Here is a 56,908-nt window from a genome sequence, read left to right as displayed (position 1 = left end):
TCACGGTCGGGAAGCTCTTGATGGCATCGAAGAGCAAGAGCATCAGATTGTCGAGCCAGCGCGGCCCGTAGCCGGCGATGAGCCCGAGCACGATGCCGCCGATGAGCGACAGTCCGGTCGCGCCAAGCGCAATGGCGAGCGCAATGCGGCCGCCATGGAGCACACGCGAGAACAGGTCGCGTCCGAGATGATCCGTGCCGAGCAGATGCTGCAGGCTTGCGGGCGCGAAGCGATCGGCGGGGGCGAGTTTGGTCGGTGGATAGTTGGTCAGCACGTCGGCGAAGAGAGCCGAGAGAACGACGATCACGACCAGGGCGAGACCGAATGCGCCCAGCGGCTCGCGAAGGATGCGCCGAAGCACGCGGCCGGCCTTGCCGATGCGCTCGCGCGGCTGCCGCTCAATCAAAGCTTGTTCTGACACGGGGGTCCAACGCACCAATGAGGATGTCGGCGAGAGCGTTCACGACGACGAAGAAAGCGGTCGTCACCAGAACGGCGCCGGTGACGACCGGATAATTGCGCACCGAGATCGCCTCGTAGACCAGCTTGCCGATGCCGGGGCGGGCAAAGACGATCTCGGCGAAGACGGCCGAGGACACCATATTGCCGATGCCGACGCCGAGCAGCGTGACGGTCGGCAGGATGGCGATGCGCAAGGCATAGGAATAGGTGATGCGCCGGTCGGTCAGGCCGAAAGCGCGCGCGGTGCGAATGTGGCTGGCTTCCAGTGTTTCCAGCATGGAAGCGCGCACCATGCGCGCGATGTAGCCGACCCAGCCGACGCCGATCGCGAGCGACGGCAAGGCAAGATGTTTCAATTGGCTGGCGAGATTGCCGGGTTCGCCGGCGCCGATGGCCGGCAGCCACTGCAGGGCGACGGCGAAGATCAGCAGGGAATAGATCGCGATGACGAAGGACGGCACCGCGATCACCGCGACCGAGAGCACGCCGATGACGCGATCGACGAAGCCGCCGCGCCGCACCGCCGCGATGCAGCCCAGCGGAATGCCGAGCAGCACGGACCACGAGATCGCGCCCGCGATCAGCGCGAGCGTGTAGGGCAGCTGCTCGAACACGACGTCCAGCACCGGCCGCCCGGACAGCACCTCGGTGCCCAGGTCGCCGCGCAGCGCAGAGAAATAGAATCTGAGGAACTGGATCCAGATCGGCTGGTCCAGCCCCATGCGGCTGCGCAGGGCCTGGACCATCTCGGGCGTGGCGCGCGGCCCGAGCGCCACCGATGCCGGATCGCCCGGGATCACATAGATCATGGCGAACAGCATCACCATCGCGACGCTCACGATGATGATGCCCAGGCCCAGTCGTTTCAGCGCATAGCGGAGCATCTCAGGAGCCGGCCGATCTGTCCCGCGCCACGCCGTGGTCTTCCATCATGTCAGGCAGGTTTGAAGTCCGCGAAGCAGGGCTCGCCGTTCGGCTTGAGGCCGGCCGCCACACTCTTGCGGTACATCACGCCGGTGACCTCATGCGTGAGGAAGACGTAGCAGCCGCTCTCCTCCATCAGGTCCTGCATCTTCTTGTACATGACGTCGCGCTTGGCCGGGTCGAGCTCGATCTTGCCCTCGGTGACCAGCTTGTCGAATTCCTCGCTGCTGAACTGCTCCCAATTCCACTCACCGATCTGGCTGGTCGTGTACCACTCCGTCGCCCAGCTCGGGTCGGGCTGCATGGAGAAGCGCGACAGCACCATCTGGAGCTTCTTGTAATAAGGGTTCTGCTTCGACCCCAGCGTCCAGAACGTGCCGCTGTCGTTCTGCTTGATCTCGACGTTGATGCCGATGTCCTGCAGGTTGGCCTGCACGACCTGCGCCGCCGACAGGCGTTCCGCCTTGTTGAGGATGTCGAGCGTGACGGTGACGCCGCTGGCGCCGGCCTTGTTGACCAGCTCGCGCGCCTTGTCCGGATCATATTCGTAGAGGTTCTTCTCGCGATGGCCGATCAGGCCGGGCGCGATGATGCCGGTGGACGTGGCGGCGGCGCCGAAATAGGCCGCATCCACCACGGCCTTGCGGTCGACGCCGTACTGGACGGCGCGGCGCAGGTCCGGATTGTCGAAGGGCGCCGCGATCTGGTTCATGCCGAGCCAGACGAAGGCGAGCGACGGCTTCTCGACCACGACTGTGTCGGCCGGCGGCGTTTCCTTCAGTCGCTTGATCGAGGACACGGACGTCCAGGTATAGTCGAGGTCGCCCGCCTCATAGCCGAGCTCGGCGGTCTTTTCGTCCTCGATCGGGTGGACGTGGATCTCGTCGTAGCCGCCCTGCTCGTATTTCCAGTCCGGGTTGCGCACGAGCACGGTGCGCTGCTTGGGCGTCCATTCCTTGAGCAGATAGGGGCCTGACTGCGCCACGGGCTTCACGCCGAGCTTGCCTCCGGCCTCGGTCACGGCGCGCTTGGACAGGATCGTGCTCGACGGCGTAGGCAAGGTCGAGGTCCACAACGGCGCGAACGCCTTGCTCAGATGGATGATGCCCGAGAGCTTGTCCTTGACCTCGACTTCCTTGAGCGTCGCCCAGTCGCCCGCATAAGGGGACTTGTTGGCGGGATCGGCGAGGCGCTCGATCGAGAACTTCACGTCCTCCGCCGTCATTTGGCCGAAACCGTCGGTGAAGCCGATATTGTCGCGCAGCTTGAAGGCGATGGTGAGCGGATCGAGCTGCTCGATTTTTTCCACGGCCATCGGCTTCCAGCCCCAGCTGTCACCCGGCGTGGCAACGACCAGGCCGGCGAAAATGACATTGGTGATGTCGCCTTCGGGCGCGGCAAGACGAAAGGCCGGATCGAGCGTCTGGATATCGCCATATGAGCGCACCCTGAGGACGGATCCCGCCGCCTGTGAGCGTTTGGTGGAGTAGATCAGCGAGGCGAGGCTGAGCGCCCCGGCGCCGGCCAGCACCCCACGGCGTGTCATGTTGATGTTCGCGGCCTTCGTCATCCTCTACCCCTCTTGGTTATGTTGCGCGCTTCGCGCGGCCGGAGACCTCTCGACGGCTCCATTTTGGTTAGCCTGCCCCGGCTATACACATATGTCTAGTGAAAAAAAATACGTCATATATCGCGAACCCGGAGCTTGTTCCAGTCATTGACCGGTCGGCGCGCCGGTTGTTCCGGGGGCTATTTCCAGATCTCGCGCGCGAGCCGCATGAAGTTGCCGCCCATCACGTCGCGAACCGTGCGCTCCGGCTGGCCGCGCCGAAGCAGGACCTCGATGAGTTCTTTCATCTGACTCGGGCTCGAGTAGGTGGTCTTGCCTTCCGGATATTCGTTCCTCGGCCAGAAATGCGGATTGCTTGAGATGATGTCTTCGATGCCTTCCACCTCGACCGGAAAAGCATAGTCGAGCCCGATGCCGACATGGCGCGGGCCGGCGAGGTCGATCAGATATTCGACGTGGTCGGCCAGCCGTTCGGAATCGGTGCGGCCCTCGCCCAGGAAGCGGTTGAGGCCGACGACGCCGATGATGCCGCCGGTCCGCGCGCAGGCCTCGATCTGCTCGTCGGTGATGTTGCGCCCATGGGCGCAGAGCGCCTTCGGATTGGAGTGCGAGAAGATGACGGGGCGGTCCGTATATTCCATCACCTCCATCGTGGTGCGATAGCCCGTATGGGTTACGTCCACGAACATGCCGAGACGGTTCATCTCGTCGATCACCTGCCGGCCGAACGCGGTGAGGCCCTTGTCCTCGTCGTGGCACCCGCCGCCGGCAAGATTGTTGCGGTTGTAGGCGAACAGCATCTGCCTGACGCCGAGGCGATGGTAGAACTCGACCATCTCGACCCGGCCGTTCAGCGCGTTCATGCCTTCGATATCGAAGGTGACCGCCAGCTTGCCTTGCGTCTTCGCGGCGAGGATTTCGTCGGCCGACGAGACGAGCGCGTAGTCGGCCGGGCGCGCCAGGATCCAGTGCCGGAAACAGGCAAGCGTGGCGACCGTCTTTTCCCAGGGCAAGAGATCGAAGCCGACATCGATGGAAAGATAATCGACGCCCGCGTCGCGCCAGATCCGCAGATTGTTCAGATCCGCGGCCGGGTCCGGCATGAAGCCGGAATGCGCATCCCAGATGACTTCGCTGTTCAGGATCGACTGGACTTTGTCATCAAGGCTCATCGTGTCTGTATCCGGATTGTTTCGCCGCCTTCGAAATCTGCGCATTCCGATAGTGGCGGGTCAACCGCCCATCGGTCGCTGGTCCAATCTAATGTACACTGGTGTCTAGACAATGCGCCGACTGCCGTTATGGTTGGGTCTGTGATCTTGCCGCGGCGATGGCGCCCGGTTGAGCGCGATGCTGGGAAGTCGAGATGAGCAGGATGCGGAATTCCGGATCTGAGGGCGCGCCGGTTGCCGGCCGGATGTCCCGGGATTTCCGCTCCGCCGCGGAATTCGCTGAGGCGCAGGGCCTCTATGCCGCCCTTTTCGGGCTGAGCGGGCACGTCTTCGCGGCCCGCTCTCTTTGCGGTCATGACTCCAACGAGGCGGTATTTTTCATCGGCCAGAGCTTCGAAGGCGGCCTCGACGGCGCGCCGGTCAGCCGTCTCTACCAAATGCGGCGCGGCGATCACTCGCCTCAACGGCTCAACGATGCGGAGACCAGGCAAATCAGCCTTGCGCCGGACGGGCAGAGCCTGGCGGTCGCCTACGCCGGTGGAGAACCGGGTGTCGACAGCATCGAGATCTGCTCCGCCGGCGAAGGTGTTGCGGTGGCGGACGTGCCCGGGCGCATCGAGCTGATCGACTGGTCGCCCGATTGCCGCAAGCTGCTGCTGGTCGTTGCCGGCGCCGGCGCGGATTTGGCAGGAATTCACGGCGGCTACGCGCAGAAGCAGAAGACGGATGCGCCCGCGTGGCTGCCCGAAGTCGATTGGGGCGAGGGTGAGGACCTTTGGCGCCGGATTTGGCTCTGGGATATGAGGGCCAAACCTGCGCCGCTCACATCGGCGCCCGTCAATGTCTGGGAAGCGAGCTGGTGCGGCGCCGACAAGATCGCTGCCGTGACCAGCGATGACCATGGCGAGGGTAGCTGGTATGCGGCGAAGCTTTCGCTCATCGACGCGAAATCGGGATCCGTGAAGCTTCTCCACACGCCGCGCGACCAGATCGGCGTTCCGCGCGGCTCGCCCGACGGTGCCCGCATCGCCTTCGTCCAGGCCTTCTGCAGCGACCGCGGCCTTGTTGCCGGACAGCTGTCGATCCTCGATCCGTTGAGCGGCGAGGTTGCGGTCGTGCCGACCAATTCCATCGACGTCACGTCGATCGAATGGCGCTCCGCCACCAGCTTGCATATGGCGGGCATTCGCGGCCACGAGACGGTGCTGGCCGATTGCGATGTCTCAGGCGCAGGGGTGACCGAACGCTGGTCGTCGACCGAATTGACGTGCGGCGAGTGGGCGCCCTCCAGCGTGCCGGTCGGGGCCGTGGGCTCGCTCTTCATCGCGGAGGCTTACGACCGAGCACCGTTCCTTGCTGAGGTCGCCGAGGGCGAACTGCGGGAGCTCGCGTCGCTCGCGGCCACCGAAGCGCGATCCGCGATGGCCGGCCGCGGCAAGGCCGAGCCATTTTCCTGGCGCGCCGCGGACGGGCTGGAAATCCAGGGCTGGCTTGTCCGCCCGCCGGCGGCGGCCGGCCCGACGCCGCTGCTGGTCGACATCCATGGCGGTCCGATCTCGTCCCATCGCAACCGCTGGATGGCCCGAACGCGTTCGGCTCCTCTTCTGGTCTCGCGCGGCTGGACGATTTTCTTCCCCAATCCGAGAGGCAGCACGGGACGCGGGGACGCCTTCGCCCGCGCCGTGCAGGGCGATATGGGCGGCGCCGATGCCGACGACATCTTGAGCGGCATCGACGCCCTGGTGGGAAAAGGCCTGGTCGATCCGGATCGCGTCGCCGTCACCGGCACAAGCTATGGCGGCTTCATGTCCGCATGGCTGCCGACGCGCAGCGACCGCTTCGCCGCCGCCATTCCGATCTCGCCCGTCGGCGACTGGTACAGCCAGCATCGCACGACTCAGATACCGGAATTCGACGCGCTGATGCTGGAATCCTCGCCCTGGGAAGAGGGCGGCGCCTACTTCGCCCGCAGCCCTGCTTTCCACAAGCAGCTCGGGAGCGTGCCGACGCTGGTCATCGCCGGCGGCATCGACAAGAGCACGCCGCCGGGGCAGGCGCTGGAGTGTCATTTCGCGGCCCTGCGCTCGGGCTCGCCAAGCGCGCTCGCGACCTATCCGAACGCCGGCCACAGCCTGCGCAGTTATCCGGAATATATCGACACAGCCGCCCGCATCGTCTGGTGGCTCGACACCTATATTGGCGGTCCTTCGGCCGCGACCATCTAAGGAGGAAGACAAATGCCGGCGGCAACCAACAGCAAGCATATCGTGGTCGTGGGTGGCGGCATCATCGGCTGTTCCACCGCCTATCACCTCTTGAAATCGGGCGTGAAGACCGTGACGCTCGTGGAGGCGACAGAGCCCGGCGCGGCAACGACCAGCGCCGGCGCCGGTTTCGTCTCGCATTGGTCGGCCGGCATGATCCCGGCCGGCGAGGAAGGCCTTCGCCTGCAACAATACGGCCTCGACTTCTACCGGATGCTGAGCGATCTCGGCACCGAGATCGGCTACCGGCCGAACGGCACGCTGATCATGGCGCTCACGCCGCAAGGGCGCGAGGATTTCGTCATGCCGGTACTCAGCTCGCCCTATGCGCCGAAGGAGATGCAGGACCTGAACGCCGCGCAGATCGGCGAGAAGATGGGCGGGCTGGTCGATCCGGCGAAGGTTCACTCCGGCGCCTACAATCCGCACGGCATCCAGCTCGACACCAAGCTCGCGCTCGGCGTGCTGGTCAGCGAGATCAACAAGCTCGGCGGTGTCGTGCGCGACAGGACCAGGGTGCGGAAGATCAGCGACGTCGGCGGCAAGGTCACGCTCGAGACCGACCGCGATATCATCGAGGCCGACGGCGCGGTCGTGGCGGCGGGCGCCTGGAACAACGCGGTCCTCGCCAGCCTTGACTGGCGCCTGCCGCTGCTGCGGGTACTGGCCACGCGCGTGGTCACCGACGACCGGGGCCTGCCTTCGACGCTGCCGACCATCCAATGCCGCGAGCTCAGGCTTTGGCTGCGCGAGACCTTCGGCGCCATCATGTGGGGCACGGGCAGCCACTACACGCCGATGCATCGCCTGGAGGAGAGCGACCTCGAACCCGGCCAACCGCACAACCGCGAGCTGATGCAGTCCATGGTCGACCACCAGATGGAAAAGCTGCAGGACGTCTTCCCGCCGCTGCGCGGCTCGAAGGTCGCGAACTGGTCGCAGGGCATCCCCTGCTACACGCCCGACGTCGGCTTGATGGTCGGGCATGTGCCGGGCCACGCGAACATCGTCGTCGCGGGTGGCGACAACGAGACCGGCGTCAGCCACGGGCCGGGCCTCGGCAGGCTGGCGACCGAAATCCTGCTGGATATGCCGCGCCTCGTCGATCCTGCTCGGTTCAGGATCGACCGCTACGCGCGCGATGCCTTCGCGAGCGAGGAAGATGTCGAGGCCTCGATGCCCGCGTGGAGCGCGCGCCATGGCGCCAGGCGTTTCGCCACCGCGGCGGAGTAACTGGCGAAGGTCAGCGGGCCGTCGCGCTGTCGAGCAAAGCCTGCGCCACTATCTGTTCGGTTGGCGTCGCCTTCCTTCGGGTGACGATATAGAACGCGTCGGCATGGCGGCGCGGGGTCTTGGTCAACTGCACCAATTGCCCGAGCTTCAGCTGCTCTTCGACGAAGCCGGCCCATGCGAGCGCCGCGCCGCGACCGGCTATCGCCTCGTGCATCATCGACAGATAGCTGGAGAATGTCGGTCCGGGCAGGCTCCGGGCGGTGCCGATCCAGGATCTCCAATTGTCGATCGCATCTTCGGGAGCGGCGAGATGCAGCAGCGGCACGTCGAGGAAGGCTGCCGGATCCTCCGACGCCAAAGCAGGGTGCCGTTCGAGGAAGCCCGGCGAGCAGACGGGAAACCACTCGCCATCGAACAGCTTGCGGGCGGCGAAGCCGGGCCAAAGCTCAGGGCGACCGAAGCGTATCGAAATCCCAACCTCCGGCCGGCCGAAATCGTCGGGATTGCTGGACGTCAGCAGCGTGACACGGCCATCGGTGACGAGCGAGGTCACGAGATCGAAGCGCGGCATCAGCCACGCCTGGACGAGGTCGTAGCCGCTGGCGATGACGAGGGAACCGCGATCGGCCTCCTGCAGCCGCGCGACGGTGTCGCGGATCGTGCCCAGCCCGTCCCGGATCGCCTCGGCCAGCGCGGCCCCGTTTTCGGTCAGCGAGACGCGGTTTCCCTTGCGCGCCAGAAGGTCGAGCGCGATCCGCTTTTCCAGATTGGCGATGTGGCGCGACACGGCCGATTGCGCGATTGCGAGCTCCTCGGCGGCGGCCGTCAGGTTTCCGCGTCGCGCGGTCGCTTCGAATGCGACCATGGCGTTGAGCAAGGGAAGCGAGGCTTTGAGCGTCTTCATCGATCACAAGAGTATTCCATGACTTTTTGAGATGGAAGCCTGCCAAATCCATGGTTGATGAGTGCCGCAATTCGCTGCAAGCCTGATCAAAAGGCATTAGCCAGCCCTGGAGCCCCGCCCCTGGAGTCCGCCATGTATGCAAACGACAAGATGTTGTCCGGCCTCGATCGCGCGCGCGTGGTCAAGTTGATCGACGAGCACAGCAAGGACTGGTCGCTGCAGCAGGCCTTCTATCTCGACCCGGATATCTTCGCGCTCGAGCGCGAATTGTGGTTCCCTCGCCAATGGGTCATCGTTGCCCATGCCAGCGAGGTGCCGGAGAAGGGCAGCTACATCATCCGTCAATTGTTCGACGAGGAGGTTATCGTCGCCCGTCACGGAGATGGCGAGGATGACATTGCCGCTTACTACAATGTCTGCACCCATCGCGGCTCGCGGTTATGCGTCAAGGATGGCCGCGGCAAGCTGCTGGTCTGCCCCTATCATGCCTGGTCCTTCCGGCTGACCGGTGAGCTGCAGACCCGGCGCGACCTGCCCGAGGGCGTCGACGGCGACGGTCTCGGACTGCACGAGGTGCCGACCAAGGTGATCGGTGGCCTGGTGATGTGTGGCCTCGATGCCTCCAGCCTGCCCGACATCGAGCCGGTGGCGGCCGGCCTGACCGATCTTCTGCGCGAGAACGGCGTCACCAACGCGCGCATCGTCGCGCGCAAGAATTATCTGACCAAGGCGAACTGGAAGCTGGTTCTTGAGAACTTTCTCGAGTGCTACCACTGCCGCCCGGCGCACCCCGAATATTTCCGCGTCAACGGCCATGTGAAGGTGACCGCCATGCGCGACGACTACAACGCCGCTGAATGGAAGCAGGAGATCGACGCCTGGCACAGCGTCATCGGCGACGCCGAGTTCCACAAGGGCGTGTGGGAGCCCGGCGACCTGGACACGGTGCCCTACGCCATGCACCGCAAGCCGATCGGCTCGGGCCGTCTCACGCTTTCCGACGATGGCCAGCCGGTCTCATGCCTGATGGGCGGGCGTGGCAAGTTCGACGGCGGCGAAAACGGCTTCCGGATCGGCCGGCTTTCGTTCCTCAGCGCGCCCAACGACTATCTGACCATGTTCCAGATGATCCCACGCAACGCCAACGAGACCGACGTGATCCTGACATGGCTGGTCGACAAGGACGCCGAAGCGTCGGTCGACGTCGACAAGATTTCATGGATGTGGGACGTGACGACCGTTCAGGACAAGAAGATAACGGAAGACAACGCCGACGGGATCGCCTCGCGCGCCTATCGTCCCGGGCCTTATACGCCGCTGGAGTCGCAGACCGCCTTTTTCATAGAGACCTATCTTTCGCAGATGCGCACCCTGATCACCGGCGAGCGCAGGGACGGGGACCAGGCTTGGACGGCGCCGTCACAGCTCTACGCCTCGCCGCAAGCGGCCCGCAAGACGCGCAAGTTTGGTCAGGCCGCATCGTAGGTATTGTGACCACGATCCGAACGCGGGTTGTCGCCCGGCGGCTGTCGTTCGCCGCGGCCACAAACCTGCAACGGCGAAACCCGCCGCCAGGATCGTTGCCGGTGCCGTGCGTTGCGCTTCCAAACTGTTATCGCGCAATTGCCGCGAAGATTGGTACAGCCTGAGACGGTTCGTGTGGGCGGCTGCGCGCGCTCTAATCCGACCTCTGTAGCCAAGATCGCAAATGGTAGCTTTGCGCATCATCACGGCCGCCAGAGCACCTCTCACCTGAACGCGGTCCCGGAGTGCGGCCAGTTCAGCTGAATGAAGTTTCTCTGTGCCTGGATCGCAAATGGTTCAAACGGGATTGCATCCGGAATACTCTTGTTGTACGAACGTTCAACAAGGCGTTGACGAGCACCCGCAGTGGTACGGACCGAGTTTCCCTTTGCCGTCGAAACCGTCGATCCCTATTGGATCGTGCTGGCTGACGGCACGCGAATCGCCGCCACCGTGTGGCGTCCGCGCACCGACGCCAAGGTGCCTGTGGTGGTCGAAATGGTGCCTTACCGGCGCCGCGACGGCACCGTTGCCCGTGACATTGACATCCATCCCTGGCTCGCCGGCCACGGCATCGCCTGCGCCCGCATAGACATCCGCGGCTCCGGCGATTCCGATGGCGACTTGGCCGACGAGTATCTGCCGCGCGAGCAGGAGGACGCCTGCGAGATCATCGCCCATCTGGGGGCGCAGTCCTGGTGCAATGGCAATGTCGGCATGACCGGCATTTCCTGGGGCGGCTTCAACGCGCTGCAGGTCGCGGCGCGCCGGCCGCCGGCGCTGAAGGCCATCATCGCCAACTGCGCCACCGACGATCGCTACGCCGACGACATCCACTATATGGGCGGCGCCCTGCTCACCGAGCAGGAGATGTGGTCGAACTTCATGCTGGTGAAGAAGGCTATGGCGCCCGACCCGCAGATTGTCGGTGACGCCTGGCGCGCCATGTGGATCAGCCGTCTGGAAGCGACACGCTCGCTGTCGGAAATCTGGCTCGCCCACCAGCGTCGCGACGACTACTGGCGGCAGGGTTCGGTCTGTGAGGATCATGCCGCGATCGAATGCGCCGTCATGGCCGTCTGCGGCTGGGAGGACAGCTATTCGAACTTCGTGCCGCGCCTGCTGGAACATCTGCCGGGGCCGAAGCTTGGCATCGTCGGACCGTGGTCGCATGCCTATCCCTGTCGCGGCGCGCCGGGTCCGCTGATCGGCTATCTGCAGGAGGCGCTGCGCTGGTGGCGTCATTGGCTTTGCGCCGAAGACACCGGCATCATGGACGAGCCGCTCTATCGGGTCTGGATCACCGGCGAGGAGCGGCCGCAGCCTTTCTACCTTCCGGATCATGCCGGCAGTTGGGCGGCGGAGGACCAATGGCCGTCGCCACGTGTCGAGCGCCGCGTCTTGCATCTGAACGCCGCCGGACTGAGCGGCCAACCGGCGCCTGGCGCCACGCTGTCGGTATGCTCTCCCGCCACCGCCGGCCGCGACTGCGGCCGCTGGGGCGGCTATGGCGGTTCGTGCCCGGACATGCCCATCGACCAGCGCCGCGAGGACGGTTTGGCGCTGTGCTTCGACACTTTGCCGCTCGAAGATGACCTGACCCTGCTTGGCGCGCCCGAGCTCGATCTGCTCGTCAGCGTCGACCAGCCGCATGTCAACCTTGCCGCCCGCCTTTGCGACGTCTATCCCGACGGCACCTCGGCGCTAATGACGCATGGCGTGCTCAACCTCAGTCATCGCGACAGCCACGAGCATCCGACGCCCTGTCCGATCGGAACGCCGTTCCGCGTCAAGCTCAAGCTCAACGATTTCGCCCGCGCCATACCCAAGGGGCACCGCGTGCGGCTAGCGTTGGCCAACCAGCATTGGCCGATCCTGTGGCCGCAACCGAAACTTTCGGTGCTGTCGGTCGCGAGCGGCGACAGCAAGCTGGTTCTTCCGGTGCGGCCGCCGTCGCCGCGCGACCGCGACGTTCGCTTCGAGCCGGCCGAAACCGCGCCGCCGGTCCCGACCACGACGCTCACCGAAGGCTTCGACCGTCGCATCGTCACCGAGGACGTCGGCTCGAGCCTGCAGATCATCGCCCTGACCTCGGATCATGGAAGCAGGCGCTATGACGATCGCGCCATCACCGTGTCTTCCGCCAACAGCGATACGATGAGCATCAGCAGCGGCGATCCCCTCTCGGCAAAGCTCGTCACCGAATATCGATGGGCGATTGCCAGCGCCGATGCCGATACCGAAGCGAGGGCGGTGACCGAGCTGACGGCGGATGAAACGCATTTCGACCTCAGTTGGCGCCTTGAAGCCCGAGAACGAGGCAAGCTCGTGCACAACGCCTCGGCGACACGGCGCATCAGGCGCGATTTCGCCTGAAGGAGGGGAGGCCATGCTCGCATACGCAGTGAAGCGCATCGGTCTCGGTCTCCTGATCCTCGTCCTCGTCATGGTCGCCATGTATGCTGCCGTCTTCCTGGTTCCGGGCGATCCCGCGACCGTGGCGCTCGGTCCGCGCGCCACGCCGGAATTGAAGCGGCTGCTGATCGAGCGCATGGGGCTCGACCAGCCGGTCTGGTGGCAGATCGTCGAATTCTTCCGGAACGCGCTGACCGGCAATCTCGGCTACGATGTCTGGTCGAACCGGCCCGTTTCCACGCTGGTCCTGGAAGCGTTGCCGAATACGCTTGTCCTAGGGCTGACGGCGCTCGCCGTGGCGCTCTTGATCGGCGTGCCGCTGGGCTGCCTGTCGGTTATGCGGCGCGGCACGGCCGCCGATGCCGCCATCGGCGTGCTCTCGGTCGGTGTCATCGCCGTGCCGTCCTTCGTCGTCGCCATCTACTCGCTGCTCCTGTTTGCGGTCACGCTGCGCTGGCTGCCGGCCATCGGGGCGGGCGAGGCCGGCGATCTCTTCAGCCAGGCAAGGGCGCTGGTCATGCCGGCCGCGGCGATCGCCCTCGGCTGGATCGGCTATATCGCCCGCATGGTGCGCGCCTCGATGATGGAGGTGATGGGCGAGCCCCATATCCGCACCGCGCGTTCCTTCGGCCTGCCGGAATGGAAGATCGTCTCCAAATATGCGCTGCGCATCGCCATCATCCCGACCATCTCGCTGGTCGCGGTCGGCCTCGGCAGCATCCTGTCCAGCGCCGTCTTCGTCGAGGCGGTGTTCGCCAGGCCCGGCATCGGCAAGCTGATCACCGACGCCGTCAGCACTCGCAACTATCCGGTCGTCATGGGCACGGTGCTGATCATGACCGCCATCTACGTCTCCATCACCATCGCCGCCGATCTTCTCATTGCGCGGCTCGACCCGAGGGTCCGTGATGTCTTCCGTGGCTGAGGCTTCTCCATCCGGGCCCGATCGACAACGGCTTGTGCTGCTGCGCGCATTGCTCGCCGACCCCTTCACCCGCGTGGCGCTGATTCTGGTTACCGGCTTCCTTGTCACCGCGATCTTCGCGCCCTGGCTGGCGCCTTATTCACCGGTCAAGATCGACGTGCTGCACAAGCTGCAGCCGCCATCGGCGGAACACTGGTTCGGCACCGACCATCTCGGCCGCGATCTCTTGTCGCGCGTCATCTACGGCGCGCGCACGGCGCTCACCATCGCCATGGTCTCGGTTGCCATAGCCGGCGCCATCGGCCTGCTGCTCGGCCTCGTCGCCGGCTACGGTCCGCGCTGGCTCGACGCCATTCTGGTGCTCAGCTTCGACAGCATGAATTCGCTGCCGATGATCATGTTCGCGCTTGCCATCATCACCGTGCTCGGCGCCGGTACCGGCACGCTGATCATCGTCATCGCCGCGACGTCGTTCCCAAGCTACGCGCGGCTGATCCGGGCCCAGACGCTGGCGCTGAAGAACAGCGACTACATCCTTGCCGAGCGTCTGCTCGACGCGAGTGCGGCACGCATCGTCTTCATCCACCTCCTGCCCAACGTCGTCGGTCCGCTGATCATCCTTTTGTCGATGGACATTCCGGTCGTCATCATGGTCGAGGCCGGCTTGAGCTTCCTCGGCCTCGGCGTGCGCCCGCCGACGCCGTCCTGGGGCTCGATTCTCTATGACGGCTATACAAGCATCCGCTCGGCACCGTTCATGGTGATCTTCGGCGGCCTGCCGCTGGTGCTGGCGACGCTCGGCTTCACCTTTCTCGGCGAGGGTCTGCGCGACTATCTCGACCCGCGCCTGCAACTGCGGAGGCCGGCATGAGCGGCTCGCTTGCCGCCAGCGGTCTAAGCGTCCGCTATGAGACGCCGCACGGTAGCGTGCACGCCCTTCGCCATGTGGATATCGAAGCGCATCCCGGCGAGGTCATCGGCATTGTCGGCGAGAGCGGCTGCGGCAAGTCCACGCTGGTCACCGCTCTGGCCAACCTGTTGCCGGCCAACGCCCGCATCGACGGGGCGATCCGTTACAACGGCGTCGACCTGGCAAAGCTCGACGCGCATCGCCAGCGGCTGCTGCGCGGCGATGAGATCGCGCTGGTCGGCCAGGACCCGATGACGGCGTTCAACCCGGTGCTGACCATCGGCGACCAGCTCATCGATTTCCAGCACCACCGTAAGGATTTCAGCCGTGCGCAAAAGCGGGCGCGCATCGCCGCCATGCTCGGTCGCGTCGGCATCGCCGATGCCGAACGGCGCATGCGGAGTTACCCGCACGAGCTTTCCGGCGGCATGCGCCAGCGCGTGGCGATCGCGGCCGCCTTGCTGACCGATCCCGGCCTGCTCATCGCCGACGAGCCGACGACCGCGCTCGACGTCACCATGGAGGCGCAGATCATCCATCTGCTGCGAGAGCTCAGGCGCGAATATAACGGCATCATCATCGTCGTCTCGCATCATCTCGGTGTCATCGCCGAACTCTGCGATCGTGTCTATGTCATGTATGCCGGCGAGGTGGTCGAGGGCGGCGAGGTCGATGCGATCTTCCACGATCCGCGCCATCCCTATACCCAGGCGCTGCTCGCCTGCGATCCCGCCCGCTTCCATGATCGGCTGGACAGGCTGCCGACCATTCCCGGGTCATTGCCGAGCCTGACCCAACCACCACCGGGATGCGTTTACGCGCAGCGCTGCGGCAGGGCCTTCGCGCCATGCAAGACCATCGCGCCGCCGCTGGTGAAGCTCACCGCATGCCATGCTGCCCGCTGCCATGCGGTGACGCCATGAGCCCGCTGCTTGCCGTCGAGGACCTGTCGGTCAGCTTCGTTCGCAGCAGCTTGCTCGACCGGCTGATCAATCCGTTCCCGCTGCCGGGCTTCAACGTCATCGACGGCGTCACGCTGTCGCTGATGCCGGCCGAGACGCTTGGGCTGGTCGGCGAATCCGGCTCCGGCAAGACGACGCTTGCCCGCACCATTCTCGGCCTCGTCCGGGCTGCGGCCGGCCGCATCGTCTTCGAGGGGAGGGAGGTCGCGACCCGGTCCGATTTTCGCGCCATGCGCCGGCGCTCGGCGATGATGTTCCAGAATCCGGTCGCCTCGCTCAGCCCGCGCCTGCGCGTCGGCACGCTGCTCACCGAACCGCAGGTCATCCAGGGGCTGCCGATGCCGGACCGGCGTGCGGCGGCGAAGGCCCTGCTGGCGCTGGTCGGCTTGCCGGCCTCCTTCGTCGACCGTTTTCCGCATGAACTGTCGGGCGGGCAGGCGCGTCGCGTCGGCGTCGCGCGGGCGCTTGCGATGAAACCGCATCTGCTGCTTGCCGACGAGCCGACCGCCGGGCTCGATGTTTCTGTGCAGGGCGATGTGCTCAACCTGATCGGCGAACTCAAGCGCGAGCTCGGCTTCGCCACCATGATCGTCACCCACAATCTGGCGATGATCCGCCATGTCAGCGACCGGCTCGCCATCATGTATCTCGGCCGGCTCGTCGAGACAGGACCGACGCAAGAGGTCTTCTCCGCCCCATTGCATCCCTACACCGCGACGCTGATCCGGTCCGAGCCGATCCCCGATCCACGCCGGCGCAGCCACAATCTTGCCATTACCGGCGAAATCCCGAGCGTGTTCCGCCGGCCTTCCGGCTGCGAATTCCACACGCGCTGTCCGCTCGTGCAATCCCGCTGCAAGACCGAGGCGCCGGTCTACCGGCCGATGGGCGCCGATCGCCTGGTGCGCTGCCATTTCCCGCTGCAGACCGGCGGGCAAGAACGGGAGGCCGTCACACGCGCTTCCGCAAACCAAAGGGGAAACTGAGATGACGAGATGGACCATGGACAGACGTGCATTCCTGAAAGCCGCCGGCGTGTTGGGCGCCGGCCTGACGATGAAGCCGGGATTCGCCTGGTCGGCGGCCGGCGACACGCTGCGCATCCGCATGGAAGGCGACCTGCAGACGCTTGATCCCGCCTTCATGATCGGCGGCATCGAAGACGTCATGATGCGCGGCATCTATGTGTCGCTGAACCGCCTCGGCGATCTCAGGCAAGGTTCGCCGTGGTCGCTCTGGGGCGCGGAGAAACTCGAGCTGAAGGATCCGAAGACCATCGCCTTCACCCTGATCGATGGGCTGAAATGGTCGAACGGCCTTGGCCCGCTCACCGCCGAAGACGTGAAATTCTCCTACGAGCGCATAGCCGATCCGAAGCTGTCGTCGCCTTGGGCTTATCAATTCGAGAAGCTGGACCGTGTCGAGGTCGTCGACGCCAGATCCGGCATCATCCACCTCAAGGATCCTTACCAGCCGATCTTCGTCACCAGCCTGCCTTACTATGGCGGCCACATCATCAGCCGGGCCGGCACCGAGAAGGCGGGCGGCAAATTCACCACCGAGCCCCCGGCGACCTGCGGTCCTTATCGCTTCTCGGACTGGCAGCAGAAGCAGAAGGTGACGCTGACCGCCAATCCGGACTGGCCGGGACCGAAGCCGGATTTCGGCACGGTCGAGATCTATGTCGTGGCCGACGATCAGGCGGCGCAATTGGCCTACGAGGCCGATGCCTTCGACTACACCAAGATCGCCATTTCGGCGACCAAGGCCGTCAAGGCCAAACCGCCCGCCAATACGAAACTGATCGAGGCGCAGTCGACCCGCTATGTCTGGCTGACGATCAACATGCTCAGCCCGCGCCTCAAGGATCTGAAGGTGCGGCAAGCCGTGCAATATGGCGTCGATGTCGGACAGATCCTGACCGGCGTCTATGACGACCTCACCAAGCGCTCCACAGGCGTGGTCCAGCCCGGCACGAAATTCGCGCGCCCGAGCAATCTGATCGCGGCGCCCGACTATGAAAAGTCCGCCGCGCTGCTCGCCGAGGCAGGCGTGAACGACTTGTCGTTGACGTTGACGGTGATGAATGATTCCATCCGCACCGCGACCGCGCAGATCATCCAGGCCAGCCTCGAGCAGGCCGGCATCAAGATCGAGATCCAGCCCTACGACGAAGCCGCCTTCTGGGGCGTAGGCGACAAGACGCAAGGCAACGGCTACAAGAACATCGACCTGGCGCTCATGGATTTCGCCGGCGGCGTCGATCCGTCCGAGAACCTGGTCTGGTTCCGCCCCGACCAGATCGGCGCTTACAACTGGTCAGGCTTCGACAGTTCCGAATTCGAGACCAGCTACCAGCAACTGGTTGGAGAAAGCGACGAGGCCAAGCGCATCGCCTTGTCCAACCGCATGGAGGATCTGATGGAACAGTCCGGCGGATTCGTCTTCATCTGTCACCAGCCGCTGGTCGCCATCCATAAGACCGCATTCGAACCCGTCATCTATCCGGACGGTCACCCCAATCCTGTGCTGTTCAAGAAGACGGCGTGAACGCTTGATGGACAGGATCGGCGCAATCGATTAGCTGGGTTGCATGACGCAAGCCCAACCGGAAGCTGCAAAAACGAAGCGCGGTGCCAAGAAGGCGCCGCGCTTCAGCCGCGAACAGGCCGATGTGCGCCGCTCCATGCTGATCGAGGCGGCGACGCGGTGCCTGTCCGTCGGCGGCATCGGCGCCTTCACCATAGATCGCATCTGCAAGGAGGCCGGCGTCTCGCGCGGTCTCATCAACCACCACTTCGAAAGCCTCGATGGGCTGCTGGTCGAGGTCTACAAATCCTCGCTCTATGCCAGCGTCAACAACCAGATCGACGAAGCCAAGCGCCGCCGCGCCGAGGCGTCCGGCTGGCCTCCCGAGGCCGCGCTGGCCGCCCTGGTGCGGTCCAACTTCGCGCCGGAATATTTCAGCCGCGAGAACCTGCTGATCTGGCTGTCGCTGTGGGGTGAGATCGCCGTCAACCCGCGACTCAAGGCGGCGCATCGCGAGCTCTACGACGCCTACCGCGCGGAACTTGCCGAGGACATCGCGACGGTTGCGTTTGAGCGCGACAGACAGGTCGACGCACCCGCGCTGGCGCGCAATTTCATCGCGCTGGTCGACGGGCTCTGGCTCGAATGGTGTCTCGACGAAAGCGTGGTGACGCCGCAGGCGGCCGAGGCTGCCGGCTTCGAGATGCTCGAGGCGCAGGTCGGGCCTTTGCGGAACGCCTGACTCAGTTCAACGGCGATCCGCCCTCGCGCTTGCGGCGCTCCATGTAGTCGCGCAGCGCCTCGTCGATGCCGGGATCGATCGGCGGTTGCTCGTAGTCGGCGACCATGCGTTTCCAGATCACGTTGGCCCGTTCCCGCGCGGTGATCTGGCCGCGTTCCATCCAGGTGTCGTAATTGTCCCAGTTGGACACCAGCGGCGAATAGAAGGCGCGCTCATAGCGCTGCATGGTATGCGCGGCGCCGAAGAAATGCCCGGCTGGGCCGACCTCGCGCACCGCGTCCAGCGCCAGCGTGTCGATGTCGACGACGGGCGGATCGAAATAGGCCGACATCATCTGCAGCATCTCGGCATCGATCACCAGCTTCTCGAACGACGCGGTCAGTCCGCCGCCGAGCCAGCCGGCCGCGTGCAGCACCAGGTTGGCGCCGCCCATCAGGCAGCCCCACAGGGACATCGCGCTCTCATAGGCGGCCTGCGCGTCGACCGCATTGGCGGCGGTGACGTTGCTGGAGCGGAACGGCACGCCGATCAGCCGGCAGAGCTGGCCGGTGATCTGCGCCGCCTGCGTGTATTCCGGCGTGCCGAAGGCGGGTGCTCCGGTCTTCATGTCGACATTTGAGGTGAAGCCGCCATACATCACCGGCACCCCCGGTCGAACGATCTGCGTCAGCACGATGCCGGCCAGTGCCTCGGCATGCTGCTGCGACAGCGCGCCGGCAAGCGTCACCGGGCTCATTGCTCCGGCCAGCGTGAACGGCGTGATGACGTTGACCTGACCGTGCTCGGCCAGCGCGATCAGCCCTTCGGCCATCGGCTCGTCGAGCTGCAGCGGTGAATTGGTGTTGATGATGCCGGTGAACACCGGCATCTCCTGCGCCAGGTTTTCGCGCGTCGTGCCGAGCGAAATCGCCACCATTTCCAGCGCGTCGATGGCGCGGCCATGACCCAGCGCCTGCGGCTGCCAGTTTTTGTCGAGCAAGGTGATCTCGGCATAGTAGAGGTCGAGGTGACGGGTGTTCTGGTGCAGGTCGAGCGGCTCGAACGGCCCGCCGCCTTCCTGATGCAGCACGTTGAACGACTGGATGAGCTTCAGATAGTCGCGCATCTCGGCATAGGTGCCGGGACGGCGGCCGCGGTCGTTGTCCATGACATAGGCCGGCCCGCCGACCGACGACAGGATGCAGTGCCGCCCGCCGACCTTGACGTTCTTCTCAGGGTCACGGGCGCGCAGCTCGAATGACGACGGCGCCATGGCGACGCGCTCCATCACCATGGCGCGATCGAAGCGCACGCGCATCTCGCCTTCGTCGACGGTGCAGCCCGCGGCACGATAGAGCTGGCGCGCCCGCGGCTGCAGCACGCGCATGCCGATCTCCTCCAGGATGGTGAGTCCCATCTCATGGATTGCCTGCACCTGGTCGGCCGACAGGACTTCGATCGGCGCGTAGGGCCGCGTCAGCTGCTTCCACGGTCGCTGCGCGATGCCGCCGATCTCGCGCTGCGGGCGGCCGGGCCTGCGACGTGCGGCGATACGCTCCATGGCTTTCTGGACCTCCCTGTCTGACGCAACTCCGAACGGAAAACCGCTTCACGCCTTTTCTGTATTGATCTATTCGGCTGCCGTTCGCATCTCGAAATCCGCTGCCGCATCGACGATCGGCGTGTCGCGGCGGTAAGGCCGCCAGCGAAGCCCCGCGCCGATCTCGCGCGCCAGCTTGTGGCCGCTATGCACCGCATGGGCAATAGCGCCGGGCGCCAGCGTGTCGCCGATGCGATCGACGCTCTGGATGCCCGCCGCCGCAAGCGCACCCGCCTTTTCGGTCAGCGCTTCGAACAACTCGTTTCGCGGCAACCGCAATCCGACGATCAGCACCGAGCGACAGGCCACGCGGGTCTCTTCGCTGGTGAACAGATGCGCCAGCGTCGCCGTTTCGCCATCGAAGGATTTCAGCAGATGCAGCGTCGTCACCGGCACGTTGCGGCGCGCCAGCGCCCGGTGCACCAGCGGCAGCTCGTTGGTCATGATCGTCCATGCGGAGGCATGACCGGACGGTGTCGCGTAGCTGACCGGGATGCCTTGGGCGGCCAGATGCTCGGTGAGGACGCCGCCCATGTAGTAATTGTCGAAATCGAAGACCAGCGTCGGCCCCTCGGGGAGCTTGCCGGCGGCGATGTCGTTGGCTGTGAGCACGTCCGTATGGTCGAGCCGCCCGACGGGGATCTCCATCGAGGAATAGAGCATGTTCGTCCAGCGCGCGCCGGTCGCCAGCACCAGGCGCTCCGGCGCCAAGTCGATGATCTCGTCGGCGCCGAGCGTGCTCTCGGGATAGAGCGAGACATTGCTCATCTCGCCGATGCGGCCCAGTCGGTACTCGACCACACGATTCCAGGCTGACAGCCCTGGCAACGTCTTCTCGAAGGTCAGCCGCCCGCCGAAGCCGCGGCTGGCCTCGGCAAGCATCACCTCATGGCCGCGGCGGCCGAGCGTCATGGCGCATTCAAGCCCGGCCGGTCCGCCGCCGACAATGAGGATGCGTTCGGGTCTGCCGGCGCGCCCGACGCGTTCGGGATGCCAGCCGCGCCGCCATTCTTCGCCGGCGGTTGGATTCTGGGTGCAGCGCACCGGCACGCTGTCGTGCCAGCTCGAAATGCAGATGTTGCAGCCGATGCATTCGCGGATCTCGACTTCGCGGCCGTCACGGATTTTGGCGGGCAGGAAGGGGTCGGCGATCGACGGCCGCGCGCCGCCGATGAAGTCGAGCACACCGCGTCGGATCTGCGACACCATCGTGTCCGGCGAGGTGAAGCGCCCAACGCCGACCACGGGCTTCTTCGTCAGCGACTTGACGAAATCGATCACCGGCTCGTGGCTGCCTTCGCCGGTGAAGCGCGACGCCGAGCAATCCGTCGGGCTTGAGTCCATTTTCACGTCGAACAGGTCGGGCAGGTCGGCAAGAAGTTCGATCAGCTCATGGGCTTCCGAAGGCTGGTTGCGCCCGGGCCGGCCGCGCAGTTCCTCAAGGCTCACACGAAGCGCGACACCGCAATCCTTGCCCACCGCATCCTTCGTCACCTCGATCATCTCGCGCACGAAGCGGACACGGTTCGCGATCGAGCCGCCATATTCATCGATGCGATGATTGTATTCCGGCAGCAGGAACTCGTAGCCGAGATAGCCCATCCCGGCATAGACATAGACGACATCGAAGCCGGCCGTGCGCGCCTTGCGTGCCGCTTCGGCCTGGCATCTCAGCACCTCCTTGATATCGGCCTTGTCCATCGTCTTCGGCCGCAGATTGCCCATGAAGCCGACATGCGTGGCCATCCACGGAATGCCGGATGGCGACAGCGGCGGCAGGCGGCTTGTCCGGTTCATCACCGATGCGCCGCCATGCCATAGCTCCACGCCGGCAAGCGATCCATGGCGGTGCACGGCCTCCGTCATCAGCGCGTGAGCACGGATGTCATTGTCGTCCCATAGCGTCGCGAAAGGCAGCGGCGCATCGTCCGAAGTCGGATCGATCGAGCAGGCGCCGGTGCAGATCACGCCCCATCCGCCTTCGGCCTTGGCTTCGCGAAATGCCGCGCGAACGCGCGGCAGCGCGTTGGTCATCCCGCTTGCATGCGGCACCTGATAGAAGCGGTTCGGCGCGGTGACAGGCCCTATTGTTACCGGCTCGAATAGGATTTCGTAACGGGGATTGCACGGCATCGCGGCGTCTCGAATGCGCTGTTGAACGATCGTTCAACAACGTAATCGAGATCGTTCTGGAACGCAATGGTCAAAGCGAGCCCGTCGCTGCGAGCTAGCTCCGCCTCTTGCCGTCAAGGCATGTTCCTTCGCGGCTTGCGGGCTCTGAGCAAGGCGGCAGGGGCCGGTGCGCGCCAGACGACCTGATAGGCCTCCACCACATTGCTGGCCGTAACACCAAGTCCAGGCAGGGCGATCCAGGGTGGCGGTTGCCGCTCGAGAAGACCGAGGACCGTTGCGATTCCGACCGCGACGCCCTGATCATAGGGCAACTGCGCGGCGAGGCCCTTGATCAGGCCGCCGGAGGCAAGGTCCGCCGCCACGTCATTGCCAAGGTCGACGGTGGTGATCGGGATCGTCTTTCCCGCATCGCGGATCGCGGCGATGGCGCCAGCCGCCGGCACGAACGTCCGTCGTTTCGTGATGTTGAGCGGGCTGGCGACGTGAAGCGACGTCGCCTATCGTCTAAGACTCAAGCCTGATCGTCACGTCGGCTTGTCGTCAGGGTGGCCAAGCTCGCAGAACCAGCCGCCGAGATACTTCACCGAGGGTTTGTTCGGATCCGGAACAGGCGTCTTCGCCTCTACGGCGGCACGGAAAGGCTCGGCGCTGTCCTGGGGGACGAAGCCGAGATGATCGGCGCCGCTGTTGTCGACCATCTTCAGCTTGTTGTTGGAAATGCCGAAGGAGATCGTGTGGCCGACGCGCGGCGCGGTCAGCGATGCCTCGACCAGCCGCACGCAGTCGGCGAAGGAGAGGTATGACCACAGCATGCGCCGATCGGCCGGCTCGGGAAACGACGAGAAGATGCGCAGGCACACCGTCTCGATGCCGAACTTGTCCCAATAGAGCCGGCTGAGGCTTTCGACGAAGTTCTTCGACACGCCATAGAGGCTGTCGGGGCGCACCGGCGCGTCGACGCCGATATGCGCCTCGATCTCGTGATAGCCGATCGCATGCACCGAGGAGGCGTAGATGACGCGCTTCACCCCATATTTCCGGGCGCCTTCGTAGATGTGGTAGGAGCCGCGGATGCTGGAATCGAGGATGGTCTGCCACTCGCATTCGAGCGGCGCGCCGCCGAAGTGCACGATCGCGTCGCAGTCCTTGGTCGCCGCGATCGTCGCCTCCATGTCGGCGAGATCGAACACCGCTTCTTCTTCGTGCGGCGCGAGATCGCCGAACGGCTCGCGCCCCGCCAGGCGGATCGTCTTGGCGAGCGGCACCAGCCCTTTGCGCAACTGCGAGCCGAGCCGGCCGGCGGCGCCGGTGATCAGGATACGTTCGTAATGCGGCATTCTCTACTCCACTTGCGCGACGGCGGCGTTGATGCGCGAGATCGCTTCGGTCAGCACCTCTTCGCTGGTTGCGGTCGAGATGCGGAAATAGGGTGACAGTCCATAGGCGACGCCGGGCACCGACGCCACCCTCCCTTCGTTGAGAAGATAGTTCGCTACGGCCGCGTCGTCCTCCAGAACGACGCCCCTGGCCGTCTTGCGGCCGATCAGGCTGGCGCAGCCGATATAGGCGTAGAAGGCACCCTCCGGTGGCGACAGCGTCAGTCCGTTGATCTTGCTGATGCCGTCGACGACCAGGTCGCGGCGCCTCTCGAAAGCCTGGCGAAAACGTGCGACCTCGTCCTGCGGGCCGTTGAGCGCGGCGACGGTCGCCGCCTGCGCGATCGAGCATACGGATGTGCAGGACTGGCTCTGGATCGTCGACATCGCCTTGAGCAGCGGCACCGGTCCGGCCGCATAGCCGACACGCCAGCCGGTCATGGCATAGGATTTCGAGACGCCGTTGACGATCAGCGTGCGGTCCCTGAGCTCGGGGCAGGCCTTGCCGAAGGAGACGAACTCGCGCCCGTCGAAGAGGATGTGCTCGTAGATCTCGTCGGAGAGGATCAACACCTGCGGATGCTTGGCCAGCACAGTGCCCAGCGCCTTGAGATCGGACTCGGAATAGACCGCGCCGGACGGGTTCCCCGGCATGTTGAGGAAGAGCCACTTCGTCCTCGGCGTGATCGCCTTTTCGAGCAGCGCCGGAGTCAGCCGGAACCCGCTGGTTTCCGGGCATTCCAAGACGACCGGCGTGCCGCCGAGCAGCTTCACCATTTCGGGGTAGGAGACGAAATAGGGCGCCGGCAGGATCGCCTCGTCGCCGATTTCCAGCGTCGCCATCAGCGCGTTGAAGATGATCTGCTTGGCGCCGTTGGCCACGACGATGTCGTCGGCCGTGTAGTCCAGCCCGTTCTCGCGGCGGAATTTTCCGGCCACCGCTTCGCGCACTTCGGCCGTGCCGGCTGCGGCGGTGTAGAGCGTCTGGCCGGCCTTCGCGGCGAAATGGGCGGCGTCGATGATGTGCAGCGGCGTTGGAAAATCGGGCTCGCCCAATCCGAGATCGATCACGTCGACGCCCTTGGCGCGCAGCGCCTTGGCGGCCTGCGAGGCCGCCATCGAGGCCGAGGGCTTGACCGCCGACAGGCGCGAGGCAACATAGCTCATCGGTCGTTCTCCGTGACGTATCCCTTGGATCGGTCGTTGGCACGCGCGGCGGCGCTGCGCCTGGCCGGATCGCCATAGCCGCCGCCGCCCGGCAGTTCGAGGATCAGCCGGCGCCCCGCAGGCACATGCTGCCAGCCCTTCGGCCGCATCCTGGTGCCGTCGTCCAGCTTGACGACGCCGGCGACGCCGGGCTTGCCGCCGTTGCGCCCATGCGCCGGATGGTTGACGCGGTCGAACATGGCCGAGAAATCGAACTCGTGGCCTTCGGTCGCCTCGATCTCGATGATCTGTCCAAGGCCGCCGCGGAATTCGCCGTCGCCGCCGGAATTGGGCCGCAGCTCCTTGCGCCAGATGACGATCGGGCCGGTGTGCTCGGTCGCCTCGATCGGCATCGTGTGCACGCCCGACGGGAAGGCAGTCGCCGACAGGCCGTCGAGCTCGGGGCGGGCGCCCATGCCGCCGGAGTTGAACATCAGCACTTCCGCCCGGCGGCCAGACGCGCCGGCAACGGGCCTCGCCGAAATATGGATGTTCCATAGCGCGCCGGCGCCTTCGGCAAGGATTTTTCCGGGCAGCGCTTTGGCGAAGGCGCCCAGCACCAGGTCGGGAACCATGTGGCCGAAGATGTGCCTGAGCGCCACCGGCGCCGGTCGCACGGCGTTGAGGATGTTGACCGGTGATGTCACGGTGAAGAAGGCAAGCGATGCCGCGTTGTTCGGGATGTCGGGCGCCACCATGCATTTCAGCGCGTAGCAGGCATAGGCCTTGCTGTAGATGATCGGGCAATTGATGCCCCAGCGGCTCATCGGGTCGGTGCCGGTGAAATCGACCTCGACATGATCGTCGCGAACCGAAACTGTCGCTGCAAGTTTCACGGGCTCGTCGTAGCCGTCGGTCACCAGTTCGTTCGACCAGCTTCCCTTCGGCAGCGCCTCGATGCGCTCGAGCATGGCGTCGCGGGTGCGCGAGAAGATGAAATCGCCGAGCCCGTCGAGCGAGGCGAGGCCGATCTCCTTCATCATGTCGACGAGGCGGCGATGGCCGACCTCGTTGCAGGCCGCAAGCGAATAGAAATCGCCGATCACCTGGTTGGGCTCGCGGACATTGGCGCGCAGGATGCGGACGAGATCGAGATTGACCTTGCCCTTTTCCGCGAACTTCATGATCGGGATCTGGATGCCTTCCTCATAGACCGATTTGCCGTCGGCGCCGAAGCCGCGGCCGCCGACATCGACGACATGCGCCGTGCAGGCGAAGAAGGCGACAAGCTCGCCGTTCAGGAAGGACGGCGACACCATGGTGATGTCGTGCAGGTGACCGGTGCCGAGCCACGGATCGTTGGTGACATAGGTGTCGCCCTCGAACATCTGCTCGCGCGGGATCGCGTTCATGAAATGCAGAACGGCCTCGGCCATGGTGTTGACGTGGCCGGGCGTGCCGGTGACCGCCTGCGCCAGCATCTGGCCGCGTGGGTCGAACACGCCCGCCGATAGATCGCCGGACTCGCGCACCGAGGTCGAAAAGGCGGTGCGCAGCAAGGTCAGCGCCTGCTCCTCGACCACCGAGATCAACCGGTTCCACATGACCTGCATGCGGATTTCGCCGATGCTGTTCTTACCTGGGTCGCTCATGCCTGGCTGCCTTTGCGGGTCAGAAGGATCGCGCCGTCGCTCTGGATGACGGCATCGAAGCTGGTGGTGACGACCGTCGATGTCTCGCGCTCGACGATGACGGCAGGTCCCGCGATGCGATCGCCCGTGCAGAGCGTATCGCGCTCGACGATGCCATAGCTCCGCGGCGCGCCGCTGACCGGATCGAACACCTCGCGGGTCGTTGTCGGCTTGCTGGTCTTCTTGCCGGTGGTGAGCTCGTGCCGTTCGACGGCGGGCCGTACATCCGTCGCCTTGACCGACCAGGTGACGATTTCGATCTCGAGCCCGTCGAGCCCGTCGATGGCGCGGCCGAAGAAGCGCTGATAACTGGTCTCGAACAGATCCTTGAGCTTGGCGACGGCATCGTCGCCGAACGGCTCGTCTGCCAGCGGCACGGGGATTTCCCAGCCCTGGCCGGCATAGCGCATGAAGGCGGTGATCTCGCAGACGATCCGGCCGCTGGAGCCGGTCCGCACAAAGCCTTCGGCGGAGGCCTTGAGATCGGCGAGCAGCGCGTTGACCTCGGCCGGCTTGAATCGCGACAGGCGCGTTAGCTTAGAGGCCAGCGCCTCGTAGCCGAACGGCGCCTTGAGGAAGCCGATCGCCGAGCCTACGCCCGCGCCGCGCGGCACGATGCACTGGTCGATGCCGAGCTTTTCGCAGAGCCTCGCCGCGTGCAGCGGGGCGGCGCCGCCGAAGGCGATCATCAGATTGTCGGAAATGTTCTTGCCGTTCTCCACGGCATGGACGCGGGCGGCGTTGGCCATGTTCTCGTCCACCACCTCGCAGATGCCGAAGGCGGTCGAGAGGGCGTTGAGCGACAGGCGTTCGCCGACATCGCGCAGGATCGCTTGTTCCGACGCGGCCGTATCGAGCTTGATCGCGCCGCCGGCGAAATTGTGCGGATCGAGCTTGCCGAGCACCAGGTCGGCGTCGGTGATCGCCGGGCGTTTGCCGCCGCGGCCGTAGCAGGCCGGGCCGGGTTCCGAGCCCGCGCTTTCCGGCCCGGTCTGGATCCGGCCCATGGCGTCGACCCAGGCGATGGAGCCGCCGCCGGCGCCGATCTCGATCATCTCGATCACCGGAATGGAGATCGGCATGCCCGAGCCCTTGGAGAAGCGATAGGTGCGAGCCACTTCGAACGTTCTCGCCGTACGCGGCGCAAAATCCTCGATCAGGCAGATTTTTGCAGTGGTGCCGCCCATATCGTAGGAAACGACCTTTTCCAGGCCGAAGCGCCGGGCGATGTCGGCGGCGAAGATGGCGCCGCCCGCCGGGCCGGATTCGACCAGCCGCACCGGGAATTCCGAAGCCGTTTCCACCGAGATCAGGCCGCCGCCGGAATGGATCATGAAGACCTGGCATTCGGCTCCCATGTCCTTCAGCCGTGTCTGCAAGCGCGCGAGGTAGTCGGCCATCTGCGGCCGCACATAGGCGTTGGCTGCGACCGTGTTGAAGCGGTCGAACTCGCGCATTTGCGGCGAGACCTCGGCGCTGATCGAAATCGGGATGCTGAGCTTGCGAGCAAGGATTTCACGGGCGCGGCGCTCGTGGTCGGGATTGGCGTAGGCATGGATGAAGCCGACCGCCACCGAGCCGAAACTGCCGGCCGCGATGCGATCGGCGATTTCCTCCAGGGCTGCTTCGTCGAGCGGCTGCAGTTCCTGGCCTTCGGCGCCGATGCGGCCTTTGACGGTAAAACGGTCCTCGCGCGGGATCAGCGGCGTGGGCAGTTGCAGGTTGAGATCGTATTGCTCGAAGCGGTTTTCCGTCCGCATCTCGATCACATCGCGAAAACCTTCGGTCGTAACCAGCGCCGTCTTGGCGCCGCGGCGTTCGATCAGCGCATTGGTGGCGAGCGTCGTGCCGTGGATGATGATGCCGATATCGGCGGCCGAAATGCCGGCATCGCGAATGACCACGTCGATGCCGTCGAGGATCGCCTGTTCGGGCGCGGAATAATTGGTCAGCACCTTGGTCGAGAACATCTCTCCCCTGACATCGAGGGCGATGTCGGTGAAGGTGCCGCCGATGTCGGCGCCAAGGCGGATATCGTCTGATCTGGAAGTCATGCCTTGGCCTTCTGGAAAGCGAGCGCGGCGTCGCGCATCTGGGAGAGGGTTTGGCGCGGCGTCAGCGCTTCAGGCGAGATGGCGATGTCGAGGACGGCGCCGGTCGCGGATTTCAGCGCCCGCTCGAATGCCGCGGCGAAATCCTGTGTCGCCTCGACGCGCTCGGCGTGGAAGCCGTAAGCCTTGGCCAGCGCCACGAAGTCGGGGTTCTCCAGCGAGGTGCCGGAGACGCGGGCCGGATAGTTGCGCTCCTGATGCGCGCGGATGGTGCCATAGATGCCGTTGTTGATGATCAGCACGATCGGCTGCGCCCCCGCCTGCATGGCGGTACCGAGTTCCTGGCAATTCATCTGGAAGTCGCCGTCGCCGGCAAAGCAGACGACCGTGCGCTGCGGATACGCAACCTTGGCGGCAATCGCCGCCGGCAGGCCGTAACCCATGGCGCCGGATTGCGGCGCAAGCAGCCGCGCCTTAGGCCCGAACTTGAAGAACTTGTTCGGCCATACCGTGAAATTACCGGCGCCGTTGGTGAGGATGACGTCGGCCGGCAAGGCCTCGCGCAGCCAGGCGCTGACCGCCACCATGTCGACCGGGCCGGGCTGCACAGGTGCCACGAACGCGCCTTCATAGGCCTTGCGCGCCACAGCGCGCCACTCGGCCCAACCACCCTTCACCGGCGTCAGCGCCTTGGCAAAGGCATTCGGGCCGGCATGGATGCCGAACGCCGGCACATAGATCTTGCCGATCTCGCGGTCGGAGCCGTGCACATGGATCAGCTTCTGGCGTGGCACGGGCACGGAGAGCAGCGTGTAACCGTCGGTCGTCATCTCGCCGAAGCGGACATTGACGGCGAGGATGACGTCCGCATCGCGGATCAGGTTCTTGACATGCGGCACCATGCCGACACCAGCCTCGCCGACGAAGACCGGCGAATGGTTGTCGAACTGGTCCTGGTAGCGGAAGGCGGCAACGACGGGGATGTCGGAAGCCTCGGCAAAAGCCTGGAGCGCGGCGCGTCCATCCGCCGTCCAGTTGGCGCCGCCCATGAGCAGCACCGGCCTCTCCGCCGCAGCCAGCATCTCGAACGCTGACGCGATGGCGTCCTGCGAGGGAGCGGCTTCGAAGATCGAAGCAGGGCCGTTGAGCGGCGCGGCTTCGGTCGCGGTGGTCAGCATGTCTTCCGGCAGCGCGACCACGACGGGGCCGGGCCTTCCGGTCAAGGCCGTCGTCCAGGCCCGCGCCACGATCTCCGGGATACGCGCGACATCGTCGATCTCGACCGCCCATTTTGCGACCGTTCCGTACACTGCCCGGTAGTCGATCTCCTGGAAGGCTTCGCGGCCCTTCATGTCGGTGCCGACCTGACCGACGAACAGGATCATCGGCGAACTGTCCTGCATCGCCGTATGCACGCCGATGCTCGCATTGGTGACACCCGGCCCGCGCGTGACGAAGCAGACGCCCGGCATGCCTGTCAGCTTCCCGTAGGCGGAAGCCATGAAGGCCGCGCCGCCTTCATTGCGGCAAAGCACATAGTCCAGCTTGCCCTTGGTATCGTGCAGCGCATCGAGAACGGCGAGATAGCTTTCGCCGGGAACGCCGAAGCTTTTGCTAGCGCCCAAGGCGATCAGGCACTCGACAAGAAGGCGACCGCCATTGCGGACCATGCTTCGACATCCTCTCAAGCCGGCAGGCGGACCGAGCCTGCCCTTCGGATTTATACCTGCACTGTGGCCGGCCGACGCGAAATCAAGAAATGCGATCTATACGAAAGTTTTTCTTTGCTATGAAATCCGCGTCAGAACACCGGGGTTCATCGTGCCCGACGGATCGAATGCGCGCTTGAGCTGCGCCATGAGGGTGCGCTCGCTGGAACTGCGATTCCGATCGGCCATGGCGATCTTGGCGCGGCCGAGCCCATGCTCGGCCGCGAAGCTACCGCCCATCTCGGTGGCCAAAGCGGCCAGCGCTTCGGCGAATGCCTCCGCCTTCCGATCGAAATCGGCGCGGCCCTCCGGCGGCGACAGATTGTAGTGGATGTTGCCGTCGCCGAGATGGCCGAACGGGTTGATCCGCACGCCCGGAAGAATGTTGTGGCATAGCTTCGCGCCCGCCTCGATGAAGCGCGCGATCGCGCCCGGCGGCACGGAGATGTCGTGCTTCAACTGCTCGCCTTCCAACCGCTGCCCTTCCGGCTGCTCCTCGCGCAGGCGCCAGAACTGCGCCCGCTGCACGCCCGAACTAGCCAGCGCGCCATCCACGACCAGCCCTTGCTCCATGCCCCATTCCAGCGCCGAGGCCAGAATCTCGTCGAGGGGAACCCGCGCCGAGCCCGACGCCATCTCGACGAGCAGATAGACGTCGCCGCGCGTCTCCAACTGATAGGCTAGATCCGGCAGATGCTTCAGCGCGAGCGTCAGGCCGACATCCGAAAAGAATTCAAGGCCGGCCAGGAATTCTCCTGCCTCGCCGCGCAGAAACGCGCCGAACGACACGGCGGCGGGGAAATCGGACATCACCAGCAGCGCGCTCGCCTGCTGCTTTGGCGTGGGATAGAGCCTGAGTATCGCGCGCGTCACGATGCCGAGCGTGCCTTCCGAACCGCAGAACAGCTTGCGCAGCTGATAGCCTGCATTGTCCTTCTGCACCGCGCGCATCCCGTCCCACACCGTGCCATCCGCCATCACGACCTCGAGCCCGAGGATCAGATCCTGCATCATGCCATACCGGAACGCATGGCTGCCGCCGGCGTTGGTGCCGATCAGGCCGCCGATCCTGGCGCTGCCTTCGGCGCCGAGATGCATGGGAAACATCAGGCCATGCGGCTCCAGCGCCTCGTGCAGGGAGGCGAGCACGACGCCTGCCTCAACTGCGATCGAGCCGCTCTCCGGATCCGGTTCGCCGATTTTCGTCATGTGCGACAGCGAGACGATCACCGCGTCGGGCTGCTCGGCGACGGCGCCGCCGCACAGGCCCGTGTTGCCGCCTTGCGGCACGACTGCCAATCCTGCCTGCCGGCAAGCCTTGACGACCGCGGCCACCTCCGCTGTGTTGGCGGGGCGGCCGACGCCCAAGGGCCGGATGCCATAACGGTTGAGCCAATCGCGCCGATAGGGTTGGGCATCATCGTCCGAAAGCCAGCCTTTCGGTCCGAGCATCTCGCGCAAGGCGACTATAGGGTCGGTCATTGAAATTCCTGCTGATGTGCTGCGCGCGGAACCTTGCATCTCTCGGGATGCCGTTCAATGACCCAGCACCTGCGACAGAAACTGACGTGTTCGCTCGTTTCGGGAGGATGTGAAGAACGCCTCCGGCGGCGCCTCCTCGACGATTTCGCCTGCGTCCATGAAGATCACTCGGTCCGCGACGCGGCGGGCGAAGCCCATTTCATGGGTCACGCAGATCATCGTCATGCCCTCGGAAGCGAGCGTCACCATGACGTCCAGCACCTCGGCGATCATCTCCGGGTCGAGCGTCGAGGTCGGCTCGTCGAACAGCATGATCTGCGGCTGCATGCAGAGCGCGCGGGCGATCGCGACGCGCTGCTGCTGGCCGCCGGAAAGCTGGCTCGGGAACTTCATCGCCTGCTCGGGGATTCGGACCTTCTCCAGAAAGCGCCTGGCCGTCGTCTCGGCTTCCGCGCGCGGCCGCTTGCGCACGATTACCGGCGCGATCATGCAGTTCTCCAGCACCGTCATGTGCGGGAACAGGTTGAAGTGCTGGAAAACCATGCCGACTTCTCGCCCGATCCCGTCAATATTGCCGACGTCGTCGTTGAGCTCGGTGCCGAGCACGGCGATACGGCCGCCATCATGCTGTTCGAGCCGGTTGATGCAGCGGATCAGGGTGGATTTACCGGAGCCTGACGGACCGCAGATGACGATCTTTTCGCCGCGATCGACGGAGAGGTTTATCTTTCGCAGCGCGTGGAACGACCCGTAATGTTTGTCGAGGCCTTCGATATGCACGGCCGGGCCGGACGGGAGCGTGGAATCCATGCGCGCCTCCTACCGCTCGCCGACCGCCATCCGGCGCTCGAGGTAAGCGCCGTAGCGGGACAAGCTGAAGACGAAGACGAAGTAGATGAAGGCGATGAAGGCATAGACCTCGACATAGGCGAAGCGCCATTCGCCGGTGCCGTAGGCGGCGTTGCCGGAGGCCAGGATCTCGAAGAAGCCGACGATCACGACCAGCGACGTCTCCTTGAACGAGATGACGAACTGGTTGATCGTCGCCGGCAATGCGTTGCGCATCGCCTGCGGCAGGAGGATGCGGCCGATGCGCTGCCAATAGCTCATCCCGAGCGCCATGGCGGCTTCTTCCTGTCCTGCGGGAACACCCTGCATGCCGCCGCGCACGATCTCGGCCTGATAGGCGGAGAAGAACAGGGCGGAGCCCAGGATCACCCGGTAGAGCTTGTCGCCCTGCAGCCACTGCGGCAGGGCGAAAGGCAGCACGACGGCAAATGTGAACAGGATCGAGATCAACGGCAGCGAGCGGACGCCATCGATGATGAGACCGGTAGTGCGCGATATCCAGGGCAGGTCCGAGCGGCGCAGCAGCGCCAGGCAGATCGCCAGCGGGAAGCCGATCAGGCAGGTGGTGACGAAGATGAAGAGGGTGAGCGCCAGTCCGCCCCAGGCCTCCTCGCCGACATAGGGCAGGCCGAGCACACCGCCCTTCATCAGCACGTAGTAGAGGCCTGTTCCTGCGCCCCAGACGAGGGCGATGCGGCGGCCGGTCCAGAAGGCAGGCATGCAGCTCAACACCGTCATGACCACCACGCTGACGCAGGCGAGCGCGGAGCGCCATTGCTCCTCGAACGGATAGAGGCCGAACAGGATGATGCGCCAGCGGGCGGCGATGACCGACCAGCAGGCGCCGGCCGCCGCCTGGCAGGCCTCAGGCCCGCCGGTCGTGGTGAACACGGCCGAGAAGACGGCCCAGTCGAGCAGCTTCCAGACAATGAGGGCCATGATCGTCAGGGATATCAGCGACAGCAACGTCTGAAGCGGCGTCGCGAAGAAGCGGCGCTTCAGGTCTTCGAGCCTGCCCGGGGCAGGGGGAGCGACAACGACAATCTCCATCTCTGTCATCCCCTCAATTGATTGCCCTTCAGGGCGATGGCCTTGTTTATGCGGTTGAACACCGCGGCGAGGCTGAGATTGATGGCGAGGAAGCCGGCCATCAGAATGCCGATCACCTCGAGCGTCTGGCCCGAGTGGTTGATCGTCAGCGCCACGATCATGAAGAAATCGGTGAAGCCCACCGCAATGCCCATGGTCGTCGCCTTCATCAGCCAGACATACTGGTTGGCGAGGATCGGCAGCATGGCGCGAAGCGCGAGCGGCAGCCTGACCTGGGTAAAGACGCGCCAGGGGCTCAGGCCCAGCGAAAGCGCCGCCTCCATCTGACCCTTGCCGACCGCCTTGAAGCCGCCGCGCACGATCTCGGCGATGTAGGAGCCGCCATAGATGGCGATGGCGCCGGCAAGGGCGGAGAACTCCGGCGGAATGCGCAGGCCGCCCTTGAGGTTGAGGCCTTGCAAGGCGGGGAAGTCGAGCAGCGGCAGGTCCGGCAGGCGGCCGACCGCGAGAAGGATGGCGGCGCAGGCCAGTGCCCCCGCCGCGCTGGCGAGCTGGATAGTGGAGCGTTCACCAAACGGCTGATTGAGGCGAGGGGTTCGACCCAGCCATACCGGAAAGGCGATTGCAGCGATGACGGCAAGCATCGCTGCGGCCAGCGCCGTTCCGCCGACATTAGGCACCGGCACGTAGAGGCCGCGGCTGGTTAGCAGCATGCCGAAGGCTTCATGCGCGGCGCGCGGCGTCGGCAGATGCGTGATCAAAGCGTACCAGAAGAAGACCTGCAGGATCAGCGGAATGTTGCGGAAGATGTCGACATAGGTGCGGCCGAGCAGCCGCGCCAGTTCGTTCGAGGAAGTCCGTGCCAGGCCGACGATCGTGCCGACGATCGTTGCCAGGACAAGGCCGGTGGTGCCGAGGAACAGGGTGTTGACGATGCCGATCAGGAAGAACCACCAATTGGGATCGTTGGCGGTGGCCGGCAGCAGCGAGAAGTTCACATCCCAGCCAGTCGACTTGAACAGGAAGTCGAAGCCGGAGGTGATGCCTTGCTCGGCGAGGTTGCGCCGGGCGATCATCACGCAGGCAAGGACCGTCGCGGCGAGTGAGCCGACATAAAGGGCCTGCAACAGCGCGTTGCGGACCTTCTGATTTCTCAGCAGGCTGACCATCAGGATCTTCCCGAATTGGCGCCGGCTCCGCCGGGCAGGCAGCCGGGCGGAGCTCAAAGCGGATGCGTTAGGAACGGATCAATCGATCACCAAGGGGATCAGTCGATCACCAAGGGGATCAATCGATCACCAGCGGGAACAGAACACCGCCATTGTTCCACAAATTGGTCAGCTCGCGATCCATCTTGTATGGCGAGCCCTTGCCGAGATCGCGCTCGAAGATCTCGCCGTAATTGCCGACCTTCTTGATCACGTTGTAGGCCCAGTCGTCCGAAAGCCCGAGGCCCTTGCCCATGCCGGGCGTGACGCCGAGGAATTTCGCCACCTGCGGCGAGGTCGGCTTGGCCTTGATCTCGTCGACGTTCTTGGAGGTGATGCCTTCCTGCTCGGCGAAGGTCAGGGTGCTCAACGTCCAGTTGGCGATGTCGACCCAGTTGTCGTCGCCCTGGCGCATGATCATGACCTCTGGCTCGACGGCGAGCACGTCGGGCAGGATGACATGGTCCTCAACCTTGCTCTTGGCGATGCGGGCGATGGCGAGTGTCGGCCCCCACTGCGCGTAGAGATCGCAGCGGCCGGAGAAGTAGGCCTGCTCGAGCTCCTCGGTCTTTTCGATCAGCACCGGCTCGAGCTTGATGCCGAGCTTCTGGGCGTAGGCGGCGACCTGCTGCTCCTGCGAGGTGCCGGCGGGAATGCAGATCGTGCCGCCATTGGCGTCCTTGAGCGACTTCAGGTTGAGCTCCTTATGCGCCATCACCTTGGTCGTGCCGAGATAATACGAATTGGAGAATTGCAGGCCGAGCTCCGTGTCGCGGCTGAGCGTGCCGCCGGAGGCCTTGATGATGATGTCGACGTCGCCCGACTGGAGCGAGGGCCAGCGCTGCGCCCAGCTGATCGGCACGACCTTCAGCTTCGCCGGATCGCCGAACACGGCGGTCGCCACGGCCTTGCAAAGGTCGATGTCCATGCCCTTCCAGTTACCCTTGTCGTCGACTTCGGCGAAGCCGAGATAGGAGCCGTCATGGCCGGTGCAGTTGAGCACGCCGCGCGCCTTCACGGTCTCCAGCGTCTTGCCGCCGGCCGCCTCGGCCGGCGCCGCGAAATGCACGAGGCCAAGGGCCATGGCAGCGGCCCCCCATTTGATCATTTTCATGTTGTTGTCTCCACTGTTGAGGTTATTTCGTTTCTTGTTGTTGGAGCGCCGCAAGATGCCTTGCGGCGCTCGGTCTCGAAGCCCGCCTGCTAGTCGGAAAGCGGGGTCGGTTTCGGCAGGGAAATCTTGAGATCGCTTCGCCAATCCTGCTGGACGAGCCAGCGATGAAGCGCGGCCACCGCCTTCACGCGCAGATGCCCGCGCGGGACGACGAGGTAAAAGCCGGGGACTTCCTCCGGCTTCATATCTGCAATGGCATCCCGGCCGATCGGCGCGACCAGCGCCCCCGACCGGAAATCCTCTTCGGCGTCGATGACGGAGACCAGGCCCACGCCGATGCCTTGCAGGGTGGCCCGGCGCATGGTCGCCGCATCGTCGAAGCTGACGCTGCGGTCGCCCTCCGTCAGCTCCACTCCGAGGTGGCGCAATATGTCGGGCCACAGGCGCTTCGACTTGACCGTGTCGAGCAGTGTGAACCGCGTAAGATCTTGCGCCGATTTTATCTTTTCGCCGATCGCCGGCGTGCAGCAGATGATCTTCGGGTCCGGCACCAGCAGCGTGGTCTCGTAGTCGGGCCAGTTTCCGTAGCCCCACTGCACCGTCATATCGATGTCGTCGCGCCCGAAATCGGGCAGGTCGACCATCGTGGTCAGGCGAAGGTCCGCGCCCGGCAGGATCTCGCGGAAGAGCGAAAGCCTCGGCAACAGATAATGCGTGGCGAAATAGGGGCTGGCATTGAGGTTGATGCGGTCGCGGTAGTTCGACTTGGTGACGCGGCGCACGCCTTCGGAGAATTCGTCGAAGCCGGCCTTGACGTAGTGCGAGAGCAGGATCGCCGACTCGGTCAGTTCGATCGATCGGCCCTTGCGTTCGAACAGCGTCACCTGCAGCGTGTCTTCCAGGAGCTTGATCTGCTGGCCGACCGCCTGCGGCGTGACTAAGAGCTCATCCGCTGCTTGTCGGAAGCTCTTGTGCTGCACGACCGCGTGGAAGACGCGCAGAGCGTTGAGCGAGGGAAGGCGAAGCTTGCCGGTCATGGTGAATTCCGCCTCCTTTCGTTCGAGACTCCGTCGGTCATGCACTGCTGGATGTCAGCCGCCCCCGGCTGGCGAAGTGGTCAGGCGTAGATGTAACCGCCTGAAACGATGACGTTTTCGCCGGTCATATAGGTGTTCTTGGGCCCACCGGTCATGAGCACCCATTCGGCGATTTCGGTCGGCTCGGCGCCGCGGCCGAGCGGGCTCGCCTTGGCCAGTTCCTCGAGGAAGCCGAGCGCCTTGGCTTTCTCCGTGGCCATGCCGGCGGGGGCGACGGAATTCACCAGGATCCCGTCCTTGGCGACATAATGAGCAAAGGAGCGCGTCAGGCTGACGACGGCTGCCTTGGTGGCCGCGTAGTGCGCGTTCTGTGGATGCGCCTTGAAGGCGTCGACGGATGTCAGGTTGACGATGCGGCCGCGCACCTGGGCTTTCGGCTCCTGCGCCTGCATGTGGCGAACCGCCGCCACCATCATGTGGTAAGTGCCCTTGATGTTGATGCCGTTGGAGGCGTCCCACTCGGCGTCGGTGATTTCGAGCAGTGGCCGGCGCGGATAGATCGCGGCGCAGTTGATCAGCGTGTCGACGCGCCCGAGCTTCGCGACGATTGCATCGAAGGCGGCGTGGCACTGCGGGCCGACCTGGATGTCGCAGGTCGCGGCCGCCGTCGGCAGGCCCTTGGCCTTCGCGGGCGCAAGCGCGTCCTCGGCTGCGTCCCTGTTGATGTCGATGATGCCGACCTTTGCCGCGCCGGCCTCCACGGCCATGCGGGCGAGAAGCGCGCCGAGGCCGGCGCCCCCGCCAACGATCAGAACGGAAAGATCCTTCATTCCAGTGTTCCTTACTTGGTGCCGCTGGGCGAGGTTGGCCAGGTCGGCATGATGTCGAAACGGGTAACGTCGGCCCATGCGGGGAGCGCGAGCACGCCGACGACCATCCTGGCCACGTCATCCGGCTGCACCACTTTGCTGGCGTACATGGCTTCGCGAGCCTTGGCGTCGAGGATGTCCTGGTAGAGCTGCGTCTCGACACGGCCGGCGACGATCTCGGTGACGCGGATGCCGGATGGGGAGAGGTCGGCGCGCAGCGCGCCGGCAAAACCGGAGATGGCGGCCTTGGTGGCCGCATAGACGGCGATGTTGGAGAATACCGCGTGGCCCGCGACCGAGCCCGTAAACAATATGTGTCCGGACTGCCGCTCGCGCATCTGCGGCACGACGAGCCGGGTGAGCAGGATTGCCGCGCTGAGGTTCACCTCCAGCGTGGTGTCGATATCGGCGATTTTCATGTCGGCGAAATTGCCGAGCGGCGGCATGATGCCGGCATTGTTGATCAAGACGTCGATGCTGAGGCCCGCCAACACCGATTCCAGCGCTTCGCGATCGGTGACGTCGACGGCGATCGGTACGATGCCTGGGCGTTCGGCCTGCAGTTCTTTAAGCGCCGCCTTGCTGCGACCGACCGCATAGACCTCGTAGCCGGCATCGCTCAAGGCGACCGCCATGGCGCGCCCTATGCCGCTCGTCGCACCTGTGATGAAGGCTGTCGTCACGCAGGTCTTCCCCGATTGCTTGATGCTCAGTTTGCGGCTTGGGCCGATGCCGCGAAACCAAGAAAAGCAGCAAAAAGGAAAGATAAACTTTCGAAATGGTTTTTCGGGGCCCGAAACGTTCCGTGCCGCACGCGTGATTGGTGAGGCCGCAAACCAAAGAAAAACAGTGCCTTTAACGGCGATAGAGCAGAATCCGGCCGCCAGGCGAAGCAAAACATGGCTTTCGCAACCGTGTGATGGTTTGCGTGTTCAGGCTCGAGGCCTATGTCCCTGTCGGCAGCGGTCTTTTCATGCTCGTGAAGAGCGAAGCCGCCGCGGCCTTTTGCTCGGCGTCCGTTGCCTCGATCCCCGACGCCTTCGCCAGCGCGCGCACGCGACCCAGGCTGTTCTGCAGATGCTTGCGCATGGCTTGCCGGGCCTTGCCTGCGTCCTGCCTTTCGATAGCGTCGACGATGGCTTTGTGCTCGCCGTGGATGCGCGCGTAGTAGCTGTCCTTGAGCGCCGGCTCGACCACATAGCCGAGCTGGAAACGCGGCACGATCATCGGCCCGAGATAGGCGAGAAAGCCGTGGATGAACTCGTTGCGCGCCGCCTTGGCGATCGCGAGGTGGAAATCGTAATCGTAATGAATCTGGACGGCGGCGGGGTCGGCGTGCCGGGCGTCGATATCGTCCATCATGACACGGATAGCGCGCGCTTCCTTGTCGGTGCGGCGTTCCGCGCAGAGCCCCGCGGATTCCACTTCGACGCTCAACCGCAATTCGAGCAGCGCGATGGTTTCCGGCAGCGTGCGCAGCGCCTCGTCGGGAATTGAAAAATTGCGCGGGGTCGGCGTTTCGCTGACGAACATGCCGCGTCCCTGCTGCGGCACCACCATACCTTCCGAGCGCAGCCGCGCCACCGCCTCGCGCACGACGGTGCGGCTGACATCATATTCGGCGCAAAGCTCCGCCTCGGTCGGCAGTTGCGCGCCGGGCTGCAACTCGCCGGAGCGGATCTTTTCGGCCAGGCTCTCCGCCAACATGGTGGAAAGCGGCTTGCGCTTCGTCATTCAGGTTCTTCCGTCCAAGTTCAGATTCGGGATGATGCCCGAACCGGCAAGACCATTCAAACCGCCGCGGTGACGATGAGTTCGACCAGCATGCCGGGCTTGGCCATCCGGCCTTCGCCGGAGGAGCGCGCCGGCGCATGCTCTTTCGGCATCCAGCCGTCCCACACCGTGTTCACCTCGTCGAAATCGCGCACGTCGTCCAGCCACATCTGGACGTGGAGGATGCGGGTCTTGTCGGTGCCGGCCTTCGCAAGCAGCACGTCGATCTTGCCGAGCACCTCGCGCATCTGGTCGGCCGCGGACTGGCCTGGCCTCGCCACCTGACCGGTGAGGTAGAGCGTGCCGTTGTGGATGACGCCGTGATGGATGCGGGTGTCGAAGTCGAAGCGCTGGATATCGCCCACGGTATGCCTCTCAGATTGCCGGCGTTTGCCGAATGGGGTTGCCCTGCAGGTACTGCGCATAGGGTGCCTGGACAAGCCAGCCGGCATCGACCGGAAGTGTGACGCCGGTGATCGAGGCCGCTCGGTCTGAGCAGAGAAACAACGCCGCCTCGGCGACATCGCACGGCTCGACGAAGCGGCGCAGCGCGGTCGTAGCCCGGATCGCTTCCGGATTGCGTTCGCCCTTGGCGATCTTCGCCTTCAGTCCGTCCGACAGCGTGTAGCCCGGCGCCACGGCATTGACGCGAACGCCGCGCGGGCCGAGCTCCGCCGCAAGCATCTGCGTCAGCGCCAGCACCGCGTGCTTTCCGGGCGTGTAGGCCGGCAGCGACAGCGGCGCGAAGGAGGCGAGCGAGCCGACATTGAGGATCGCGCCGCGCCCGGCGGCCGACATCAGCCGCCCGAACACTTGGCAGCCAAGCAGCGTGCCGCGGTAGTTGATGCGCCACATCCGCTCGTCCTCGGCGAGGTCCTGGTCTAGGACGTGCTTGCCGCTCTGCAGGATACCGGCGCAGTTGACCACGGCATGCGGCGTACCGAAGGCATCGCCGACGGCTTGCGCCAGCGCTTCGACCGAGGCGGGGTCGGCGACATCGGCCTGGACGAAGAGGGTGCGCGGCGCGCCCATGCTTTCGCACGCGCTCGCGGCTTCCTTGCCACGGACGGTGTCGCGGCCGGCGACGACCACTTCATAGCCTTCTTCGGCGAAGCGCTCTGCGATCGCGCGGCCGATGCCGGACGTGCCGCCGATGACGACGGCGGTCGTTGCGTCAGCCATTGCGGCGGTCCTTCCGCTCGATGTCGAAGAATTCGGCCATGGCCTCGACCTGGAAATCCATCATCGGCCGTCCCGGCTGTATGCGGCAGCCGATCTCCTTCGCCGCCTTGAGCAGCAGCGTCTCGGCCGGCTCCATGATGATGTCGACCACGGTCATGTTCGGCGTCAGCTTGCTCACATCCATCGGCAATGGATCACCGGCCTTCAGCCCGGATGGCGTGGCATTGATCGCCATATCCATTCCGGATGGATCGGCTTCGCCGACCTCGATACGGCAGTTGGGAAAGGACTTGTTGACCAGCGAAGCGAGTCTTTGCGCGCGCCCCTTGTCGATATCGGTCAAACGGATTTCCGCCGCGCCTTCTTCGGCAAGGCAGTAAGTCAGCGATGCGCCCGCGCCGCCGGCGCCGACCTGGAGGATGCGCTTGCCGGCGATCCGGTGCTCGCCCGCCTTCAGCCCCTCGATGAAGCCCACGCCGTCGAAATTGTCGGCATACCAGCTGCCATCCGCCTGCCGGCGCACGGAATTCGCGCTCTGCACCCGCGCGGCGCGATCATGGGCGGCCGCGCATTTGTGGAAGACCGGAACCTTGTAGGGCACCGAGATGATCACGCCGCGGATGTTTTCCGCCGCGGTAATGCCGGCCCAGAAAGTATCGAAATCCTCCGGACGGCAGCTCAGCGGCACCATCAGGCTGTCGAGCCCTTTCTGCTCGAAGATCTCGTTGAAGATTCCAGGGCTCTTCGCATGACCCACGGGGTGGGCCAGCATGACGAAGACATCGGCCTTGCCGGTTCCGCGCATCGGTTATTCCTTTCCGTTTGACAGTTCGTGATCGCTCAGGGTTTCGAGGGCCTGCACGAGTGACGAATGATCCGCCTCCGCGCCGCCCGCCTGTGCCGAACAGGCGTTCATCAGTTGCTGCGCCAGCGCCGTGCTTGGCAGCGCCACGCCGAGCGTGCGTGCGCTTTCAAGCGCGAGATTAAGGTCCTTCTGGTGCAGCCGTATACGGAAGCCCGGCGCGAAGCTGCGGGCGATCATGCGTTCGCCATGCACCTCGAGCACGCGCGAAGAGGCGAAGCCGCCCATGAGCGCAGAGCGCACCTTGGCCGGGTCGCAACCGGCCTTGCTGGCAAAGACCAGCGCTTCGGCGACCGCCTCGATGCTGAGCGCCACGATGATCTGGTTGGCGATCTTGCAGGTCTGCCCGTCGCCGTTCTTTTCGCCAATCAGCGTGATGTTCTTGCCGAGCTTTTCGAAGATCGGCAGCGCCCGCTGGAACTCGGCGGCCGGCCCGCCGGCCATGATCGTGAGGCTGGCCGCCTTGGCTCCGACCTCGCCGCCGGAGACCGGCGCATCGAGATAGCCGGCGCCTGCTTCCCTGATTCTTGCCGCGAACTCGGCGGTGGCGATCGGGCTGATCGAGCTCATGTCGATCACCAGCTTGCCGGCCGAGACTCCTTCCAGCACGCCGTTCCGCCCGAGCAGGACGCGCTCTACGTCGGGCGTGTCGGGGAGCATGGTGATGACGACCTCGGACATCCGCGCCACCTCGGCAGGGGAGGCGGCGACCGTTGCTTTCAGGTCCTTTGGAAGAGGGGAGCGATTAAGGGCCGTGACGATCTCATGCCCGGCATCGGCGAGATGCCGGGCCATCGGAGCGCCCATGACACCAAGTCCGATGAAGCCGATTTTCATGCGCAACTCCCGTTCTGCGTCAGAGCGCCTTGCAGCTCAAGTTTGACGTATGATATAGGACATCATACAAATTTCAATGCGTCTTCTTTTCGCTGGAGGCCAATCGCAAAATGCAGGAGCGCGTCAATTCGCTGAAGGCGGCGGTTCAGGCCGGCCGGGCTCATATCGGCATCTGGTGTTCGCTGGCCTCGGCGCTCACCACCGAGGTGGTGGCAGGCTCCGGAGCGGGCTGGTTGCTGATCGACGGCGAGCACAGCCCTAACGATCTGCGCAGCATCATGGCGCAGCTGCAGGTCGCGGCCGCATTCCCTTGCGAGGCGGTGGTGCGGCTGCCGTCGGACGATGCGAATCTCACGAAGCAGGCCCTGGATGTCGGCGCGCGCAGCTTGATGATCCCGAATGTGCGCACGGCCGAGCAGGCGCGCGCGATCGTTGCCGCCATGACCTACGCCCCCGGAGGCTTCCGCGGCTTCTCGGTCGGTCACCGCGCCAACGCCTTCGGCCGCATCGCCGGCTATCATGCCAAGGCGCGTGAGCAGCAGCTTCTCGCCGTGCAGATCGAGGACGAGGCCGGCGTCGCCAATGCGGCAGAAATCGCCGCCGTGGAAGGTGTCGACGTTCTCTTCGTCGGGCCAGGCGACCTTTCCACGAATATGGGCGCGATGGGCAATCCCGGCGCCTCGCATGTGCAGCAGGCGGTTGCGTCCGTTCGCAAAGCCGCCGCATCGGCAGGCAAGGCCAGCGGCATCCTGGCTCCGGTGAAAGCCGATGCCGACCGCTATCTCGCCGATGGCTTCACGATGGTGGCGGTCGGCTCCGACCTCGGCCTGTTGGCGCGGGGCTCGGATGCCCTGATCGCATCGTTCAACCAGTAGAGCGGAGTACAGAAGTGGCGATCCCCCCTTACAAGGCCCCGTCGCGCAATGCCTATGATATCGTCATAGTCGGCGGCGCGGTCGTCGGTTCGTCGACGGCCTACTGGCTGAGCCAGGCGCTTGGCAATGACGCCTCGATCCTCGTTGTCGAACGCGACTCGAGGTACGAATTTTCCTCGACGGCGCTCTCCACCAGCGCTATCCGCCAGCAATATTCCAATCCGATCAATGTGAAGATCAGCCAGTTCGGCATCGAGATCATCCGAACCTTCCAGGAGCGGATGGCGCCGTTCTACCCGAATGAGACGGCCCCCAATCTCGGATTCAAGGAACACGGATATCTCTATTGCTGCTCGCCCGAGGGGGTGGACGCCGCCAAGGAGCGGGTCCAGTTGCAGCGCAGCCTCGGCGCCCACACCATCTTCCTCGAGCCGGGCGCGCTGAAGGAGCGCTTCCCCTGGCTCAACGTCGAGGATCTCGGCGGCGGCTCCTGGGGTTCCCGCGAAGAGGGTTGGTTCGATTCCATGGGCCTGCTCAACGGGTTCCGTCGCGCCGCCCGTGCCAGCGGGGTCGAGTATATCGACAACGCCGTGACGGGATTGGATGTCGTTGACGGGCGGGTCGTCTCGGCACGGCTCGCGACCGGCGAGGCGGTCGCCTGCGGAACGCTGGTCAACGCGGCGGGTCCGCGCGCGCAGCAGGTCGCGGCAATGGCCGGACTGTCCATTCCGGTCGCGCCCTACAAGCGCTACAGTTTCGTCTTTGCCAGCGCCAATCCGATCCTTGGACGGATGCCTAACGTCATCGATCTTTCCGGCACATTCGTACGCCCCGAAGGCGAGCTCTTCCTCACCGGCAACACGCCGCGGGGCGATGGGCCTGCCGACTACGACGACTTCGAGATGCATTTCGAGGAGTTCGACGATTATATCTGGCCGGCGCTCTGGCATCGCATCCCGGCCTTCGACGCGCTGAAGGTCCAGACCAGCTGGACCGGCCACTACGAGTACAACATGCTCGACCACAACGGCATCGTCGGCTTCCACCCGCAAGTGAGGAACTTCATGTTCGCCAACGGCTTCTCGGGCCACGGCCTGCAGCAATCGCCGGCGGTCGGTCGGGCGGTGTCCGAACTCATCGTCCACGGCGCCTTCCAGACGCTCGACCTGTCGCCGTTCTGCTATGAAAGGATCTCGCGCAACGAGCCGTTCCTGGAGGAAGCGGTGATCTAGCGAAGCGTGTGAGCGGCTAGGCTCCGCGCCTACGCCGCGCCGATCTCGTAGGTCTTGAACGGCTTGCGCTGCTCCTTGACCATCTCAACCGGCAGCCGTGAGATGCCTTGGCGCTGAAGGCAGCGGTGCAAGGCGCTGCGGCTAAAGTTAGGGATCGTTCCCTCAAGCAACCCAGCACATCGTCCAGAGGCAGGAGCATCTTCTGGCGGAAGGCCACTACCATCGCTTCCTCTGCCGGCGTCAGTACCGTGCTCCTAGGCACGTTGGGTCCATCGGCGCGTCGGCCGTCGTGGTCCGTTCGCGCCACTTGGCAACCGTCTTGGGGTTCACCCCGTAGCGGGTGACAAGGGAGCGTGTGCTCTCTTGCGACGCTTGGAACTCGCCTCGAAGACGCGCTGAGCATCGAAGCCGGCCAGAAGGTCGCGCTGCAGGGAAGTGGACGCTGACGCCGCAGGCTCAGCTCTCTTATTCCTCGGTCCGCTTCAACAGCTTTACCGATCCCTTCGATGCGGCAGTGTCGCTGAGCCGCAGCGATGCCCTGACCGTATCACAATCCGATCTGGATGGGCGGCAGCCTGTACTAAGTGCTTGAAAAAGTTGCTGCCCAGAGGCGGAATCCAAGCGTGAGAAACCGCTTTGTTTCCAGGCTGTTGACGGCCAATCCGTCGTATTTCTGTGGATCGCTTCGGTTCACGAGTCGTTTTGCGCGTTAAGGCGACTTGGACTGTTTCGGTCGCGAGGGAGTCGTTGAGGCGAACCGATACTCGGTTTCTCCGCCGAAGTGCCAAGCACCTCCATCCGCGCGCTCGAATCATCGAGGAACATTCTTCTCTCCGCACTCTTCGGGAGACGTTTCTCGGGATCGTGACATGTCGATACTTGGATGGATTCTTGGCCGCCGGCTGGCCAATCAGGAACAGTCGGAGCGCAAGATCGGCGTTTTCGAAGGCGTGCCGGCCATGGGCCTCGATGGGCTGGGTTCCTCGGCCTACGGTCCGGAAGCTGCACTCACCATCCTGATCCCGCTCGGCGCGGCCGGCCTCGGCTATATCGGCCCGATCATGGGCGCCATAGTCGGCCTGCTCGCCGTCCTTTATCTTTCTTACCGCCAGACCATTGCGGCCTATCCCAGCAATGGCGGCGCCTACATCGTTTCGCGCGAAAACCTTGGCCGTAACGCCAGCCTGCTCGCCGCCTCTGCGCTGATGGTCGACTACGTGCTTAACGTTGCCGTCGGCATCTCCGCAGGAGTCGGCGCACTGGTTTCGGCGCTGCCCTCGCTGCACTCCTACACGCTGTGGCTTTGCCTTGGTATCCTGCTTATGGTGATGATCGTTAACCTGCGCGGCACGCTGGATGCCGGGCGGCTGTTTGCGTTGCCCACCTATCTCTTTGTGGCGAGCTTTCTGGCGATCCTTGCGATAGGCGTCTGGAAGGCGAGTGTATCGGGCGGTCAGCCGTCGCCGGCGATTCCGCCGCCGCCGCTACCGCAGCCGACCGGCAGCGTGAGCCTGCTGCTCTTGATGCACGCCTTCGCCAGCGGCTGCACGGCGATGACCGGCGTCGAGGCGGTCAGCAACGGCATGACCGCCTTCAAGGATCCGCCCGTCAGGCACGGCCGCCGCACATTGGCGGCGATCTGCCTGATCCTGGGGCTCCTGCTCGGCGGTATTGCCTTCCTGTCGGCACGCTATCGCATCGGCGCGATGGACCAGGAGAAGGACGGCTATCAGAGCGTTCTTTCGCAGCTTGCGCATGCCGTGGTTGGCGACGGTATTTTCTATTACGTCGCCGTCGGCAGCCTGCTCTGCGTGCTGGCGCTTTCGGCCAACACCAGCTTCGTCGACTTTCCCCGCCTTTGCCGCATGGTGGCTGAAGATGGGTATCTTCCCAGGCCCTTCGCAATGGTCGGCCGCCGGCTGGTTTTCTCTGTCGGCATACTCTACCTCGGTTTGACGACGGGGCTGCTGCTGGTGGTGTTTGGCGGCATCACCGACCATCTGATCCCGCTTTTCGCCATCGGCGCCTTTCTGACCTTCACGCTGTCGCAGACCGGCATGGTGCTGCATTGGGTGAGGGCGCTGCGGACGGAGAAGGGCCCGAAGCGCGCAGGCAATCGTATGCATCTGGCGATCAATGCGCTCGGCGGCGCCATCACCGCCCTGGCGCTCGTCGTAATCGTCATCGCCAAATTCAGGGAAGGAGCCTGGATAACGGTGATCGTCATTCCGCTGGTGGTTGTCCTCCTGCGGCTGGTGCGGCGCTATTACGACCATCTCGAGGCCGGTCTGCGCGAGCCCGGAAAGCTCAATCTCGGCAACACCCAGCCGCCTGTCGTTCTTGTCGTGACCCAGCAATGGAACAGGATGGCGGACAAGGCGCTCAGCTTTGCCTTTCAGTTGTCGAAAGATGTCATTGCCGTCCATGTGGCGCGCCTGTCGGGTGGAGAGAGCGACGAAGAGCGCGCAATTCGTGGGAGGTGGTCGAAGGATGTGGAAGCGCCGGCGAAGGCGGCTGGCCTGCGCCCGCCCCGCCTGGTTCTCCTCAATGCCGACTACCGGCTGATGTACGAGCCATTGCTGAAGGAGATCGCGGTGCTGCGAGAGGAGTTCGGTGGCCGCACCATTGCGGTGCTGCTCCCCGAGGTCGTGCCGCCCAATTGGTGGCAGTACATCCTGCATACCCATCGCGCCCGCCGACTGCACGCCAAACTGCTCGAGTTCGGCGGATCGGATATCGTGATCATTTCCATGCCTTGGTATATCGAAGAACCGAGGATCGAAGCGGCCCATTGAATGTTGCCGCTCCCATCGATGAACCCTTGGTCAAAAGTTTCGGCCGAGCGATGGAAACAGGAACGTTCCTTTCTCTCAGGCATTTTCCCTAGTCTGCATCTCATCCACTCCTGTTTGCTGGGCCCGGAAAATTGTTACCCAGAGAGCATAATTTGTCGAACCCTGACCCCGGTGAGATCTCCGTCGTCGATCTTATTCCTGCCTTGCGGGCTTTTGCGCGAACGTTCTGTCGGGTGCCCGACGACGCCGACGATCTCGTGCAGGAGACATTGACCAAGGGGCTTGCCAACCTGGACAAGTTCGAGCCGGGCACGCGCCTGAAGTCCTGGCTCTTCACGATCATGCGCAACACGCATTATACGCGCATCAAAGCCGCGGCCAGGGAGGCTCCTGGGCTGCTTGACTGCGCCTCCAGCCGGCCGATTTCGGAGCCGTCGCAGGATTGGTCCGTCCAAAGCAAGGAAGTGCATCAAGCCATCCAGAAACTGCCGTCCCATCAGCGTGAGGTTCTGGTGCTGATCGGCGTGCTGGGCGTAAGCTACGAAGAAACTGCTGAGATATGCGGTTGCGCCGTCGGCACCGTAAAAAGCCGTCTCAATCGTGCCCGTGCCGGTGTTCTGGAATTCCTCGGGGAAAGCTCGCCGCAGGCGCTGATCGAGCGACGACGTCAACTTTCGGACGACCACTGGGATACCGAAGGCGCTAGACGCTAGAGCAACCCAGGAAAAAGTGTGAGCGGTTTTCTGTCCGGAATTGCGTAAAAACAAATAGATAGGCATTTCGGCGTGAGACGGTGAAACGCACCAGCCGGCCTACCGGTGCTTGGCTGCTTGCAGGGGCTTCGCCTCTCTTCTCAACCAGGCCCAATTCAGGCCGAGCAGAAAAACACGTTCAAGCCTGCATTCCGTTGACGCCCGTCTCTGCGACCAACCGCCTGCGCCATCGGGATGACTCCGAACCGGCTACAACGATTCGCTTATGGTATTGTTCTACTGATCATGCTGGTACGGCGGCCGCCGGCACTGCCAATGCCCTTCGGCCCGGTCTCGGAGGAATGCAGCACCCTTGCCGGCGACGTCTTCAGCCGCGCTCAGCCGTCATATCGCCTTTGCGCTTTTCGATCAGCGCATTCTGCAGTTCGAGTGCAAGCCTGGTCAGCCGGTCAGGGACCTTCTCCCGCTCGATGGCGGTCAACAGGGATGCGATCTCCTGGTCCAAGCTCTGGATTGCCTGGGCGCACAGATCGCGCTGGCTCCTGCGAGACATCGCATTCTCTTATACAATAGAGGCCCCTTCAAATTTCACTGAGGCATACTCGACCGTCCTTTGCAAGGCAGCTCGCTGCAAGCTGTAAGGTCTCCGATCGCTATCTTCGGATGTCGTGGCAAAAGGCGATCCGCGAGCATGCGCTCAATCCTTCGGGAGACGGTTCGCTGCGTGGTCCTGGTACTGATCGGACTTTACCCGGTTGCCGTCCAGACCGCGTTGCTCCGTGTGCTGCTTCTTGTCCCGGTTGGACAGGACGTCGTTCTCGCCGACCATGTCCTTTGCGAGCGTCGTCTTCGCTCCGGTTCCGGAGCTCTTGCCCTGGCTGCCGCGGCCCATATGCTTCTTACCGCCGGTCGCCATTGTTCTTCTCCCTGGTCTGCCTGCGTGAAACTGTTCGGCGACCGAACTGCCGCTCGCGCATTATGTTCCGCCGCCACGGCGGATAAGGAAGGCCGTGCCGTCCCAACTGCCGAAAGGCATTTCGCCGTCGACCAAGACTTCCATGCGATATGCACGGGCAAGACGGTTGATATCGCGCGAGTCGATGTCCGACGTCCGATAGGAATAGTTGAGGACTGCCGCCATTCCTCCTGGCCGCAGCACGCGCGCGATCTCGCCGAAATGCCGCTCGGCAACACCGGCAAGCACTAGGTAGGGAAAACTGTCGAGAGCCAGCACGTCGTCGAAGCTTTGATCGGCGAAGTCACCGAGATCCAGGCCCGAGGTCAGGCGGAATTTCACGTTGGCGACGCCGGCGCATCGCCGACGCGCGATGGCGATCATCCTGGGCGAGATATCGATGCCGACGATACATCCCGCCATGGCGCCTAGCGCATGTTCGAGGCGTCCGATGCCGCAGCCGATGTCCAGTATGTGCTTGCGGGCGCCGAGTATGCCTTGCCGTTCCAGCCACAAGGCAATCTCGCCGGTCGTGGCCGAAAGCCTGTCCTCGTCGCCCAGCGACGACAGTTGCACGCTGGCTGCCGGGGAGATGGCCGCCGCTCGATCGAAGCTGCCGGCCAGCCGCTCGACGGCCATGGCGGCCGTTTCGCCGTTGCCACGGTCATGCGACACGCAGGCAGCGGTCCTGCGGACGTCGTCGAAGGCGGAGGGCTTGTCCCGAAGTCTCGTGGCCATGTGTTCCAGCCAGCATCGCTCGGGAGCCTGGCTCGGGCGCATGTCCAAGGCGATATCCGCCAATTGCGCCGCGCTGGTCCTCTTATCGATATAGACAGCCAATCTGGCCAGCGCGTTGTCGACGGAGAGGCCGTCGGCCATGCAATCCTGTAGCAGGCGTCTGGCGATCGCGCCGGTTTGCCTCGCCATGTTCACTGCGGCGTGCTCCGGGTCCAGACCTTCTGCGCCGTCCAGCGGTCCTTTGCGCCCCAGCCGTATTTGTAGCTTTCTCGGCCACGCAGGAAATCGAACTCGCGCGCGCCTTCGTTGGCGGCTCCCGCTATGGCATGGCCGATCAGAATCGCGCCGGGGCTTTCGTCGGCATAGGCCGGATCGAAACCGCCGAGATAAGCATAGGCCCGATTGCGATGATGAAATCCGTAATAGGCGCCGACGACGGCATCGCCGATCTGGATGGTCAGGCATCGTGCCAGGCCGCTATCGGCAAGCCGCGGCAGGGCCCTACGGTGAAATTCCACAGCCATGTCGGACAGCACGCCCCCGCCATGACCGACCCAGCGTGCGCCATGCAGTCGGACCAGCCTGTCGAGAAACATCTGCGGATCGGACTCGTTGCGGCTGACCACAACGGCGCCTCTTCGCCGGGCGGCTCGCTCGGCGCGGCGCAACTGGCGTCTTCGTCTCGCCGGAACCGAACGGGCCAGAGTTCGATCGCCGTCGAGCAGGAGCACGGGACAGGCGGCGTGCGCCATCGCTCGGCTTTCTTCGGTATTCGGCAATTCGAGGCACATCGATAAGGCATCGGCCGAGAGGTCAGGCAGGATCCATTGCGACCATTTAAGCGAGAGCACCGCGTCGGCAATGGCGGCGCCAGCCTTCGCCTCCAGCTCCGGCACGCACAGGATGTCGAGGTAGTCGCTCAGCGAAATCCCGATGGGAAGCAGGCGCTGACCGCGATCATGCCTTTCGACATAGAGCGGTGCCAGGCCGGCAAGGGCGTCTCCGTTCCACACTGCAATGGCCGCAAGGTCGCCGGGCGCGAATGTCTGCCACCAGGGAATGAGCCAGGCGGGAGACTGGAACGGCGTGGCCGAGATGCTCTGTCGCCAGAGCTGCCACCAATGCGGCTCCAGATCCATGAACGCCCTCGCATCACGGATGATCTCGGTGCGCAGACCGCCCATCAGGCGATTCCCAGCAAGGCGCGACGGGTGCCAAGCTTCGCCAGCGCTTCGTAAGCATCCATGTAGGATGTGATCATGCGCTCAAGCGAGAAGCGGCGGCGCGCCTCGGCCCGGCATGCCTCGTGATCCAAGGCTCCGGAAGCGACGATGGCCTTCGCCATTTCCTCGACGTCATTGACCAGGAATCCGGTCCTGCCATGCTGGACGACATCGGGAAGGGCGCCGTTCGGGAACGCGACGACCGGCGTGCCGCAGGCAAGCGCCTCCATCGCAACAAGCGAGCTTGTCTCGGGGGCAAGGCTGGGAATGACCAGGCAGCGGGCCGCGTTGAGCAAGCGCCGCTTGGCGCAAAACCCGAGTGGCCCAAGAAAACGCCGCTGCCGATCGAGCCGAGGACGGACCTCATCGGCGAAATAGCGCAGATGGGTCTCATAAGGATAGACTTGGCCGGCGATTGCCAGGGAGACGCCCGCGCGCTTAGCTGCCTCGATCGCGAAATGGACGCCCTTCTCCGGACAGATGCGGCTGAGCACCAGCGCGAAATTGCGCCGCGACCGAGGCTGGTTCAGTGCAGCGATATCGACGCCGTTTGGAATGGGCTTCGCAAGTCTCGACCTTGCCGGCGCCGTCCGGTGCTGCGCCTGCGAGACCGCGTGCAGCCACAGGTCCTCGCGCGACGGGGCAAGCACCTCGGGCGGGTACCAGCCGAGTGGCAGGTGCAGTGTCACCAGGGTAGGACCGTCGTCAGGCAGATAGGCATCGAAATCGATCCCGTGGAGGTGAACGACGTCGATCGGCCAGCGCGCCCGGGCGCCTGCTATCGCGTCACGATGCGCCTTATGGGCACGCTTCTTCGCCGCCTCGTCGAGCACACCCGTTTCGGCTCGTGTTTCCACCAGGACGCCTGCCGTGCTTGACCCTTGGCAGGCGACGACAATCGAACGGTGGCCTTTGTCAACGAGCGCCCGATCCAGCGCCGACAGCACCTGCTCGGCGCCGCCGACCGCATCCGGCCCGACGGGCGCGAGGGGGTAGGCGACGTTGAGGACTGTCAGTGTCATCGCTGGTCGAGCCGGGCCTCACCATGCCGCCGACACACGTTGCGGTGCTGCCATTTCGTCGCCGATCGCGGGAGCATGGCGTCGGATCATCGCTGCGCAGAACTCGGCGAACTCCTCGGGGATCTGGGGCGGGCTGGTGTGATGAGGCTGCAGACCGCGGTGCTCCGGCGTGAAGCAGAAGGTGACGGTGACGTTGAAGTCGGCGAGCGCTTCCATCTGGCGGTCGAACCAGTCCAGCGCATTCGGCCGAAAACTGTCGGCCCAGGACAGGCCGGTGCGCAGGTGCGTAACGCCCAGACGTTTCATCCAGGCAACAGCATCGTCCAACCGATGGTCCTCGTAATGGAACCACTGGACCAGGCCCATTTGCGGAGTGTGGCGAACGAACTCCTCGAGCGCCGGCTTTGGCGTGCCGTCCTCGCGAAGCAGGCCCATGTAGAAATGCCTGTAATAGGACGAACCTTCCGCTTCCCGATGGCGCGTCGTCGCCTCCCACGAACGTGGCAGGTCATAGAGGCTGTACCATTGAACCCGCGGCGCGATTGGGAGCAGCAATTCGGCCGTGCGGCGCAGGCCCCAGAGCTGGATCTCCTCAGCGCCGAAGGTCGAGACGCCGACTTCGCTGACCCAGATCGGCAGATCGGTGACGGCGGCGATCTCGCCAAGCTTCTGCGGCCACTCATGAATCTGCCAAAGGTTCCAATCGAGCGGGAAGCCATGCACGGCGACGGCGTCCACACCGTCGAGCACGCCGAACTCCTTCATGCGCGTCATGAAGCCTGCGTCGATCGGCGAAATGCCGCCCAGCACCTTTGTGACGGCCGGGTTCTCCCGGCCGATTGCATCGGCCGCCAGGGTCGCCATTGTGGCAAAACGGCTCCAGTCCGGGTCGAGCTCCGGGTCCCAGTGCGATTTGTTGTTGGGCTCGTTCCAGATCATGGCGGCTTCAATCATTGGTCTCTCCTTTCGAAGGATAGACGGCGGCGCTGCCGGTCGGTTCACCAGACGCGCGACAGAAATAGACCTCGTCTTCCGGGTGGAGCAGGATGTCGAAACCGGCACTGCGCAGCATCGCTTCGGTGCAGGCGCGGTTCGGAATCCACCAGTTGGTGGGGTCGTCCGCATAGCGATGCTCGATGAAGTGCAGTTTCGGAAATTCGGGCTGATCGAAGAGGTCGCGTGTCCAGAAATGGTAGTTCTGCTCAAGTGGCAGGACCTTGCCGCTGCCGCGCTGCATCGACTGGAAGATCATCAGGTCGCTCGCGACATGCGCGCGGATCAGGTCTAGCGCCAGCAGCGGGTGGCGCAGGTGGTAAAGCACGCCCATGAACAGCACGATGTCGAAGCGCTCGCCAAGCGATGCGACGTCGTAGACCGACAATTCACGGAACTCGATGTCGCAGTCGGCGATCTCGGCGGCGAAGCGCGCCTGGGCGAGATAGGCTTCGTCGAAGTCGATTCCGAGCACGCGATCGGCGCCACGTTTCTTCATTTCGATCGAGTAGAAGCCTGCGTTGCAGCCGATATCGAGCACCGACTTGCCCGAGAGATCAGTCGGAATGGCATCCGCGAATTTGCGCCATTTGATCAGCGGGTAGTTGCCGAGGAAATGATCGGGAGCAGTCTCCACGCCCGCCAGTTCCATATTGTGAAACCACGGCCCCAATGCGTCGATGCGGCGACGTATTTCCGTGCTGGAGTGCAGCATGGCTAAGCTCCTTCGCCTGGAACGGTTGGCACTGCCGAACGGTCCTGCGATGCAAATATCGTCAGGGTCAGATCATCGACGGCATCATTGCTTTCGAGCAGCCTGAGCGCGGTGCGGTAGCCGTTGAAAGTACCGACATCGACATAGGCGGTCCCGGCCTTGACACCGTAGGCCTCGCCTCCGCCGGCGAGATAGGCGTTGACCAACGTGCCGAAATACTCGTCAGAACCATCGCGCTGGCGCCACAGTGCCGCCAGTTGATGGAAGATGCGGCCTGGCATCTTGAAGGCGCCCCAGACCCAGTTTGTCGCGGCGTCCGCTTGCTTGACCTGGATCTGCTCGACCCGGCCGTTGCCATCGAGGACGACGGCGTCGAACAGTTCCGGGCGTTCGACCGGAAACATCAGGAAGGACAGCCGGTCGTCGGCCAGATGGCAGAAGCCGTCTTCAGGAAACCAGATCGTGTCGGGCAGGCCGATCAGGACCGTTTCGTCCGGCGTCACAAGCGGTGCCGCGCGGAAGATCGCGTCGCAAAGTCCAACCGGAGACGGTTGCGCCACGAAGATTGCTGCGGCGTCGCCATAGCCGGCGGCGTAATATTCGAGGATGTCCGACTTGCCGGAGCCGATGATGAAGCAGATGCGGTCGACGCCATTGCGCACCATCCGCCGTACCAGATATTCGCTCACCGCGCATGGGCGCTCGGTCTGCCCGTCGAGCCGGCTGCCGACCGGCAGCAACTCCTTGGAAAAGCCCAGCGGCTGAATGCGGCTGCCGCGACCGGCGGCCGGCACGATGCCCAACATCAGACGACTTCCTCCATTGTTCCTCTCGCCTTGGACGCGAAAGCGTCGTTCAGGATTCGGTCGAGTTCGGCGGCACGATGCGCGGATGTGTGCTCGTCGAGGACGCGCTCCCTGGCGCGGCGGCCGAGCGTCGCGATCTCATTGTCGGACAGGCCAAGCGCGGCAACGACATCGCCGGTGCTGTGCGCCAGAAGGATATCGCTGCCCGGCGTGAAGAAGCTGTCGAGGCCGGCCCAGTCGTCGGAGATGATTGCGGCGCCGCAGGCGGCTGCCTCGAACAGACGGCCTGACGGGCACCAACCCTTTCGCGCCATCGCCTCGCGGGTGACGTTCAGCGTGAGGCGCGAGGAGGAAAAGAAGGCAGGGTGATCGGCGGGCGGCAGGTGCCTGACGAAAAAGATATTGCTGCTCCATGGGAAGTCCTGCGGGTACTGCGCCCCGCCGATGATGAAACGGCGGTTTGGAAGCCGCGCGGCGGCAGCGACAAGCAGTGTTTCCACGGCTGTCTGCCGGTCCTCGGCATAGGTGCCGAGATAGGACAGGTCGCCGGCGAATTCGGACCTTGGCTGCGCCGGCCGGTGCCGGTCGGGGTCGACATGGCCGTAGAGCGGCAGGACATGGCGCACGCCTAGGATGGTCCTCAGCGCATCGATCGCCGGCCCTCCGGTATAGCTCAGGATCAAGTCGAAATCGCTCAAGCAGTCCGGCTCGAAATAGGCTGGATAATCACCTCGCTCGATGCTCGCCAGCGTCACCGGTGTATCGAGGTCATAGAACACTTTCAGCCCGCGACAGGTATCGTTGGCGAGCCGCGAGGCCTCGACAGCGTCTGGACAATAGGAGGTGACGATGACGACGTCGGCCTGCCGTATCGCGGTCTCGGCCTCTTGGCGGATATCCTCCCATGCCGGGTAGAGAACGACATCGCCGCCGTTCAGCCGGTCGATGTCCCTGGCGCCGGCATAGTAGTGCGTATCGCGTTCGAAGAAGCTGATCGACCAGCCAAGCGGCGCCAGCGCGCCAATCAGTCCACGCCAGAGCGTGGCATGCCCGTTGCCCCATGAGGATGTGACGGTGAGGCCGAAAATGACCATGCGCATCGGTTACCGCTCCCGTCAGGCGATTTCATTCAAACGAATCAGCTTGGAGCCCCAGTCGCCGTGGACGACCGTTGTGATGGAGGCCGGCTCGATGTCGAAGCGAAAGCAATCGCCGAGCTGCAGGCCAAGGACCGCGCAGACAGCCGCCTTGATCACATCGGCATGGCTGATAAGTGCGATGCACTGACCCTGTCCATTCTCGCGCAGCGCGTCCATCAGGCCGATCATCCTGTGCTGGACATCAAGCATAGTCTCGCCGCTCGGCGTGCGGGCGCTCTGGCGCTGGTCGTTCCAAAGTCGCCAGCTTGCGTCGCCGTTCAGTTCTTCGAAGGTCTTGCCGGACCACTCGCCGAAGTCGATCTCGTCGAGTTCCTTGCAGATCGCGATCTTCTCAACCTCGCAAGCGATCGCGATCGGCTTCGCCGTTTCGAGCGTGCGCTCGCGCGGACTGCTGAAGATCGCTGAGAGCGGCTCTCGCGCCATCCGTCGCGCGAGATGCAGCGCCTGCGCCTGGCCGGCTTCACCGAGGCGAACGCCTTCAAGCCGCCCGGCCAGGTACGAGCCAACATGATCATGCGCCGCATGGCGGATGAGAAAGAACGTGGTGGTCATTCGGCGGCGTCCAGCATCGGCTCATCATTGCCGGCGATGAAGGCGAGCGTGCGCAGGCGCGCTTCCGCGTCGGTGAACTGCTCTGGCGGCGACTTCATGAAGTAGCTGCTAGGACCCGTGAGCGCGCCGGCGATGCGGCGGTCGAGAGCGAGCTTCGCGCAGCGGACAGCGTCGATGACGACGCCTGCCGAGTTGGGCGAATCCCAAACCTCCAGCTTGAGCTCGGCATTGAGCGGCACGCCGCCGAAGGTGGTGCCCTCGACCCGGATATAGGCCCATTTGCGATCGGTCAGCCACGGGACATGGTCGCTGGGTCCGACATGGATGTTGCCGGCCTCAAGCGGGACGTCGATCTGGCTGGTGACGGACTGCGTCTTCGAGATCTTCTTCGATTCCAGCCGCTCGCGCTCGAGCATGTTGAGGAAGTCGGTGTTGCCGCCGAAGTTGAGCTGATAGGTGCGGTCGATGCGCACGCCGCGCTCGCGGAAGAGATTGGCGAGCAGCCGGTGCACGATGGTTGCACCGACCTGGCTCTTGATGTCGTCGCCGACCAGGGGAAGGCCGCGGGCCTCGAAGCGCTGACGCCATTCCGGTCGTGAAGCAATGAATACAGGAATGCAATTGACGAAGGCGCAGCCGGCGTCC

The 56,908-nt window shown here is 64.5% G+C and carries 51 protein-coding genes and 1 pseudogene (2 of these 52 only partly in view); 15 read left to right on the top strand and 37 right to left on the bottom strand.

All coding sequences use genetic code 11. The features are described from left to right. The 4 genes from FJW06_RS21810 to FJW06_RS21795 all read right to left on the bottom strand — a co-directional run. A protein-coding gene (locus tag FJW06_RS21810) for an ABC transporter permease (protein ID WP_246674772.1) crosses the window boundary here: on the bottom strand, positions 1-406 show its beginning. 467 nt of this gene lie to the left of the window's left edge; the window shows 406 of its 873 coding nt (coding positions 1-406); the start codon lies at positions 404-406; its stop codon lies off the left edge, out of view. After that, complete coding sequence (locus FJW06_RS21805) at positions 399-1,346, bottom strand: ABC transporter permease (protein ID WP_140754346.1); 948 nt, start codon at positions 1,344-1,346, stop codon at positions 399-401. The genes FJW06_RS21810 and FJW06_RS21805 overlap by 8 nt, the downstream gene beginning before the upstream one ends. Before the next feature lie 50 nt (positions 1,347-1,396). After that, on the bottom strand, positions 1,397-2,956 hold the full coding sequence (locus FJW06_RS21800) for an ABC transporter substrate-binding protein (protein WP_140754344.1): 1,560 nt from the start codon (positions 2,954-2,956) through the stop codon (positions 1,397-1,399). Between the two features lie 179 nt (positions 2,957-3,135). Continuing rightward, on the bottom strand, positions 3,136-4,128 hold the full coding sequence (locus tag FJW06_RS21795; RefSeq protein WP_140754342.1) for a membrane dipeptidase: 993 nt from the start codon (positions 4,126-4,128) through the stop codon (positions 3,136-3,138). A gap of 194 nt (positions 4,129-4,322) precedes the next feature. Here FJW06_RS21795 and FJW06_RS21790 point away from each other — a divergent pair, with 194 nt between their 5' ends. Both FJW06_RS21790 and FJW06_RS21785 read left to right on the top strand, forming a co-directional pair. Further along, complete coding sequence (locus FJW06_RS21790) at positions 4,323-6,353, top strand: prolyl oligopeptidase family serine peptidase (RefSeq protein WP_140754340.1); 2,031 nt, start codon at positions 4,323-4,325, stop codon at positions 6,351-6,353. A 12-nt stretch (positions 6,354-6,365) separates the two neighbouring features. Beyond that, positions 6,366-7,625: an FAD-binding oxidoreductase gene (locus FJW06_RS21785; RefSeq protein WP_140754338.1), complete on the top strand. Its 1,260-nt coding sequence runs from the start codon at positions 6,366-6,368 to the stop codon at positions 7,623-7,625. Positions 7,626-7,635: 10 nt separating this feature from the next. Here FJW06_RS21785 and FJW06_RS21780 read toward each other — a convergent pair whose 3' ends face one another. Beyond that, a complete protein-coding gene (locus tag FJW06_RS21780; RefSeq protein ID WP_140754336.1) occupies positions 7,636-8,529 on the bottom strand; it encodes a LysR family transcriptional regulator in 894 nt (297 codons plus the stop codon). 132 nt (positions 8,530-8,661) lie between these two features. On the opposite strand from FJW06_RS21780, the gene FJW06_RS21775 reads away from it, so the two are divergent. The 8 genes from FJW06_RS21775 to FJW06_RS21740 all read left to right on the top strand — a co-directional run bounded on the left by FJW06_RS21775 (position 8,662) and on the right by FJW06_RS21740 (position 18,536). Further along, complete coding sequence (locus tag FJW06_RS21775; RefSeq protein ID WP_140754334.1) at positions 8,662-10,014, top strand: aromatic ring-hydroxylating dioxygenase subunit alpha; 1,353 nt, start codon at positions 8,662-8,664, stop codon at positions 10,012-10,014. Between the two features lie 405 nt (positions 10,015-10,419). Next, the gene (locus tag FJW06_RS21770) at positions 10,420-12,429 is read left to right on the top strand and encodes a CocE/NonD family hydrolase (protein WP_140754332.1); all 2,010 of its coding nucleotides are present in this window, start codon (positions 10,420-10,422) and stop codon (positions 12,427-12,429) included. A gap of 13 nt (positions 12,430-12,442) precedes the next feature. Continuing rightward, positions 12,443-13,393: an ABC transporter permease gene (locus tag FJW06_RS21765; RefSeq protein WP_140754330.1), complete on the top strand. Its 951-nt coding sequence runs from the start codon at positions 12,443-12,445 to the stop codon at positions 13,391-13,393. 34 nt (positions 13,394-13,427) lie between these two features. Beyond that, positions 13,428-14,264 (top strand): ABC transporter permease, encoded by an 837-nt coding sequence (locus FJW06_RS21760; protein ID WP_246674771.1) that lies wholly within the window; start codon positions 13,428-13,430, stop codon positions 14,262-14,264. Then, complete coding sequence (locus FJW06_RS21755) at positions 14,261-15,226, top strand: ABC transporter ATP-binding protein (RefSeq protein WP_140754326.1); 966 nt, start codon at positions 14,261-14,263, stop codon at positions 15,224-15,226. The genes FJW06_RS21760 and FJW06_RS21755 overlap by 4 nt, the downstream gene beginning before the upstream one ends. Beyond that, the gene (locus tag FJW06_RS21750; RefSeq protein ID WP_140754324.1) at positions 15,223-16,251 is read left to right on the top strand and encodes an ABC transporter ATP-binding protein; all 1,029 of its coding nucleotides are present in this window, start codon (positions 15,223-15,225) and stop codon (positions 16,249-16,251) included. The genes FJW06_RS21755 and FJW06_RS21750 overlap by 4 nt, the downstream gene beginning before the upstream one ends. 16 nt (positions 16,252-16,267) lie before the next feature. Beyond that, positions 16,268-17,815: an ABC transporter substrate-binding protein gene (locus FJW06_RS21745; RefSeq protein WP_246674769.1), complete on the top strand. Its 1,548-nt coding sequence runs from the start codon at positions 16,268-16,270 to the stop codon at positions 17,813-17,815. A gap of 43 nt (positions 17,816-17,858) precedes the next feature. Beyond that, positions 17,859-18,536 (top strand): TetR family transcriptional regulator C-terminal domain-containing protein, encoded by a 678-nt coding sequence (locus FJW06_RS21740; RefSeq protein WP_140754320.1) that lies wholly within the window; start codon positions 17,859-17,861, stop codon positions 18,534-18,536. A 1-nt stretch (position 18,537) separates the two neighbouring features. On the opposite strand, the gene FJW06_RS21735 is transcribed toward FJW06_RS21740, so the two are convergent. The 21 genes from FJW06_RS21735 to FJW06_RS21635 form a co-directional block, all read right to left on the bottom strand. After that, positions 18,538-20,076: a trimethylamine methyltransferase family protein gene (locus FJW06_RS21735; RefSeq protein WP_140754318.1), complete on the bottom strand. Its 1,539-nt coding sequence runs from the start codon at positions 20,074-20,076 to the stop codon at positions 18,538-18,540. Positions 20,077-20,145: 69 nt separating this feature from the next. Beyond that, positions 20,146-22,248 carry an FAD-dependent oxidoreductase gene (locus FJW06_RS21730; protein WP_140754316.1) on the bottom strand — a complete coding sequence of 701 codons (2,103 nt, stop codon included), beginning with the start codon at positions 22,246-22,248 and terminating at the stop codon, positions 20,146-20,148. 113 nt (positions 22,249-22,361) lie between these two features. After that, on the bottom strand, positions 22,362-22,691 hold the full coding sequence (locus tag FJW06_RS21725; RefSeq protein WP_140754314.1) for a hypothetical protein: 330 nt from the start codon (positions 22,689-22,691) through the stop codon (positions 22,362-22,364). A gap of 81 nt (positions 22,692-22,772) precedes the next feature. Beyond that, positions 22,773-23,585 (bottom strand): NAD(P)-dependent oxidoreductase, encoded by an 813-nt coding sequence (locus tag FJW06_RS21720; protein WP_140754312.1) that lies wholly within the window; start codon positions 23,583-23,585, stop codon positions 22,773-22,775. Between the two features lie 3 nt (positions 23,586-23,588). After that, positions 23,589-24,791 carry a pyridoxal phosphate-dependent aminotransferase gene (locus tag FJW06_RS21715; protein ID WP_140754310.1) on the bottom strand — a complete coding sequence of 401 codons (1,203 nt, stop codon included), beginning with the start codon at positions 24,789-24,791 and terminating at the stop codon, positions 23,589-23,591. Then, positions 24,788-26,422, bottom strand: coding sequence for a hydantoinase B/oxoprolinase family protein (locus FJW06_RS21710; protein WP_140754308.1), 1,635 nt, complete (start codon positions 26,420-26,422; stop codon positions 24,788-24,790). The genes FJW06_RS21715 and FJW06_RS21710 overlap by 4 nt, the downstream gene beginning before the upstream one ends. Further along, a complete protein-coding gene (locus tag FJW06_RS21705) occupies positions 26,419-28,515 on the bottom strand; it encodes a hydantoinase/oxoprolinase family protein (RefSeq protein ID WP_140754306.1) in 2,097 nt (698 codons plus the stop codon). The genes FJW06_RS21710 and FJW06_RS21705 overlap by 4 nt, the downstream gene beginning before the upstream one ends. Next, complete coding sequence (locus FJW06_RS21700) at positions 28,512-30,182, bottom strand: thiamine pyrophosphate-binding protein (protein WP_140754304.1); 1,671 nt, start codon at positions 30,180-30,182, stop codon at positions 28,512-28,514. The genes FJW06_RS21705 and FJW06_RS21700 overlap by 4 nt, the downstream gene beginning before the upstream one ends. A gap of 117 nt (positions 30,183-30,299) precedes the next feature. Further along, a complete protein-coding gene (locus FJW06_RS21695; RefSeq protein ID WP_140754302.1) occupies positions 30,300-31,703 on the bottom strand; it encodes an FAD-binding oxidoreductase in 1,404 nt (467 codons plus the stop codon). A gap of 54 nt (positions 31,704-31,757) precedes the next feature. After that, positions 31,758-32,513 carry an amino acid ABC transporter ATP-binding protein gene (locus tag FJW06_RS21690; RefSeq protein ID WP_140754300.1) on the bottom strand — a complete coding sequence of 252 codons (756 nt, stop codon included), beginning with the start codon at positions 32,511-32,513 and terminating at the stop codon, positions 31,758-31,760. A 9-nt stretch (positions 32,514-32,522) separates the two neighbouring features. Beyond that, the gene (locus FJW06_RS21685; protein ID WP_140754298.1) at positions 32,523-33,602 is read right to left on the bottom strand and encodes an amino acid ABC transporter permease; all 1,080 of its coding nucleotides are present in this window, start codon (positions 33,600-33,602) and stop codon (positions 32,523-32,525) included. 5 nt (positions 33,603-33,607) lie between these two features. Continuing rightward, positions 33,608-34,771: an ABC transporter permease subunit gene (locus tag FJW06_RS21680; protein WP_140754296.1), complete on the bottom strand. Its 1,164-nt coding sequence runs from the start codon at positions 34,769-34,771 to the stop codon at positions 33,608-33,610. Positions 34,772-34,889: 118 nt separating this feature from the next. Beyond that, positions 34,890-35,924: an amino acid ABC transporter substrate-binding protein gene (locus tag FJW06_RS21675; protein ID WP_140754294.1), complete on the bottom strand. Its 1,035-nt coding sequence runs from the start codon at positions 35,922-35,924 to the stop codon at positions 34,890-34,892. 89 nt (positions 35,925-36,013) lie between these two features. After that, the gene (locus FJW06_RS21670; protein WP_140754292.1) at positions 36,014-36,961 is read right to left on the bottom strand and encodes a LysR substrate-binding domain-containing protein; all 948 of its coding nucleotides are present in this window, start codon (positions 36,959-36,961) and stop codon (positions 36,014-36,016) included. 80 nt (positions 36,962-37,041) lie between these two features. Continuing rightward, a complete protein-coding gene (locus tag FJW06_RS21665; RefSeq protein WP_140754290.1) occupies positions 37,042-37,791 on the bottom strand; it encodes an SDR family oxidoreductase in 750 nt (249 codons plus the stop codon). Positions 37,792-37,802: 11 nt separating this feature from the next. Further along, positions 37,803-38,513 carry an SDR family oxidoreductase gene (locus FJW06_RS21660; protein ID WP_140754288.1) on the bottom strand — a complete coding sequence of 237 codons (711 nt, stop codon included), beginning with the start codon at positions 38,511-38,513 and terminating at the stop codon, positions 37,803-37,805. A gap of 262 nt (positions 38,514-38,775) precedes the next feature. Continuing rightward, positions 38,776-39,564: a FadR/GntR family transcriptional regulator gene (locus tag FJW06_RS21655; protein ID WP_140754286.1), complete on the bottom strand. Its 789-nt coding sequence runs from the start codon at positions 39,562-39,564 to the stop codon at positions 38,776-38,778. A 56-nt stretch (positions 39,565-39,620) separates the two neighbouring features. After that, the gene (locus FJW06_RS21650; protein WP_140754284.1) at positions 39,621-39,968 is read right to left on the bottom strand and encodes a RidA family protein; all 348 of its coding nucleotides are present in this window, start codon (positions 39,966-39,968) and stop codon (positions 39,621-39,623) included. 10 nt (positions 39,969-39,978) lie between these two features. Then, on the bottom strand, positions 39,979-40,785 hold the full coding sequence (locus FJW06_RS21645; RefSeq protein WP_140754282.1) for an SDR family oxidoreductase: 807 nt from the start codon (positions 40,783-40,785) through the stop codon (positions 39,979-39,981). After that, positions 40,778-41,590, bottom strand: coding sequence for a shikimate dehydrogenase (locus tag FJW06_RS21640; protein ID WP_140754280.1), 813 nt, complete (start codon positions 41,588-41,590; stop codon positions 40,778-40,780). The genes FJW06_RS21645 and FJW06_RS21640 overlap by 8 nt, the downstream gene beginning before the upstream one ends. Positions 41,591-41,593: 3 nt before the next feature. Continuing rightward, entirely contained in the window at positions 41,594-42,484 is an 891-nt protein-coding gene (locus FJW06_RS21635) for a 2-hydroxy-3-oxopropionate reductase (RefSeq protein ID WP_140754278.1), read from the bottom strand. A 110-nt stretch (positions 42,485-42,594) separates the two neighbouring features. On the opposite strand from FJW06_RS21635, the gene FJW06_RS21630 reads away from it, so the two are divergent. Further along, a complete protein-coding gene (locus FJW06_RS21630; protein ID WP_140754276.1) occupies positions 42,595-43,359 on the top strand; it encodes an aldolase/citrate lyase family protein in 765 nt (254 codons plus the stop codon). 14 nt (positions 43,360-43,373) lie between these two features. After that, the gene (locus FJW06_RS21625) at positions 43,374-44,591 is read left to right on the top strand and encodes an FAD-dependent oxidoreductase (protein ID WP_140754274.1); all 1,218 of its coding nucleotides are present in this window, start codon (positions 43,374-43,376) and stop codon (positions 44,589-44,591) included. 38 nt (positions 44,592-44,629) lie between these two features. On the opposite strand, the pseudogene FJW06_RS30690 reads toward FJW06_RS21625, so the two are convergent. After that, a pseudogene (locus FJW06_RS30690) lies at positions 44,630-44,966 on the bottom strand (IS481 family transposase); the annotation flags it as partial. Between FJW06_RS30690 and FJW06_RS21620 the strand changes: the two are divergent. The 3 genes from FJW06_RS21620 (at position 44,932) to FJW06_RS21610 (ending at position 48,099) form a co-directional block, all read left to right on the top strand. Further along, a complete protein-coding gene (locus tag FJW06_RS21620) occupies positions 44,932-45,183 on the top strand; it encodes an autotransporter outer membrane beta-barrel domain-containing protein (RefSeq protein ID WP_348644067.1) in 252 nt (83 codons plus the stop codon). The pseudogene FJW06_RS30690 and the gene FJW06_RS21620 sit on opposite strands and share 35 nt — an antisense overlap. A 277-nt stretch (positions 45,184-45,460) precedes the next feature. Then, positions 45,461-47,386 (top strand): APC family permease, encoded by a 1,926-nt coding sequence (locus tag FJW06_RS21615; protein WP_140754273.1) that lies wholly within the window; start codon positions 45,461-45,463, stop codon positions 47,384-47,386. A 152-nt stretch (positions 47,387-47,538) separates the two neighbouring features. Beyond that, entirely contained in the window at positions 47,539-48,099 is a 561-nt protein-coding gene (locus FJW06_RS21610) for a sigma-70 family RNA polymerase sigma factor (RefSeq protein WP_140754271.1), read from the top strand. 697 nt (positions 48,100-48,796) lie between these two features. On the opposite strand, the gene FJW06_RS21600 is transcribed toward FJW06_RS21610, so the two are convergent. The 10 genes in view from FJW06_RS21600 to FJW06_RS21555 are tightly spaced (at most 60 nt apart) and all read right to left on the bottom strand, a layout consistent with a single transcriptional unit that may run on beyond the window. Then, positions 48,797-49,015, bottom strand: a complete 219-nt coding sequence (locus FJW06_RS21600; protein WP_140754269.1) for a hypothetical protein — start codon at positions 49,013-49,015, stop codon at positions 48,797-48,799. Between the two features lie 60 nt (positions 49,016-49,075). Continuing rightward, on the bottom strand, positions 49,076-49,981 hold the full coding sequence (locus FJW06_RS21595) for a class I SAM-dependent methyltransferase (protein ID WP_140754267.1): 906 nt from the start codon (positions 49,979-49,981) through the stop codon (positions 49,076-49,078). 2 nt (positions 49,982-49,983) lie between these two features. Beyond that, the gene (locus tag FJW06_RS21590; RefSeq protein ID WP_140754265.1) at positions 49,984-50,976 is read right to left on the bottom strand and encodes a GNAT family N-acetyltransferase; all 993 of its coding nucleotides are present in this window, start codon (positions 50,974-50,976) and stop codon (positions 49,984-49,986) included. Next, positions 50,976-52,037: a glycosyltransferase gene (locus FJW06_RS21585; protein WP_140754263.1), complete on the bottom strand. Its 1,062-nt coding sequence runs from the start codon at positions 52,035-52,037 to the stop codon at positions 50,976-50,978. Before FJW06_RS21585 ends, FJW06_RS21590 begins: the two co-directional genes overlap by 1 nt. 18 nt (positions 52,038-52,055) lie before the next feature. Continuing rightward, entirely contained in the window at positions 52,056-52,991 is a 936-nt protein-coding gene (locus tag FJW06_RS21580) for a beta-xylosidase (RefSeq protein WP_140754261.1), read from the bottom strand. After that, positions 52,984-53,745, bottom strand: a complete 762-nt coding sequence (locus FJW06_RS21575; RefSeq protein WP_140754259.1) for a TIGR04290 family methyltransferase — start codon at positions 53,743-53,745, stop codon at positions 52,984-52,986. The genes FJW06_RS21580 and FJW06_RS21575 overlap by 8 nt, the downstream gene beginning before the upstream one ends. A 2-nt stretch (positions 53,746-53,747) precedes the next feature. Further along, positions 53,748-54,551 (bottom strand): sugar phosphate nucleotidyltransferase, encoded by an 804-nt coding sequence (locus FJW06_RS21570; RefSeq protein ID WP_140754257.1) that lies wholly within the window; start codon positions 54,549-54,551, stop codon positions 53,748-53,750. Beyond that, the gene (locus FJW06_RS21565) at positions 54,551-55,651 is read right to left on the bottom strand and encodes a glycosyltransferase (RefSeq protein WP_140754255.1); all 1,101 of its coding nucleotides are present in this window, start codon (positions 55,649-55,651) and stop codon (positions 54,551-54,553) included. The genes FJW06_RS21570 and FJW06_RS21565 overlap by 1 nt, the downstream gene beginning before the upstream one ends. 15 nt (positions 55,652-55,666) lie before the next feature. Further along, the gene (locus tag FJW06_RS21560) at positions 55,667-56,263 is read right to left on the bottom strand and encodes a histidine phosphatase family protein (RefSeq protein WP_140754253.1); all 597 of its coding nucleotides are present in this window, start codon (positions 56,261-56,263) and stop codon (positions 55,667-55,669) included. Further along, positions 56,260-56,908 carry the 3' portion of an inositol-3-phosphate synthase gene (locus FJW06_RS21555; protein WP_140754370.1) on the bottom strand. The gene runs 455 nt beyond the window's last position, so only the last 649 of its 1,104 coding nucleotides appear in the window; its start codon lies beyond the right edge, outside the window; it ends in the stop codon at positions 56,260-56,262. Before FJW06_RS21555 ends, FJW06_RS21560 begins: the two co-directional genes overlap by 4 nt.

Source organism: Mesorhizobium sp. B4-1-3, from assembly GCF_006439355.1.
GTDB lineage: Bacteria > Pseudomonadota > Alphaproteobacteria > Rhizobiales > Rhizobiaceae > Mesorhizobium.
The sequence above is the reverse complement of the archived record's forward strand: the minus strand, read 5'-3'. Positions and strand labels throughout refer to the sequence as shown.

What these genes read in the sequence shown, in the direction of transcription:
- FJW06_RS21755 (WP_140754326.1), top strand. Translation starts at nt 14,261, where the DNA reads ATGAGCGGCTCGCTTGCCGCCAGCGGTCTAAGCGTCCGCTATGAGACG.
- FJW06_RS21565 (WP_140754255.1), bottom strand. Translation starts at nt 55,651, where the DNA reads ATGCGCATGGTCATTTTCGGCCTCACCGTCACATCCTCATGGGGCAAC.
- FJW06_RS21780 (WP_140754336.1), bottom strand. Translation starts at nt 8,529, where the DNA reads ATGAAGACGCTCAAAGCCTCGCTTCCCTTGCTCAACGCCATGGTCGCA.
- FJW06_RS21775 (WP_140754334.1), top strand. Translation starts at nt 8,662, where the DNA reads ATGTATGCAAACGACAAGATGTTGTCCGGCCTCGATCGCGCGCGCGTG.
- FJW06_RS21740 (WP_140754320.1), top strand. Translation starts at nt 17,859, where the DNA reads ATGACGCAAGCCCAACCGGAAGCTGCAAAAACGAAGCGCGGTGCCAAG.
- FJW06_RS21590 (WP_140754265.1), bottom strand. Translation starts at nt 50,976, where the DNA reads ATGGGCGGTCTGCGCACCGAGATCATCCGTGATGCGAGGGCGTTCATG.
- FJW06_RS21700 (WP_140754304.1), bottom strand. Translation starts at nt 30,182, where the DNA reads ATGGTCCGCAATGGCGGTCGCCTTCTTGTCGAGTGCCTGATCGCCTTG.
- FJW06_RS21615 (WP_140754273.1), top strand. Translation starts at nt 45,461, where the DNA reads ATGTCGATACTTGGATGGATTCTTGGCCGCCGGCTGGCCAATCAGGAA.
- FJW06_RS21805 (WP_140754346.1), bottom strand. Translation starts at nt 1,346, where the DNA reads ATGCTCCGCTATGCGCTGAAACGACTGGGCCTGGGCATCATCATCGTG.
- FJW06_RS21575 (WP_140754259.1), bottom strand. Translation starts at nt 53,745, where the DNA reads ATGCTGCACTCCAGCACGGAAATACGTCGCCGCATCGACGCATTGGGG.
- FJW06_RS21680 (WP_140754296.1), bottom strand. Translation starts at nt 34,771, where the DNA reads ATGGTCAGCCTGCTGAGAAATCAGAAGGTCCGCAACGCGCTGTTGCAG.
- FJW06_RS21645 (WP_140754282.1), bottom strand. Translation starts at nt 40,785, where the DNA reads ATGGCTGACGCAACGACCGCCGTCGTCATCGGCGGCACGTCCGGCATC.
- FJW06_RS21665 (WP_140754290.1), bottom strand. Translation starts at nt 37,791, where the DNA reads ATGAAGGATCTTTCCGTTCTGATCGTTGGCGGGGGCGCCGGCCTCGGC.
- FJW06_RS21580 (WP_140754261.1), bottom strand. Translation starts at nt 52,991, where the DNA reads ATGATTGAAGCCGCCATGATCTGGAACGAGCCCAACAACAAATCGCAC.
- FJW06_RS21750 (WP_140754324.1), top strand. Translation starts at nt 15,223, where the DNA reads ATGAGCCCGCTGCTTGCCGTCGAGGACCTGTCGGTCAGCTTCGTTCGC.
- FJW06_RS21705 (WP_140754306.1), bottom strand. Translation starts at nt 28,515, where the DNA reads ATGACTTCCAGATCAGACGATATCCGCCTTGGCGCCGACATCGGCGGC.
- FJW06_RS21655 (WP_140754286.1), bottom strand. Translation starts at nt 39,564, where the DNA reads ATGACGAAGCGCAAGCCGCTTTCCACCATGTTGGCGGAGAGCCTGGCC.
- FJW06_RS21675 (WP_140754294.1), bottom strand. Translation starts at nt 35,924, where the DNA reads ATGAAAATGATCAAATGGGGGGCCGCTGCCATGGCCCTTGGCCTCGTG.
- FJW06_RS21630 (WP_140754276.1), top strand. Translation starts at nt 42,595, where the DNA reads ATGCAGGAGCGCGTCAATTCGCTGAAGGCGGCGGTTCAGGCCGGCCGG.
- FJW06_RS21570 (WP_140754257.1), bottom strand. Translation starts at nt 54,551, where the DNA reads ATGTTGGGCATCGTGCCGGCCGCCGGTCGCGGCAGCCGCATTCAGCCG.
- FJW06_RS21685 (WP_140754298.1), bottom strand. Translation starts at nt 33,602, where the DNA reads ATGGAGATTGTCGTTGTCGCTCCCCCTGCCCCGGGCAGGCTCGAAGAC.
- FJW06_RS21735 (WP_140754318.1), bottom strand. Translation starts at nt 20,076, where the DNA reads ATGGAGCGTATCGCCGCACGTCGCAGGCCCGGCCGCCCGCAGCGCGAG.
- FJW06_RS21785 (WP_140754338.1), top strand. Translation starts at nt 6,366, where the DNA reads ATGCCGGCGGCAACCAACAGCAAGCATATCGTGGTCGTGGGTGGCGGC.
- FJW06_RS21765 (WP_140754330.1), top strand. Translation starts at nt 12,443, where the DNA reads ATGCTCGCATACGCAGTGAAGCGCATCGGTCTCGGTCTCCTGATCCTC.
- FJW06_RS21800 (WP_140754344.1), bottom strand. Translation starts at nt 2,956, where the DNA reads ATGACGAAGGCCGCGAACATCAACATGACACGCCGTGGGGTGCTGGCC.
- FJW06_RS21585 (WP_140754263.1), bottom strand. Translation starts at nt 52,037, where the DNA reads ATGACACTGACAGTCCTCAACGTCGCCTACCCCCTCGCGCCCGTCGGG.
- FJW06_RS21695 (WP_140754302.1), bottom strand. Translation starts at nt 31,703, where the DNA reads ATGACCGACCCTATAGTCGCCTTGCGCGAGATGCTCGGACCGAAAGGC.
- FJW06_RS21710 (WP_140754308.1), bottom strand. Translation starts at nt 26,422, where the DNA reads ATGAGCGACCCAGGTAAGAACAGCATCGGCGAAATCCGCATGCAGGTC.
- FJW06_RS21600 (WP_140754269.1), bottom strand. Translation starts at nt 49,015, where the DNA reads ATGGCGACCGGCGGTAAGAAGCATATGGGCCGCGGCAGCCAGGGCAAG.
- FJW06_RS21670 (WP_140754292.1), bottom strand. Translation starts at nt 36,961, where the DNA reads ATGACCGGCAAGCTTCGCCTTCCCTCGCTCAACGCTCTGCGCGTCTTC.
- FJW06_RS21640 (WP_140754280.1), bottom strand. Translation starts at nt 41,590, where the DNA reads ATGCGCGGAACCGGCAAGGCCGATGTCTTCGTCATGCTGGCCCACCCC.
- FJW06_RS21745 (WP_246674769.1), top strand. Translation starts at nt 16,268, where the DNA reads ATGGACAGACGTGCATTCCTGAAAGCCGCCGGCGTGTTGGGCGCCGGC.
- FJW06_RS21790 (WP_140754340.1), top strand. Translation starts at nt 4,323, where the DNA reads ATGAGCAGGATGCGGAATTCCGGATCTGAGGGCGCGCCGGTTGCCGGC.
- FJW06_RS21595 (WP_140754267.1), bottom strand. Translation starts at nt 49,981, where the DNA reads ATGGCGAGGCAAACCGGCGCGATCGCCAGACGCCTGCTACAGGATTGC.
- FJW06_RS21795 (WP_140754342.1), bottom strand. Translation starts at nt 4,128, where the DNA reads ATGAGCCTTGATGACAAAGTCCAGTCGATCCTGAACAGCGAAGTCATC.
- FJW06_RS21690 (WP_140754300.1), bottom strand. Translation starts at nt 32,513, where the DNA reads ATGGATTCCACGCTCCCGTCCGGCCCGGCCGTGCATATCGAAGGCCTC.
- FJW06_RS21560 (WP_140754253.1), bottom strand. Translation starts at nt 56,263, where the DNA reads ATGACCACCACGTTCTTTCTCATCCGCCATGCGGCGCATGATCATGTT.
- FJW06_RS21715 (WP_140754310.1), bottom strand. Translation starts at nt 24,791, where the DNA reads ATGAGCTATGTTGCCTCGCGCCTGTCGGCGGTCAAGCCCTCGGCCTCG.
- FJW06_RS21720 (WP_140754312.1), bottom strand. Translation starts at nt 23,585, where the DNA reads ATGCCGCATTACGAACGTATCCTGATCACCGGCGCCGCCGGCCGGCTC.
- FJW06_RS21635 (WP_140754278.1), bottom strand. Translation starts at nt 42,484, where the DNA reads ATGAAAATCGGCTTCATCGGACTTGGTGTCATGGGCGCTCCGATGGCC.
- FJW06_RS21730 (WP_140754316.1), bottom strand. Translation starts at nt 22,248, where the DNA reads ATGCCGTGCAATCCCCGTTACGAAATCCTATTCGAGCCGGTAACAATA.